The 57,671-nt window shown below is 43.0% G+C and carries 58 protein-coding genes, 1 riboswitch and 1 other annotated feature (2 of these 60 cut by a window edge); of the genes, 55 read left to right on the forward strand and 3 right to left on the reverse strand.

Annotated features, from left to right (window positions below):
• The 30 genes from NST57_RS08090 to NST57_RS08235 all read left to right on the forward strand — a co-directional run.
• A protein-coding gene (locus NST57_RS08090; RefSeq protein WP_445818784.1) for an ABC transporter ATP-binding protein crosses the window boundary here: on the forward strand, positions 1 to 616 show its 3' portion. 161 nt of this gene lie to the left of the window's left edge; only the last 616 of its 777 coding nucleotides appear in the window; its start codon lies off the left edge, out of view; it ends in the stop codon at positions 614 to 616.
• 79 nt (positions 617 to 695) lie between these two features.
• Positions 696 to 932: a YlmC/YmxH family sporulation protein gene (locus NST57_RS08095; protein ID WP_008344958.1), complete on the forward strand. Its 237-nt coding sequence runs from the start codon at positions 696 to 698 to the stop codon at positions 930 to 932.
• A 211-nt stretch (positions 933 to 1,143) separates the two neighbouring features.
• Positions 1,144 to 2,007, forward strand: a complete 864-nt coding sequence (gene pgeF, locus NST57_RS08100) for a peptidoglycan editing factor PgeF (protein ID WP_341298366.1) — start codon at positions 1,144 to 1,146, stop codon at positions 2,005 to 2,007.
• 6 nt (positions 2,008 to 2,013) lie between these two features.
• Complete coding sequence (locus NST57_RS08105; protein ID WP_341298367.1) at positions 2,014 to 2,703, forward strand: YggS family pyridoxal phosphate-dependent enzyme; 690 nt, start codon at positions 2,014 to 2,016, stop codon at positions 2,701 to 2,703.
• Between the two features lies 1 nt (position 2,704).
• The gene (gene sepF, locus NST57_RS08110) at positions 2,705 to 3,163 is read left to right on the forward strand and encodes a cell division protein SepF (RefSeq protein WP_017359354.1); all 459 of its coding nucleotides are present in this window, start codon (positions 2,705 to 2,707) and stop codon (positions 3,161 to 3,163) included.
• Positions 3,164 to 3,172: 9 nt separating this feature from the next.
• On the forward strand, positions 3,173 to 3,451 hold the full coding sequence (locus tag NST57_RS08115; protein WP_445818817.1) for a YggT family protein: 279 nt from the start codon (positions 3,173 to 3,175) through the stop codon (positions 3,449 to 3,451).
• A gap of 54 nt (positions 3,452 to 3,505) precedes the next feature.
• Positions 3,506 to 4,282: a YlmH family RNA-binding protein gene (locus NST57_RS08120; protein WP_341298368.1), complete on the forward strand. Its 777-nt coding sequence runs from the start codon at positions 3,506 to 3,508 to the stop codon at positions 4,280 to 4,282.
• 26 nt (positions 4,283 to 4,308) lie between these two features.
• On the forward strand, positions 4,309 to 4,803 hold the full coding sequence (locus NST57_RS08125) for a DivIVA domain-containing protein (protein ID WP_008344947.1): 495 nt from the start codon (positions 4,309 to 4,311) through the stop codon (positions 4,801 to 4,803).
• Positions 4,804 to 4,862: 59 nt separating this feature from the next.
• Positions 4,863 to 5,100 (forward strand) — a binding site (T-box leader).
• Positions 5,101 to 5,159: 59 nt separating this feature from the next.
• Positions 5,160 to 7,925 carry an isoleucine--tRNA ligase gene (ileS, locus tag NST57_RS08130; RefSeq protein WP_341298369.1) on the forward strand — a complete coding sequence of 922 codons (2,766 nt, stop codon included), beginning with the start codon at positions 5,160 to 5,162 and terminating at the stop codon, positions 7,923 to 7,925.
• 160 nt (positions 7,926 to 8,085) lie between these two features.
• Complete coding sequence (locus NST57_RS08135) at positions 8,086 to 8,460, forward strand: TraR/DksA family transcriptional regulator (protein ID WP_341298370.1); 375 nt, start codon at positions 8,086 to 8,088, stop codon at positions 8,458 to 8,460.
• A gap of 94 nt (positions 8,461 to 8,554) precedes the next feature.
• Complete coding sequence (lspA, locus tag NST57_RS08140; protein ID WP_008344942.1) at positions 8,555 to 9,022, forward strand: signal peptidase II; 468 nt, start codon at positions 8,555 to 8,557, stop codon at positions 9,020 to 9,022.
• Positions 9,019 to 9,933, forward strand: a complete 915-nt coding sequence (locus NST57_RS08145; RefSeq protein ID WP_142154994.1) for an RluA family pseudouridine synthase — start codon at positions 9,019 to 9,021, stop codon at positions 9,931 to 9,933. The genes lspA and NST57_RS08145 overlap by 4 nt, the downstream gene beginning before the upstream one ends.
• A gap of 170 nt (positions 9,934 to 10,103) precedes the next feature.
• The gene (gene pyrR, locus NST57_RS08150; protein ID WP_007499718.1) at positions 10,104 to 10,646 is read left to right on the forward strand and encodes a bifunctional pyr operon transcriptional regulator/uracil phosphoribosyltransferase PyrR; all 543 of its coding nucleotides are present in this window, start codon (positions 10,104 to 10,106) and stop codon (positions 10,644 to 10,646) included.
• Positions 10,647 to 10,801: 155 nt separating this feature from the next.
• Positions 10,802 to 12,130: a uracil-xanthine permease family protein gene (locus tag NST57_RS08155; RefSeq protein WP_024720322.1), complete on the forward strand. Its 1,329-nt coding sequence runs from the start codon at positions 10,802 to 10,804 to the stop codon at positions 12,128 to 12,130.
• 130 nt (positions 12,131 to 12,260) lie between these two features.
• On the forward strand, positions 12,261 to 13,184 hold the full coding sequence (locus NST57_RS08160; RefSeq protein ID WP_142154995.1) for an aspartate carbamoyltransferase catalytic subunit: 924 nt from the start codon (positions 12,261 to 12,263) through the stop codon (positions 13,182 to 13,184).
• Positions 13,168 to 14,454, forward strand: a complete 1,287-nt coding sequence (locus NST57_RS08165; RefSeq protein WP_142154996.1) for a dihydroorotase — start codon at positions 13,168 to 13,170, stop codon at positions 14,452 to 14,454. Before NST57_RS08160 ends, NST57_RS08165 begins: the two co-directional genes overlap by 17 nt.
• On the forward strand, positions 14,451 to 15,545 hold the full coding sequence (locus NST57_RS08170) for a carbamoyl phosphate synthase small subunit (protein WP_019743288.1): 1,095 nt from the start codon (positions 14,451 to 14,453) through the stop codon (positions 15,543 to 15,545). Before NST57_RS08165 ends, NST57_RS08170 begins: the two co-directional genes overlap by 4 nt.
• Positions 15,530 to 18,745 carry a carbamoyl-phosphate synthase (glutamine-hydrolyzing) large subunit gene (gene carB, locus NST57_RS08175; protein WP_272754412.1) on the forward strand — a complete coding sequence of 1,072 codons (3,216 nt, stop codon included), beginning with the start codon at positions 15,530 to 15,532 and terminating at the stop codon, positions 18,743 to 18,745. The genes NST57_RS08170 and carB overlap by 16 nt, the downstream gene beginning before the upstream one ends.
• Positions 18,742 to 19,518, forward strand: coding sequence for a dihydroorotate dehydrogenase electron transfer subunit (locus tag NST57_RS08180; protein WP_341298371.1), 777 nt, complete (start codon positions 18,742 to 18,744; stop codon positions 19,516 to 19,518). Before carB ends, NST57_RS08180 begins: the two co-directional genes overlap by 4 nt.
• Positions 19,512 to 20,444: a dihydroorotate dehydrogenase gene (locus tag NST57_RS08185; protein ID WP_142154999.1), complete on the forward strand. Its 933-nt coding sequence runs from the start codon at positions 19,512 to 19,514 to the stop codon at positions 20,442 to 20,444. The genes NST57_RS08180 and NST57_RS08185 overlap by 7 nt, the downstream gene beginning before the upstream one ends.
• Positions 20,416 to 21,120, forward strand: coding sequence for an orotidine-5'-phosphate decarboxylase (gene pyrF, locus NST57_RS08190; RefSeq protein WP_142155000.1), 705 nt, complete (start codon positions 20,416 to 20,418; stop codon positions 21,118 to 21,120). Before NST57_RS08185 ends, pyrF begins: the two co-directional genes overlap by 29 nt.
• A gap of 7 nt (positions 21,121 to 21,127) precedes the next feature.
• A complete protein-coding gene (gene pyrE, locus NST57_RS08195) occupies positions 21,128 to 21,766 on the forward strand; it encodes an orotate phosphoribosyltransferase (RefSeq protein ID WP_142155001.1) in 639 nt (212 codons plus the stop codon).
• A 159-nt stretch (positions 21,767 to 21,925) separates the two neighbouring features.
• Positions 21,926 to 22,028: riboswitch (SAM riboswitch) on the forward strand.
• Positions 22,029 to 22,144: 116 nt separating this feature from the next.
• Positions 22,145 to 22,249, forward strand: a complete 105-nt coding sequence (locus NST57_RS08200) for a DUF2292 domain-containing protein (protein WP_373367998.1) — start codon at positions 22,145 to 22,147, stop codon at positions 22,247 to 22,249.
• A gap of 45 nt (positions 22,250 to 22,294) precedes the next feature.
• A complete protein-coding gene (locus tag NST57_RS08205; RefSeq protein WP_008344917.1) occupies positions 22,295 to 22,996 on the forward strand; it encodes a phosphoadenylyl-sulfate reductase in 702 nt (233 codons plus the stop codon).
• Between the two features lie 13 nt (positions 22,997 to 23,009).
• Complete coding sequence (locus NST57_RS08210; RefSeq protein WP_341298372.1) at positions 23,010 to 24,074, forward strand: inorganic phosphate transporter; 1,065 nt, start codon at positions 23,010 to 23,012, stop codon at positions 24,072 to 24,074.
• 57 nt (positions 24,075 to 24,131) lie between these two features.
• Positions 24,132 to 25,268, forward strand: a complete 1,137-nt coding sequence (sat, locus tag NST57_RS08215; protein WP_341298373.1) for a sulfate adenylyltransferase — start codon at positions 24,132 to 24,134, stop codon at positions 25,266 to 25,268.
• 13 nt (positions 25,269 to 25,281) lie between these two features.
• The gene (gene cysC, locus NST57_RS08220; RefSeq protein ID WP_142155005.1) at positions 25,282 to 25,875 is read left to right on the forward strand and encodes an adenylyl-sulfate kinase; all 594 of its coding nucleotides are present in this window, start codon (positions 25,282 to 25,284) and stop codon (positions 25,873 to 25,875) included.
• 28 nt (positions 25,876 to 25,903) lie between these two features.
• Complete coding sequence (gene cobA, locus NST57_RS08225; protein ID WP_142155006.1) at positions 25,904 to 26,659, forward strand: uroporphyrinogen-III C-methyltransferase; 756 nt, start codon at positions 25,904 to 25,906, stop codon at positions 26,657 to 26,659.
• A 43-nt stretch (positions 26,660 to 26,702) separates the two neighbouring features.
• The gene (locus NST57_RS08230; protein ID WP_341299207.1) at positions 26,703 to 27,521 is read left to right on the forward strand and encodes a sirohydrochlorin chelatase; all 819 of its coding nucleotides are present in this window, start codon (positions 26,703 to 26,705) and stop codon (positions 27,519 to 27,521) included.
• Positions 27,502 to 28,005 (forward strand): precorrin-2 dehydrogenase/sirohydrochlorin ferrochelatase family protein, encoded by a 504-nt coding sequence (locus tag NST57_RS08235; RefSeq protein WP_341298374.1) that lies wholly within the window; start codon positions 27,502 to 27,504, stop codon positions 28,003 to 28,005. The genes NST57_RS08230 and NST57_RS08235 overlap by 20 nt, the downstream gene beginning before the upstream one ends.
• 44 nt (positions 28,006 to 28,049) lie before the next feature.
• Here NST57_RS08235 and NST57_RS08240 read toward each other — a convergent pair.
• Positions 28,050 to 29,200 (reverse strand): IS3 family transposase gene (locus NST57_RS08240; protein WP_142155484.1). Its coding sequence is split into 2 segments (ribosomal slippage): positions 28,050 to 28,930 and positions 28,930 to 29,200, totalling 1,152 coding nucleotides; the frame shifts between segments, so codons are not numbered across the junction.
• A 122-nt stretch (positions 29,201 to 29,322) separates the two neighbouring features.
• Complete coding sequence (locus NST57_RS08245; protein ID WP_341298375.1) at positions 29,323 to 31,032, reverse strand: Rqc2 family fibronectin-binding protein; 1,710 nt, start codon at positions 31,030 to 31,032, stop codon at positions 29,323 to 29,325.
• Between the two features lie 165 nt (positions 31,033 to 31,197).
• Here NST57_RS08245 and NST57_RS08250 point away from each other — a divergent pair, with 165 nt between their 5' ends.
• The 17 genes from NST57_RS08250 to spoVM all read left to right on the forward strand — a co-directional run bounded on the left by NST57_RS08250 (position 31,198) and on the right by spoVM (position 48,769).
• Positions 31,198 to 33,873 (forward strand): calcium-translocating P-type ATPase, SERCA-type, encoded by a 2,676-nt coding sequence (locus tag NST57_RS08250; protein WP_341298376.1) that lies wholly within the window; start codon positions 31,198 to 31,200, stop codon positions 33,871 to 33,873.
• 83 nt (positions 33,874 to 33,956) lie between these two features.
• On the forward strand, positions 33,957 to 34,832 hold the full coding sequence (locus NST57_RS08255) for a YicC/YloC family endoribonuclease (protein WP_142155011.1): 876 nt from the start codon (positions 33,957 to 33,959) through the stop codon (positions 34,830 to 34,832).
• Between the two features lie 76 nt (positions 34,833 to 34,908).
• Positions 34,909 to 35,178 carry an extracellular matrix/biofilm regulator RemA gene (remA, locus tag NST57_RS08260; RefSeq protein WP_008344898.1) on the forward strand — a complete coding sequence of 90 codons (270 nt, stop codon included), beginning with the start codon at positions 34,909 to 34,911 and terminating at the stop codon, positions 35,176 to 35,178.
• A gap of 9 nt (positions 35,179 to 35,187) precedes the next feature.
• Positions 35,188 to 35,802, forward strand: coding sequence for a guanylate kinase (gene gmk, locus NST57_RS08265; RefSeq protein WP_341298377.1), 615 nt, complete (start codon positions 35,188 to 35,190; stop codon positions 35,800 to 35,802).
• A 3-nt stretch (positions 35,803 to 35,805) separates the two neighbouring features.
• Positions 35,806 to 36,009: a DNA-directed RNA polymerase subunit omega gene (gene rpoZ / locus NST57_RS08270; RefSeq protein WP_008344896.1), complete on the forward strand. Its 204-nt coding sequence runs from the start codon at positions 35,806 to 35,808 to the stop codon at positions 36,007 to 36,009.
• 116 nt (positions 36,010 to 36,125) lie between these two features.
• Positions 36,126 to 37,343: a bifunctional phosphopantothenoylcysteine decarboxylase/phosphopantothenate--cysteine ligase CoaBC gene (gene coaBC / locus NST57_RS08275; RefSeq protein ID WP_142155012.1), complete on the forward strand. Its 1,218-nt coding sequence runs from the start codon at positions 36,126 to 36,128 to the stop codon at positions 37,341 to 37,343.
• The gene (priA, locus tag NST57_RS08280; protein WP_341298378.1) at positions 37,340 to 39,748 is read left to right on the forward strand and encodes a primosomal protein N'; all 2,409 of its coding nucleotides are present in this window, start codon (positions 37,340 to 37,342) and stop codon (positions 39,746 to 39,748) included. The genes coaBC and priA overlap by 4 nt, the downstream gene beginning before the upstream one ends.
• Positions 39,749 to 39,763: 15 nt before the next feature.
• Positions 39,764 to 40,246 (forward strand): peptide deformylase, encoded by a 483-nt coding sequence (gene def / locus NST57_RS08285; protein ID WP_017359337.1) that lies wholly within the window; start codon positions 39,764 to 39,766, stop codon positions 40,244 to 40,246.
• Between the two features lie 5 nt (positions 40,247 to 40,251).
• Positions 40,252 to 41,205 (forward strand): methionyl-tRNA formyltransferase, encoded by a 954-nt coding sequence (gene fmt / locus NST57_RS08290; protein ID WP_142155014.1) that lies wholly within the window; start codon positions 40,252 to 40,254, stop codon positions 41,203 to 41,205.
• A complete protein-coding gene (rsmB, locus tag NST57_RS08295; RefSeq protein WP_142155015.1) occupies positions 41,192 to 42,535 on the forward strand; it encodes a 16S rRNA (cytosine(967)-C(5))-methyltransferase RsmB in 1,344 nt (447 codons plus the stop codon). The genes fmt and rsmB overlap by 14 nt, the downstream gene beginning before the upstream one ends.
• Before the next feature lie 3 nt (positions 42,536 to 42,538).
• Positions 42,539 to 43,627, forward strand: a complete 1,089-nt coding sequence (gene rlmN / locus NST57_RS08300) for a 23S rRNA (adenine(2503)-C(2))-methyltransferase RlmN (RefSeq protein ID WP_341298379.1) — start codon at positions 42,539 to 42,541, stop codon at positions 43,625 to 43,627.
• A 3-nt stretch (positions 43,628 to 43,630) separates the two neighbouring features.
• Positions 43,631 to 44,401, forward strand: coding sequence for a Stp1/IreP family PP2C-type Ser/Thr phosphatase (locus NST57_RS08305; protein ID WP_142155017.1), 771 nt, complete (start codon positions 43,631 to 43,633; stop codon positions 44,399 to 44,401).
• Positions 44,395 to 46,350: a Stk1 family PASTA domain-containing Ser/Thr kinase gene (gene pknB / locus NST57_RS08310; RefSeq protein ID WP_341298380.1), complete on the forward strand. Its 1,956-nt coding sequence runs from the start codon at positions 44,395 to 44,397 to the stop codon at positions 46,348 to 46,350. The genes NST57_RS08305 and pknB overlap by 7 nt, the downstream gene beginning before the upstream one ends.
• Before the next feature lie 12 nt (positions 46,351 to 46,362).
• Positions 46,363 to 47,259 carry a ribosome small subunit-dependent GTPase A gene (gene rsgA, locus NST57_RS08315; protein WP_224563370.1) on the forward strand — a complete coding sequence of 299 codons (897 nt, stop codon included), beginning with the start codon at positions 46,363 to 46,365 and terminating at the stop codon, positions 47,257 to 47,259.
• Between the two features lie 3 nt (positions 47,260 to 47,262).
• Entirely contained in the window at positions 47,263 to 47,913 is a 651-nt protein-coding gene (gene rpe / locus NST57_RS08320; protein WP_341298381.1) for a ribulose-phosphate 3-epimerase, read from the forward strand.
• Between the two features lie 59 nt (positions 47,914 to 47,972).
• Positions 47,973 to 48,617: a thiamine diphosphokinase gene (locus NST57_RS08325; protein ID WP_341298382.1), complete on the forward strand. Its 645-nt coding sequence runs from the start codon at positions 47,973 to 47,975 to the stop codon at positions 48,615 to 48,617.
• A gap of 71 nt (positions 48,618 to 48,688) precedes the next feature.
• Positions 48,689 to 48,769, forward strand: coding sequence for a stage V sporulation protein SpoVM (spoVM, locus tag NST57_RS08330; RefSeq protein WP_008354550.1), 81 nt, complete (start codon positions 48,689 to 48,691; stop codon positions 48,767 to 48,769).
• 69 nt (positions 48,770 to 48,838) lie between these two features.
• Here spoVM and rpmB read toward each other — a convergent pair whose 3' ends face one another.
• A complete protein-coding gene (gene rpmB / locus NST57_RS08335) occupies positions 48,839 to 49,027 on the reverse strand; it encodes a 50S ribosomal protein L28 (protein WP_003212514.1) in 189 nt (62 codons plus the stop codon).
• 271 nt (positions 49,028 to 49,298) lie between these two features.
• Here rpmB and NST57_RS08340 point away from each other — a divergent pair, with 271 nt between their 5' ends.
• From NST57_RS08340 to fabD, 8 genes are all read left to right on the forward strand, one after another.
• Complete coding sequence (locus tag NST57_RS08340) at positions 49,299 to 49,661, forward strand: Asp23/Gls24 family envelope stress response protein (protein WP_008344871.1); 363 nt, start codon at positions 49,299 to 49,301, stop codon at positions 49,659 to 49,661.
• 15 nt (positions 49,662 to 49,676) lie between these two features.
• Positions 49,677 to 51,350: a DAK2 domain-containing protein gene (locus tag NST57_RS08345; RefSeq protein WP_341298383.1), complete on the forward strand. Its 1,674-nt coding sequence runs from the start codon at positions 49,677 to 49,679 to the stop codon at positions 51,348 to 51,350.
• Positions 51,351 to 51,499: 149 nt separating this feature from the next.
• Complete coding sequence (gene sdaAB / locus NST57_RS08350) at positions 51,500 to 52,162, forward strand: L-serine ammonia-lyase, iron-sulfur-dependent subunit beta (protein WP_341298384.1); 663 nt, start codon at positions 51,500 to 51,502, stop codon at positions 52,160 to 52,162.
• Positions 52,163 to 52,182: 20 nt separating this feature from the next.
• Positions 52,183 to 53,085 (forward strand): L-serine ammonia-lyase, iron-sulfur-dependent, subunit alpha, encoded by a 903-nt coding sequence (gene sdaAA, locus NST57_RS08355; RefSeq protein ID WP_008354543.1) that lies wholly within the window; start codon positions 52,183 to 52,185, stop codon positions 53,083 to 53,085.
• Positions 53,063 to 55,111 (forward strand): ATP-dependent DNA helicase RecG, encoded by a 2,049-nt coding sequence (gene recG / locus NST57_RS08360; RefSeq protein ID WP_341298385.1) that lies wholly within the window; start codon positions 53,063 to 53,065, stop codon positions 55,109 to 55,111. Before sdaAA ends, recG begins: the two co-directional genes overlap by 23 nt.
• 112 nt (positions 55,112 to 55,223) lie before the next feature.
• Complete coding sequence (gene fapR, locus NST57_RS08365; RefSeq protein ID WP_142155023.1) at positions 55,224 to 55,790, forward strand: transcription factor FapR; 567 nt, start codon at positions 55,224 to 55,226, stop codon at positions 55,788 to 55,790.
• Positions 55,791 to 55,805: 15 nt separating this feature from the next.
• The gene (gene plsX / locus NST57_RS08370; RefSeq protein ID WP_341298386.1) at positions 55,806 to 56,804 is read left to right on the forward strand and encodes a phosphate acyltransferase PlsX; all 999 of its coding nucleotides are present in this window, start codon (positions 55,806 to 55,808) and stop codon (positions 56,802 to 56,804) included.
• Between the two features lie 15 nt (positions 56,805 to 56,819).
• On the forward strand, positions 56,820 to 57,671 hold the 5' portion of the coding sequence (fabD, locus tag NST57_RS08375; protein WP_046343522.1) for an ACP S-malonyltransferase. Its footprint extends 93 nt past the window's final position; 852 of the gene's 945 nt are visible here — the first part of the coding sequence; it begins with the start codon at positions 56,820 to 56,822; its stop codon lies off the right edge, out of view.

Here is a 57,671-nt window from a genome sequence, read left to right on the forward strand (position 1 = left end):
AACGTCAGGTGAGATGACGGTGTTAGGCCATGTGTTTGGTAAGGAAGCGCTTGGTGAAAAACTAAGGAAGAAAATTGGTCTCATCTCTGCTGGTCTTGAAAAGAAGCTGCACAGAGACGACAATGCATTTGAAATTGTTTTGAGCGGGGCATTTGCTTCCATCGGCCTTTATGAAACGCCGACAGATGAGATAAGAGAGAAGGCCATTGATTTATTAAAAGCATTTGGCTCGTTTCAATATGCCAATCGCACGTATGAAACCCTCTCGCAAGGGGAGAAACAAAAAGTGCTGATCGCAAGAGCTTTAATGAATGATCCGAAGCTTCTGATCTTAGATGAACCTGTGACGGGTCTTGATTTTTTAGCAAGAGAACAGGTGTTAGAGACCATCTCATTCATTGCTTCAAAGCCTGATGCGCCTACTTTGCTTTACACGACCCATCATGCAGAAGAGATTTTGCCTGTTTTTCAGCACACCCTATTATTAAAAGAGGGGTCTGTTTTTGATCAAGGGAAAACAAAAGAGATGATGACAAGCGACTTGCTTTCTTCCTTCTTTGAATGCCCGGTAGATGTGATGTGGAGAAACGGCCGTCCTCACTTAAGTAAATTGTAGATAAGAGAAACTATTGGTCTGCTTCCCTGCTTTTCCATCATACATATTATAGTAGAAAACGAAAGGCGGGGAAGGACAGATGATCAGTATTTCTGAATTCCAAATCAAAGATGTCGTCGATGTGTCCAGCGGAAAAAAATTAGGTACCATTGGAGACATTGATATCAATGTTACGAGTGGTAAAATACAAGCGATTATCATTGGCGGTACAGGTAAAATGATGGGATTTTTCGGAAAAGAAGAGGAAATGATTGTCCCGTGGCGAAATATAGTAAAAATTGGCGAAGATGTGATACTTGTCCGTTTGTCTTCTTAATTCGTGTAAACTCCTCAATCAATATGTCAAATTTCCTTAAAATAAGCTCTCCATTCTCAGCAATCAATATCTTTTTCGGGTAAAAAGATTACGTTTTCATATCAATTTGAAAAAAAACCTGTAGAAAGGGCACATTTGAGTGTAATATTTAATGAATCCCACTAACTGTCTTTGCACGTCTTGTGGTAAAATAGGAGCGATATAAAGAGAGATGAATGAAAGGTGGGAGGCAGCTTTGATAGACAAATATGACCCCTTTCAGCAGAAATCACCTTATGCAATGATGATTCATGATTGGACGAACATGACATGTTCTGGAAAAGAGATATTGGCCGGCTTTACGACAAAAAATGGCGGCTTTAGCCTTTCTCCATATCAATCAATGAACACTGGACTCCATGTAGGAGATGATGCTTCTAGTGTCCAAATGAATCGTCAAGTCATTGCAGATGCTACTGCTGTGCCGCTCTCTAATTGGGTGTTTGCTGACCAAACACACGAGGATCGCATCATGAAAGTCACGAAGGAACATAAGGGAAGAGGAAGTCTTCAGTATGATGAAGCGCTCTCTAGAACAGATGGTTTATACACCTCTGAACCAAACATCATGCTCGCTCTTTGTTTCGCTGACTGTGTTCCGCTTTATTTTCTAGCGCCACAATCTGGGTTGATTGGAACGGCTCATGCCGGCTGGAAAGGAACCGTCAAACAAATTGGCGCCAACATGGTTGATGCATGGGTTCGCCAAGAAGGTGCCGAAGCCGATCATATACAAGTAGTTATTGGACCATCCATTGGCAGCTGCTGCTACATAGTAGATGATGTTGTCATAGATCAAGTGAAACAGCTTCCTTTTACAACAGAGGATGTGTATTCCGAGATTTCACAAGGACAATACAAAATTGACTTAAAAACATTAAACAAAAACGTATTACTTCATGCAGGATTAAAAGAAGAAAACATACATGTCAGTTCGATGTGCACAAGTTGCAATGAGCAGCATTTCTTCTCACACCGGCGTGATCAAGGAAAAACAGGACGTATGATGTCCTTTGTCGGGTTTAAGGAGGCATAAGTGCAATTGAATGTACGAGAGAATCTCAGACAAATAAATGAACAAATCAACGAAGCATGTAAAAGAGCAGGTAGACATCCAGACGATGTATCGGTTGTCGCTGTCACAAAATATGTCTCGATTGAACGAGCATTAGAAGCCAAGGATGCCGGCATTTTGCACTTTGGTGAAAATCGTGACCAAGGGTTACTTGAAAAACAGGCAGCCATAACCGATGAAAACATTAGCTGGCACTTCATCGGCAGTTTACAGACGCGAAAAGTGAAATCTGTCATTCAGACCATTGACTACTTACATTCGCTCGACAGAATGTCCCTTGCGAATGAAATTGAAAAAAGAGCGGATCACACGGTTCGCTGTTTTGTACAGGTGAACACATCACTTGAGGAGTCAAAACACGGCTTACAAAGCGAAGACGTGCTTCCATTTGTCAAACAGCTGGCTGATTTCAAACATATTGAAATTGCTGGAATCATGACGATGGCTCCATTTACAGATGATCATACTGTGATACGAAACTGTTTTAAAACATTAAAAAGCCTTCAACAAGAGGTAAAACAACTGAACCAAGTAAATGCACCTTGTCAGCATTTATCGATGGGCATGTCAAACGATTTTGAAATCGCAATTGAAGAAGGTGCGACATTTGTTCGGATTGGCTCTTCACTTGTTGGAAATGAAACAGGAGGTGCGTGACATGAGCATAAAAAATAAGTTTAAAAGCTTCTTCACACTCGATGATGAAGAGTATGAGTACGAATATATTGATGAAGAAAGAGAACCAGCACAAGAAGAAAAAAACACAAAAGATAAAGCGGCATTTCAAGAGCGTCCTCAGGCAGGAAAACAAAATGTCGTCAGCTTGCAAAGCGTGCAAAAATCCTCTAAAGTGGTGTTAAGTGAGCCGCGTGTTTATGCAGAGGCTCAGGAGATTGCAGACCATATTAAAAATCGGCGTGCAGTCGTTGTCAATTTGCAGCGCATTCAGCACGATCAAGCAAAGCGAATCATCGACTTCTTAAGCGGAACGGTTTATGCAATCGGTGGAGACATTCAGCGTATTGGCTCGAATATATTCCTCTGCACTCCTGATAATGTGGATGTATCTGGCACAATATCAGAGCTATTGACAGAGGAAGAACCTCAGAGGTGGTAAATCATAGTTATTCTAAATTTCATTTTTAATATTTTGGGTACGGTATTAACGATTTACTCATTCGCGATCATTATTTACATCTTTATGTCATGGGTGCCATCTGCAAGAGAAACATCGATGGGCCGCTTCTTGACAAACATTTGCGAACCGTATTTAGAACCATTCCGTAAAATTATTCCGCCAATTGGCATGATTGACATCTCGCCGATTGTGGCATTGCTTGTGATTCGTTTCGCATCATCGTATGGACTAACTGGTCTTTATAATATGATTGTACGATTCATGTAAACAGGCTGCCGGGCTTGGCATCTGCCAGGCTCTTTTACATAAAAGGGGAACAAAATGAGCGATATTTATCAACATTTTAGAAAAGACGAACAGCCATTTGTCGACCAAGTATTAGGCTGGAAAAACATCGCACTCGATCAATATCGAATGAAATTAACAGACTTTCTTGATCCGCGTGAGCAGTTCATTACCCAGTCCGTGATTCAGCATTCTGATGAACTCGGTCTCATGTTTTTTGGCGGGTATGAGGAAGCGGAGCGAAAAAGGGCTTTGATCTATCCTGATTATTTAGCACTGTCTATACAGGATTTCGAGCTGTCCTATTTCCAGGTGAACTATGCGAAAAAGTTTATTTCGATAGAACACCCAAATCTTCTCGGTTCGCTCATTGGGACAGGCCTGAAGCGTCAAAAATTCGGTGATTTGTTATTTTCAGAGGACAATGTGCAATTTATTTGTACAAGCGATGTCGCCGATTTTGTCCGGGCTCAGCTGACGCATGTCGGCAGAGCGTCTGTTTCATTAGAGGAAATCAGCAAGACAGATATTCAGCCAGTCATCAGCAAAACCGATATCAAAGAAGATACGATTTCTTCACTGCGGCTTGACGCTGTATGTGCTGCTGTCAGCCGTCAGTCTCGGCAAAAAGCACAGCTTTTGGTCAAAAATGGTCTTGTCAAAGTAAACTGGAAAGTCACTGAAGACCCTTCCTTTACAATTGGTGAAGGTGATCAGCTCTCTGTCAGGGGATTTGGCCGCTTTAGCTTAAAAACAATTGATGGGAAGACAAAAAAAGATAAATTCAAAGTAACATTTGAGCTTCTGACATAACGAATTTGAATCTGGAGGTGGCAAGGTTGCCATTAACACCTAATGATATTCATAATAAAACGTTCACAAAAAGTTTTCGCGGCTATGACGAAGATGAAGTAAATGAGTTTTTAAGCCAAGTACGTAAAGATTACGAGATCGTACTTCGCAAAAAGAATGAGCTTGAAGACAAAGTCAACGAGCTTGATGAAAGACTAGGCCATTTTGCAACAATTGAAGAAACATTAAACAAATCCATTCTTGTGGCGCAAGAAGCAGCAGAAGACGTGAAGCGTCATTCTGATAAAGAAGCGAAATTGATCATTCGTGAAGCTGAGAAAAATGCAGACCGTATTATCAACGAAGCGTTATCAAAATCAAGAAAGATTGCAATGGAAATCGAAGAGCTCAAGAAACAGTCGAAAGTCTTTAGAACTCGTTTCCAAATGCTCATCGAAGCTCAGCTTGATCTTCTGAAAAATGATGATTGGGATCATTTGCTGGAATATGAAGTTGACGCTGTCTTTGACGAAAAAGAATAAGCGGATCATCTTGACATGACGTGCTCATGTTGCATATAATACCATCATAAATTAACAAGAGATAAACGTTTGAAAGGGATACTCGCAGTTGTCACATGCGTAATTAAGCGAATCAGGGACGGTGGAAGCCTGACATTACGGGACGCTGCAATGAGATCACCCCTTTAGTTCCTTTTCTGAAATGAATGAGTAAGAAAAGGCGTCTGATCACGTTACGATTTTAGAGTGGATAAGCGGCAGTTTCAAAGCGCTTGTCTAAAAGGGTGGTACCGCGAGACAAGCCTTCTCGTCCCTTATGGGATGAGAGGGCTTTTTTTATTGTTTTTTAATACGAATTTGCATGTGGAGGAATAGGTATGAACTACAAAGACACCTTATTAATGCCAAAAACAGAATTCCCGATGAGAGGAAACTTGCCGAACAAAGAGCCTGAAATCCAAGAGGAGTGGGCAGAAAAAGACATCTATCAAATGGTTTTAGAGCGGACAAAAGGACGCCCAACCTTTATTTTGCATGATGGACCTCCATATGCGAATGGTGACATTCATATGGGGCACGCACTCAATAAAATCCTCAAAGATTTTATTGTCCGTTTTAAATCAATGAATGGATTCCATGCACCGTACGTACCGGGCTGGGATACACATGGCTTACCGATTGAAACAGCCCTTACGAAAAATAAAAAAGTCAAACGCAAAGAAATGTCGACAGCAGAATTCCGTAAACTATGTGAGGAGTATGCTTGGAAACAAATCGAAGGTCAACGCAATCAGTTTAAACGTTTGGGTGTAAGAGCAGACTGGGACAATCCATATGTGACATTGAAGCCTGAATACGAAGCGCAGCAAATTCTTGTCTTTGGTGAAATGGCGAAAAGAGGCTATATTTACAAAGGTCTTAAGCCTGTTAACTGGTCTCCATCAAGTGAATCAGCACTTGCTGAAGCAGAAATTGAATACAAGGACAAACGTTCACCATCGATTTACGTATCATTTAAAGTGAAAGATGGCAAAGGCGTACTTGAAAACGGAGAGCAGTTCATCATCTGGACAACAACACCTTGGACACTTCCTGCAAACCTTGGCATTTGTGTACATCCAAACCTAGAGTACAGTGTGCTTCAAGTGGGGGCTGAGCGATATGTCATCGCATCTGAGCTCGTTGAACAAGTGGCAAAAACACTTGGCTTTGAAGAGTACGAAGTTGTGAAAACCTTAAAAGGTAAAGAATTAGATAAGGTCGTTGCAGCACATCCAATTTACGATAGAGATTCTCTTGTGATGCTTGGCGATCATGTCACAACAGATGCAGGAACAGGCTGTGTTCACACAGCGCCAGGTCACGGGGAAGATGACTTTATCGTAAGTATGAAGTACGGTCTTGATGTGCTATGTCCAGTAGATGAAAAAGGTGTGATGACAGAAGAAGCACCTGGTTTTGAAGGACTGTTCTACGAGGATGCCAATAAAGCCATCACAGAACAGCTTGAAGCAAAAGGCGCATTGAAAAAGCTCGACTTTATCACGCACTCCTATCCGCATGACTGGAGAACGAAAAAACCAACAATTTATCGTGCAACTGCTCAGTGGTTTGCTTCCATTAAAGATTTCAGAGAAGCACTATTAGATAATATTAAAGAAACGAAATGGGTTCCAGCTTGGGGCGAAACGCGCCTGTTCAATATGGTGCGTGACAGAGGTGACTGGTGCATTTCAAGACAGCGTGTATGGGGCGTTCCGATCCCAGTCTTCTATGCTGAAAATGGTGAGCCGATCATCACAGATGAAACGATTCAGCACGTCTCTCAATTATTTAGAGAACACGGATCAAACATCTGGTTTGAAAAAGAAGCAAAGGAATTATTGCCTGCAGGCTTTACGCATCCAGGCAGCCCGAACGGTGAATTTACAAAAGAGCAGGATATCATGGATGTATGGTTTGATTCTGGCTCTTCTCACCAAGCGGTATTAGAAGAACGAGATGACCTTGTTCGTCCAGCAGACCTTTACCTTGAAGGTTCTGATCAATATCGCGGCTGGTTTAACTCATCTTTATCTACAGCAGTTGCTGTCACTGGAAAAGCGCCATATAAAGGTGTTCTCAGCCATGGCTTTACGCTTGATAAAGAAGGACGCAAGATGAGTAAATCATTAGGCAATACGATCGATCCGACGAAAGTGGCGAAGCAGCTTGGTGCGGAGATTCTTAGACTTTGGGTATCTTCTGTCAACTATCAAGCCGATCATCCAGTGTCTGATGACATTTTAAAACAAGTCGCAGAAGTTTACCGTAAAATCCGTAACACGTTCCGCTTCTTGCATGGTAACCTGTTTGACTTTGATCCAGCAGTCAATGCAGTACCGGTCGAAGAGCTTCGCGAAGTGGATCAATATATCTTAATCAAATTAAACAAATTGATTGATAAAGTGAAAAAAGCTTATGATGATTACGAATTTGCGGTTGTCTATCATGCCATCCACAACTTCTGTACGATTGAGCTTAGCTCTTTCTATCTCGATTTTGCAAAAGATGTGGTATACATTGAGCATGCGGATCATCCAGACCGCCGCAGCATGCAAACGGTCTTCTATGAAACATTAATGGCGTTAGTGAAGCTGACAGCACCAATTCTTCCGCATACAGCAGATGAACTATGGAGCCACTTAAGCTTTGTTGAAGAGCCAAGTGTTCAGTTAACAGATATGCCAGAAGGTGTAGCTGTTCCTCAAGCAGAAGCGACAGAAGTGAAGTTTGACCGCTTTATGGAAGTACGTGACGATGTGCTAAAAGCGCTGGAAATTGCGCGTAATGAGAAAGTCATCGGACGTTCACTTGAAGCGAGTGTGACCCTTTATGCAACAGAGGAAGTGAAAAACCTTCTTGCATCCATTAAAGAAGATGTGAAGCAGCTCTTTATCATTTCTGAGTTAACAGTAGAAGATGAGAAGCATGCAGACGCATCAGCGCCTGAATACACATCAGGACGTATTGTTGTTCAAAAAGCAGAAGGCGAACTGTGCGAACGCTCCCGCATTATTTCAAAAGATGTTGGCGCAAATCCAAAATACCCAACATTGTCGCTCAAAAATGCTGAAATTGTGGAGAAATATTACCAGAATTAACAGCACGATATCACCAACTAGCGCCCCGCATATAGCGGGGCGTTTTTGATATAGAGAAAATGACAGCGTTTAGAACGAAAGGAAAAAACTTATGGCTTTAAAGTGAACAGGAGGGGCAACAATATGATTATCACGACAGGGCAGGAGTTGAAACAGCGACATGAATGGCAATCTAGAGACGATTTACATGGAACTCCTTCAAATGAGAGAAGAACTGCAATCGAAACTGTTTGAATATGCATCATTGCGTTCACCCGCTGAACATGTCACTTTCGATCAAGCAAAAACGACCACGCTTCTTTATCACATCAAAGAAGAACTACAAGATGTTTCGCTCGCGATTGCAAAAATTGAACAAGGAACTTATGGCATATGCGAGGCGACAGGGCATACAATGCCTATTGAACAAATGATTATTCTTCCGACGGCCCGTACGACTGACGACTTTTTATATCATAAACAATACGAGAAAAAAGCATTCACCCCTTATCCTTACGAATCAAACGATTCTCATTTTGAAGCCTTCCACATGTAGGGAGGTTTTTGTCTGTCAACTAAAGTTTCTTTACTCCTACCTGTTTTCTTGATAAAATGCTTAAAGACCAAAGTATGAAGATGGAGGAACGTGTGTGTTCTATTACATAATCGCATTCGTGATAATTTGTTTAGATCAATTAACAAAATGGCTCATTGTCAAACATATGATGCTCGGTGATTCTATTCCTGTGATTGATGGCTTCTTTTACATCACATCCCACCGAAATTCAGGAGCCGCATGGGGGATTCTCCAAGGACAAATGTGGTTTTTCTATGTGATCACACTCGTTGTTATTGCAGGAATTGTTTATTATTTGCAAAAACATGGACAAAAGGACAAGCTGCTTGGTGTAGCGCTTGCCTTAATGCTTGGCGGAGCGATTGGGAACTTTATTGACCGTATTTTCCGTCAGGAAGTGGTTGATTTTGCTCATTTCGTATTCGGAGATTATCATTATCCGATCTTCAATATCGCAGATTCCTCTCTATGTGTGGGGGTCATTCTGCTCTTTATTCAAATGCTGTTAGATGGAAAGAAAAATAAGGAGTCAACTACATGAATCAAGTAAACATTGCCGTTACAGAAGAACAAACGAGTGAACGGCTTGATAAATTTTTAAGCACAACTGAACCAGAATGGTCAAGAACCCAAGTCCAGCAGTGGGTGAAAGATGGGCTCATCGAAGTAAATGGAAAACAAGTGAAGGCCAATTATAAAGTACAAGCCGGAGATCAAATCAAAGTAGAGATTCCAGATCCAGAAGCACTAGATGTAGAAGCCGAATCAATGGATCTTGATATTTATTATGAGGATGAAGATGTACTAGTGGTCAATAAACCAAGAGGAATGGTCGTTCATCCAGCACCAGGACATGTGACAGGCACCCTTGTCAATGGACTTATGGCTCATTGCAATGATTTGTCAGGCATTAATGGTGTGATGAGACCTGGAATTGTCCACCGGATTGATAAAGATACGTCAGGGCTTTTAATGGTCGCAAAAAATGATATGGCGCATGAATCACTCGTCAATCAGCTGGTAGCGAAAACGGTCACTAGAAAATACACAGCCGTTGTTCATGGCATCATTCAGCATGATACTGGAACGATTGATGCACCTATTGGCCGAGACAAAAAAGACCGCCAGAGCATGACGGTCACAAAAGAAAATGCAAAGCAGGCAGTCACTCATTTTGATGTGATGGAGCGCTTTAAAGACTTTACCGTTGTAGAATGCCGCCTAGAAACAGGAAGAACCCACCAAATTCGTGTTCATATGAAATACATTGGCTATCCGCTTGCAGGAGATCCAAAATATGGACCGAGAAAAACGGTTGATTTCAATGGACAACTGCTGCATGCAGGCGTGTTAGGATTTGATCATCCTAGAACAGGAGAATATATGGAGTTTACAGCTCCAATTCCAGCTGATATGCGGGGCTTTATCGATTCATTAAGAAATAACGATTGACAGGCCATTCTTTTTTTGAAATAATAAACGAAGAAATTGAGATTCTTTAAAACAGTCCAGAGAGGCTGAGAAGGATAACGGATCAATTTGTGCATGTGTATGTACAAATGAACGCCCCTCTCTGCCCTTTGCAGAAGGGGCTTTTTATTTGTCAAAAAGAGGTGTAAAAGATGGAACAAAAAGCAGTCATTCTTGATGAACAAGCGATAAGACGAGCGCTTACCCGTATTGCACATGAAATGATTGAGCGCAACAAAGGGATGAAGGATGTCATCCTAGCCGGGATCAAGACAAGAGGCATTCATCTTGCAAAGCGCCTTGCAGAGCGCATCGAGCAAATTGAAGGAAACCCAGTGACTGTGGGTGAACTTGATATTACGCTTTACCGTGATGACCTGACAAAAAAGACAGAGAACCAAGACCCGCTTGTTAAGGGTGCAGACATCCCAGCTGACATTAATGACAAAACACTCATTGTCGTAGATGATGTGCTGTTCACAGGTAGAACCGTCAGAGCGGCTATGGATGCGCTTGTGGATGTAGGAAGACCTTCTTCCATTCAGCTGGCTGTTCTAGTCGACCGGGGACACCGGGAGCTGCCGATTCGAGCGGATTATATCGGGAAAAACATCCCGACATCAAAAGCAGAGACAGTCATGGTTCAGCTCAATGAAGTAGATCAAAACGACCTTGTCGCTATATATGAAAAATAACCTTTTTAAATGCATTCCAGAGAGTTTGCAAAGAGGGCAATAACAGAGACACCGAGCACACGGCTAAAGTGACGTGTACGGTTTTTCTAGGCCTCTTTGCGCATACTCGCAAAGAGGCTTTTTTAATGAAAAAGGACACATCTAGGAGGAAAATCATGAGTCAGCAAAAAGCCAATTTAGGCATTCGAGATATCCCAAAACCGTTCACATGGCTGTCACTCAGCCTGCAGCACTTGTTTGCCATGTTTGGTGCAACCATTCTTGTACCAAAGATCATTGATATGAGCCCAGCCGTCGCGCTCATCTCAAGCGGGGTTGGAACCATTGTGTACTTAATCATCACAAGAGGGCAGATTCCGGCGTATCTTGGATCGTCCTTTGCCTTTATCGCCCCTATCTTGAATGTAAAAGCCACTGGCGGCCCTGGAGCTGCAATGGTAGGTGCCTTTATGGCGGGTGTGGCTTATGCACTCATCGCATTATTTATCAAATGGCTCGGCACAGGCTGGCTAATGAAGCTTCTGCCTCCTGTCGTTGTAGGACCCGTCATTATGGTTATCGGACTCGGACTCGCTGGAACAGCTGTTAACATGGCGATGTACGTGGATCCGAATGCAAAGGAGCTTGTCTACAGCCTTAAGCACTTAATGGTTGCAGGCTTCACGCTCGCAGTCACCATTATCAGTATGATCTTCCTAAGAGGATTCCTTAGCTTGATTCCAGTCTTAATCGGCATTATCAGCGGCTACCTCTTTGCCTTAACACAAGGCATTGTGAACTTCCAGCCGGTCATTGATGCAAAATGGTTTGCTGTTCCAGACTTTGTTGTACCATTTGTCGACTATACACCTGCTGTGACTTTAAGCATTCTCACAGTGATGGTGCCGGTTGCCTTTGTGACCATGTCTGAGCACATCGGCCATCAAGTCGTGTTAAGTAAGGTGGTCGGGCAGGATTTTATTAAAAAACCAGGTCTTCACCGCTCCATTTTAGGAGACAGTGCGGCGACAATCTTCGCTTCACTCATCGGCGGACCTCCAACAACGACTTATGGAGAGAACATTGGTGTCCTTGCCATCACAAGAGTGTTCAGTATCTTCGTCATCGGCGGAGCAGCGGTGTTTGCGATCTGCTTCGGCTTTGTTGGGAAAATTTCAGCATTAATCAGTACAGTACCATCCGCAGTTATGGGAGGCGTTTCGTTCCTGCTCTTTGGAATCATTGCTTCAAGCGGACTGCGAATCCTGATTGATCATAAAGTAAATTTTGAAGAAAAGCGCAATCTCATTATCGCATCAGTTATCTTAGTCATTGGAATTGGCGGGGCATTTATTGAGGTGAAACAAATCAATCTGACGCTGTCAGGAATGGCACTCGCTGCCATTACTGGCGTCCTGTTAAACATGATTCTGCCGCATCAGAAGGCAGAAGATGATGAGTCAAATGAATCGAATACCGAAAACCTTTTAAAAGAAGTCCAGTGAGGCTGACAAGGGTTCTAAACGGAGCAGAACGTGCGAAAGCACCCCTGCTTCTTTTGGAGAACCCTAAGCTGCCGAGGCTTAGGGTTTTTTTGAACCTGAAAGTGATGAAAAACTAGAGGGGGCAGAAAAAATGAATGATTTATCGACAATGAGCAGCTTGTCAAAGGAAGAAATTTTACAGTTGATTGAAGAAGCATGTGCATTGAAAAAAGGGAAACAGGAACATGGTTTAGTAGGTGAATTTGTAGCGAACCTCTTCTTTGAGCCAAGTACAAGAACGCGTTTTAGCTTTGAGGTGGCAGAGAAGAAACTTGGAATGAATGTGCTGAACCTAGACGCAGCAAGTACCTCTGTTCAAAAGGGAGAGACCCTTTACGATACAGTGAAAACACTTGAATCCATCGGAGTCAAGGCATGTGTCATCAGAGACAGTACAGACGAATATTACAAAGAGCTGATTGGGAAGGTTGGGATTCCAATCATTAATGCTGGAGATGGCTGCGGACAGCACCCTACACAATCATTGCTGGATTTGATGACGATCTTCGAAGAGTTTGGCGGTTTTGAAGGCTTAACGATCTCGATTCATGGTGATATCAAACATAGCAGGGTGGCAAGGTCCAATGCTGAAGTCCTCGCAAGACTAGGAGCGACAGTGCTCTTTTCAGGACCAGCTTCCTTCCAAGATGAACAAAATCCTCATGGAACGTATGTCGAAGTGGACGAAGCCATGAAGCGGTCTGACGTGGTGATGCTGCTGAGAATTCAGCATGAAAGGCACTCAGAAAAGATGGGCAATGATGGTTACTTATCGACTTATGGATTAACAGTAGACAGGGCAAGCAAAATGAAAGAAAGAGCAATTATTATGCATCCAGCACCAGTAAATAGAGGTGTTGAAATAGATGATTCATTAGTAGAGTCAAAACAGTCAAGGATTTTCAAACAAATGGAAAATGGTGTGTATATCCGAATGGCTGTGTTAAAAAGAGCTTTTCAAAATAGCAGACTACATCAAAAAGGGAGAGATTCTGTCTATGTCATATCTCATTAAAAACGGTTTTATCTTAACAAGCACAGGGGAAAAAGTGCAGCAGGATATTAGAGTAGAAGGAGAAGTGATTCAAGCAATGGGTCACTTAGAAAGAGAAGACGGAGAAGAAGTCATTGATGCAGCAGGGCTATTTGTATCACCAGGTTTGATTGATCTGCATGTGCATTTAAGAGAGCCAGGCGGCGAGAAAAAAGAAACCATTGAAACAGGGTCTAAGGCAGCAGCAAGAGGCGGGTATACAACCATTGCAGCGATGCCGAATACACGACCAGTTCCAGATACAAAAGAACAAATGGAATGGCTGATGAATCGAATCAAAGAGACCTCATCTGTAAGAGTACTGCCATACGCTTCCATCACGACGAGACAAATTGGCGAAGAGATGACAGACTTTGCAGCGTTAAAAGAAGCGGGCGCTTTTGCCTTTACGGATGACGGTGTTGGTATTCAAACAGCAGGCATGATGTACGAAGCAATGAAAAAGGCAGCAAGCCTTGATCAAGCCATAGTGGCGCACTGTGAAGATAACTCACTCATCTATGGAGGATGCGTTCATGAAGGAGACTTTTCAAAAGCAAATGGGTTAAACGGGATACCGTCAATTTGTGAATCGGTGCATATTGCAAGAGATGTCCTCTTAGCAGAAGCAGCGAATTGTCACTATCATGTATGTCATATCAGTACAAAGGAATCCGTCCGAGTGGTACGCGATGCAAAAAAAGCAGGCATTCGTGTGACGGCTGAGGTCTCTCCACATCACCTTCTCTTATGTGATGCAGACATTCCAGGTCTTGACACAAACTATAAAATGAATCCGCCGCTCAGAGGAGCAGAAGATCGCGAGGCACTGATCGAGGGGCTTTTAGATGGCACGATTGATTTTATTGCCACAGACCATGCACCGCATACAGAAGAAGAAAAGAACGAAACGATGCAGAGGGCACCTTTTGGGATTGTCGGACTTGAAACAGCATTCCCGCTTCTGTACACACGTTTTGTGAAAACAGGGGAATGGACATTAAAAGAACTGGTTGATTATATGACCATTAAACCAGCAGAAGCCTTTGCTCTTCCATACGGAAAGCTGGAAGAAGGTCAAATCGCTGATATCACACTGATTGATTTAAACAAAGAAATGGCAATTGACAAAAAAAGCTTCTTATCTAAAGGACAAAATACACCGTTTGACAAATTGACTGTATCAGGATGGCCGGTCATGACACTTGCATCTGGGAAAGTCGTTTATGAAGAGGGGAGACTAGTAAAATGAAGAGACGCTTAGTGCTAGAAAACGGAACAGTATTCGAAGGAACAGGCTTTGGCAGCTTAGAACCGTCAGTCGGAGAAGTCGTCTTTAATACAGGGATGACAGGCTATCAAGAGATTTTGTCTGACCCGTCGTACTGCGGACAAATTGTCACACTCACTTACCCGCTGATCGGCAACTACGGCATTAACCGTGATGATTTTGAATCGATCACACCGTTTGTGAAAGGGCTGATCGTGAAAGAGCTTTGTGAAAAGCCTTCAAACTGGCGCTCTTCATACTCACTTGATGAGTATTTAAAAATGAAAAATATCCCGGGTCTTAGCGGCATTGATACACGCAAGCTCACGCGCATGATTCGAAGTGCAGGTACATTAAGAGGAGCTTTTGCAGGACCGGATGAACAAGTAGAAGACGTTGTGAGCCGCCTTCAAACGATGCAGCTGCCAACAGATCAAGTAAGCCAAGTATCTGTGAAAAATGCGTATCCAAGCCCAGGAAGAGGAAAAAGAATTGTGCTTGTCGATTTCGGCATGAAGCACGGCATTTTACGCGAGCTCAATAAGCGAGATTGTGATGTCATTGTGGTGCCATACAATATCACGGCAGATGAAGTATTACAGTTAAAACCAGACGGCATCATGCTTTCAAACGGACCTGGGGATCCAGTTGATGTACCAGAAGCGGTTGAAATGATTCAGCAACTGATTGGAAAGGTACCACTCTTTGGTATCTGTCTAGGACATCAGTTATTCGCGCTTGCGTGCGGTGCAAGTACAGAAAAAATGAAATTTGGGCATAGAGGATCCAATCATCCAGTCAAAGAACTAGCAACTGGCAAGGTAACTCTGACGTCTCAAAACCACGGTTACACGGTTAGCGCCATTAATGAAGACGTGCTTGAAGTCACACATATTGCGCTAAATGACAACACCATTGAAGGATTAAAACATAAAGAAGCACCAGCATTTACTGTCCAGTATCACCCAGAAGCATCACCGGGTCCAGAAGATGCGAACTACTTATTTGACGAGTTCATGGACATGATTCATACAACTGAGAAAGAAGGGGAAGAAGTATGCCAAAACGCGTAGATATCAAAAAGATTTTAGTGATCGGTTCAGGTCCAATCATCATCGGTCAGGCAGCGGAGTTTGACTATGCAGGCACACAGGCTTGCTTAGCGCTAAAAGAAGAGGGCTATGAAGTCGTTCTTGTGAACTCTAACCCTGCAACGATCATGACAGATACAGAAATGGCCGATAAGGTATACATCGAACCACTGACACCAGAATTTTTAACACGAATCATTCGAAAAGAACGTCCTGATGCGATTCTGCCAACACTTGGCGGACAAACTGGATTGAACCTTGCTGTTGAATTATCAGATCTTGGTGTACTCGCTGAATGCGGTGTTGAAGTACTAGGCACAAAGCTATCAGCTATTCAAAAAGCAGAGGACAGAGATTTATTCCGTAATCTAATGAATGAATTAAATGAACCTGTACCAGAAAGTGAAATCATCCATAACCTTGAAGAAGCGATGGCATTCACAGATCAAATCGGTTTCCCGGTCATTGTTAGACCAGCCTATACACTAGGCGGAACAGGCGGCGGAATTTGTACAAATGAGCAAGAATTAAAAGAAATCGTCGAGAATGGACTGAAGTTAAGTCCTGTGACACAATGTTTGCTTGAAAAAAGTATCGCAGGCTTTAAAGAAATTGAATATGAGGTCATGCGTGACAGCGGAGATCATGCCATTGTGGTTTGTAACATGGAAAACTTTGATCCTGTCGGCATCCACACAGGTGACAGTATCGTTGTGGCACCAAGTCAAACGCTAAGTGATCGTGAATATCAGCTGCTTCGTAATGTGTCACTCAAGCTGATCCGTGCACTTGGCATTGAAGGCGGATGTAACGTACAGCTGGCGATTGATCCAGACAGCTTCCAATACTATATTATCGAAGTAAACCCCCGCGTGAGCCGTTCTTCTGCTCTTGCGTCTAAAGCAACTGGATATCCAATTGCAAAACTTGCAGCGAAAATCGCAGTCGGCTTAACACTTGATGAAATGATGAACCCAGTCACAGGCAAAACATATGCAGCGTTCGAGCCAGCACTTGACTATATTGTTTCAAAAATCCCGCGCTGGCCTTTCGATAAATTTGAATCTGCCAACAGACGACTTGGAACACAAATGAAAGCAACTGGTGAAGTCATGGCGATTGGCCGCACATTAGAAGAGTCTCTTTTAAAGGCTGTGCGTTCACTTGAAGCGGATGTGCATCACATTGAATTAAAAGACGAAGCGGACATTACAAACGAAGTGCTTGAAAAGCGGATTATCAAAGCAGGAGATGAGCGTCTGTTTTATATCGCTGAGGCGCTAAGAAGAGGCTATAGCGTCGAACAGATTCATGAATTCTCGAAAATTGATTATTTCTTCCTTCATAAGCTGGAAGGCATCATCGCATTTGAAAAGACACTAAAAGAAAACAAAGGCAATGTAGACGTTTTAAAAGAAGCGAAAGAAAAAGGTTTCTCAGATATTTATATTAGCCGCGAATGGAATATGAATGAGGCAGATGTCTATAACCTAAGAACAGAAGCAGGCATCGTTCCTGTGTATAAGATGGTGGACACATGTGCGGCAGAATTTGAATCAGAAACACCGTATTTCTACAGCACATATGAAGATGAAAATGAATCCGAACGAACAGATAAGAAAAGTGTCATCGTGCTAGGCTCAGGTCCAATCAGAATCGGACAAGGAGTAGAATTCGATTATGCGACCGTTCATTCAGTGTGGGCAATCAAACAAGCAGGCTATGAAGCCATTATTATTAACAACAACCCTGAAACCGTCTCAACAGACTTTAGTATTTCAGATAAGCTCTACTTTGAACCACTCACTGTAGAAGATGTGATGCACATCATCGACCTTGAACAACCAGAAGGTGTCGTTGTTCAGTTTGGCGGACAAACAGCGATTAACTTAGCAGATGAATTATCAAATAGAGGGGTTAAGATACTTGGAACTTCACTTGAAGACCTTGACCGTGCGGAAAACCGTGACAAGTTTGAACAAACATTAGAAACACTCGGCGTGCCGCAGCCAAATGGAAAGACAGCGACGTCTGTGCCAGAAGCAGTAGCCATTGCGAATCAAATCGGTTACCCCGTGCTTGTCCGTCCTTCCTATGTATTAGGCGGCCGTGCAATGGAAATTGTGTATCAAGAAGCTGAGCTCCTTCACTACATGGAGAATGCGGTGAAAGTCAATCCGCAGCACCCCGTGCTCATTGACAAGTATTTGACAGGAAAAGAAATTGAAGTAGATGCTGTGTCTGACGGAGAAACGGTTGTCATACCAGGCATTATGGAACACATTGAAAGAGCCGGAGTTCACTCTGGAGACTCCATCGCGGTCTACCCGCCGCAAACTTTGTCTGAGGACATCAAAGCGAAAATCGCAGAATATACGATTAAACTCGCAAAAGGCCTTAACATCATTGGGCTTTTGAACATTCAATTTGTGCTATCAAAAGGAGAAGTGTACGTACTTGAAGTGAATCCGCGTTCAAGCAGGACTGTCCCATTCTTAAGTAAAATTACAGGCATTCCAATGGCGAACTTAGCTACAAAGGTTATTTTAGGAGAAAAACTGAAAAACTATGGCTACCAAGAAGGACTTCATGTTGAGCAAGAAGGCGTATATGTTAAAGTCCCAGTCTTCTCTTTTGCAAAACTAAGAAGAGTAGATATTACACTAGGGCCTGAAATGAAATCAACAGGTGAAGTCATGGGGAAAGATGTCACAATCGAAAAAGCCCTCTACAAAGGGTTGATTGCATCAGGCATTCAAATTCCAAAAGACGGAACGGTTCTCTTGACAGTGGCTGATAAAGATAAAGAAGAAGGACTTGAGATTGCAAGAAGATTCCATTCCATCGGCTATCATATTTTAGCAACAGAAGGAACAGCGAATTACTTAAAACAAGCCTCCATTCCATCAAGTGTTGTCGGCAAAATAGGAGAAGAAGGAAAGAATCTGCTGGATGTCATTCGAAATGGTGAAGCCCAATTTGTCATCAACACCTTAACAAAAGGAAAACAGCCGGCAAGAGACGGCTTTAGAATTAGACGTGAATCTGTTGAAAATGGTGTCGCTTGCTTAACGTCACTAGATACAGCGGAAGCGATTTTAAGAGTGCTAGAGAGCATGACATTTAGAGCAGATGAAATGCCAGAAGTGAAAACGAATGCTGAGGTGACAGTAACGATATGAAAAAAGCATACTTGACGGTCGTCTCAAACCGAGAGATCGCTGATCATATTTACGAAATGACATTAAAGGGTGATCTTGTTGAATCCTTTCAAACAGCTGGACAGTTTCTTCATATAAAGGTCAGTGAATCCATGACACCGCTGCTGAGAAGACCGATCAGTATTGCCAACATTCATGCCGAAAAGCAAGAAGCAACCATCATTTACCGCGCAGAGGGAGAGGGCACAAAGCTCCTTTCCCAAAAGCAGGCGGGAGAGTCAGTCGATGTGTTAGGACCGCTTGGAAACGGCTATGACCCTTCAGTCGTTCAGGCTGGACAGACCGCATTATTAGTCGGTGGAGGAATCGGTGTGCCTCCGCTATATGAACTGTCTAAGCGGTTAACGAAAAAAGGCGTCATCGTAAAACATGTTCTCGGTTTTCAATCGAAAAAGGATGTATTTTATGAGGAGAAGTTTCAAGCACTCGGAGATACGTTTATCGCAACCGTTGATGGGACATATGGCTCGAAAGGTTTCGTGACAAATGTCATTGAAGAGAATGAGCTGGATTTTGATGTCTTGCTTTCCTGTGGACCGACACCTATGTTAAAAGCACTAAAAGACTCTTATCCCGATAAGCCTGTCTATATCTCAATGGAAGAACGAATGGGCTGCGGAATCGGTGCATGCTTTGCATGTGTTTGTCATACCGATCAGCACGAGAAACCGTACGTTAAAGTTTGTCTGGATGGACCTGTATTTAAAGCGGAGGAGGTGGCGCTATCATGCTAAACATCGAATTACCCGGCTTATCTTTAAAAAATCCAATCATCCCTGCATCAGGCTGTTTTGGATTTGGAAAAGAATTCGCTTCATTATATGACCTTTCCTTGCTGGGTGGCATCATGATTAAGGCCACGACCCTTGAACCGAGATTTGGCAACCCGACACCTAGGGTAGCTGAGACAGGAGCCGGTATGCTGAATGCGATTGGTCTCCAAAATCCAGGTCTAAAAGGCGTGCTTGAACATGAATTACCTTGGCTTGAGCAGTTCGATACCCCTATTATTGCCAATGTTGCTGGATCACAAGTTGATGATTATGTTGAAGTAGCAAAGCAAATTAGTCAAGCAAGCAATGTTCACGCCCTTGAACTGAATATCTCGTGTCCGAATGTGAAAACAGGCGGAATTGCCTTTGGGACCGATCCAGAAATGGCGGCTACATTGACAAAAGCCGTCAAGGACGTTTCCTCCGTCCCTGTTTATGTGAAGCTGTCACCTAATGTAGCCAATATCGTTGAGATTGCTAAAGCGATTGAATCGGCTGGAGCGGATGGACTCACCATGATCAATACCTTGATTGGGATGCGTTTAGATTTAAAAACAGGCAAACCCATTCTTGCCAATAAAACAGGCGGATTATCAGGTCCTGCTGTAAAACCTGTTGCCATCCGAATGGTGCATGAGGTCAGTCAGGCCGTTTCTATTCCGATTATTGGGATGGGCGGGGTGCAAAGCGCTGAAGATGTACTTGAATTTTTACTAGCTGGCGCAAGTGCGGTAGCTGTTGGTACAGCCAATTTTGTGAACCCATTTATTTGCCCGGAAATCATTGATGAACTGCCGAATGTGTTAGCGGCTTATGGGTATTCATCTGTAGAGGAATGCATCGGAAGGAGCTGGAAACATGAAGCATTTGCCCATCATCGCGCTTGATTTTCCATCAGGACAGGAGGCGCACGCCTTTTTAGATCATTTTGAAGGTACTCCATTATTCGTAAAGGTTGGCATGGAGCTGTTTTACCAAGAAGGGCCTGTCATTATTGACGCACTGAAAGAAAAAAATTGCCGTATTTTCCTTGATCTGAAGCTTCATGACATTCCAACAACCGTGCAAAAAGCAATGAACAGGCTTGCTGCACTTGGGGTTGATTTGGTGAATGTGCATGCAGCCGGCGGGAAAAAAATGATGCAGGCGGCCGTAGAGGGGCTTGAAAGCGGAACTCCTGCCGGGCAAAATCGCCCGGGCATTATTGCAGTGACCCAGCTGACAAGCACGTCAGAAGATATGATGAAAAAAGAATTACTAATTAACCGCCCATTGCAAGAGGCTGTGCTTCATTATGGACAATTGGCATATGAAAGTGGACTTGATGGTGTGGTGTGCTCTGTTCATGAATCAAAACAGCTTCATGAACAAATCTCTCCCTCCTTTCTCACTGTCACACCAGGAATTCGCTTACCGAATGATCAAACGGATGACCAAAAGCGTGTGGCGACACCTGCCTTTGCCAAAGAGCAGGGTGTTTCACAGATTGTTGTGGGAAGATCTATCACAAAAGCCACAAACCCAGTGGAAGCTTATCAACAAATTTTGAAAGAGTGGGAGTGACTGCCGGATGAAAACGAAAATCGCGAAGCATTTATTACAAATCAAAGCTGTCTCTTTAAAACCAGACGAACCATTTACATGGGCGAGCGGCATCAAATCACCGATTTACTGTGACAATCGCCTCACCTTGTCTTATCCTGAGGTCAGAGGGGATATTGCGGAAGGATTAAAAGATTTGATTCTCACTCATTTTGAAGGAGCGGAAGTTGTCGCAGGTACAGCTACAGCTGGCATTCCTCATGCGGCATTAGCAGCTGATCGTCTGAACGTACCGATGTGTTATGTAAGAAGTAAACCAAAAGCACACGGAAAAGGAAATCAAATTGAAGGAGCTATATCGCCTGGCCAAAAGGTGGTTGTCGTAGAAGACCTCATCTCAACTGGAGGCAGCGTTCTTGAAGTTGTTGCTGCTCTAGAAGAAGAAGGCTGTGACGTACTCGGAGTTGCAGCGATCTTCACTTATGGACTGCCAAAAGCAACTGCGGCTTTTCAAGAGAAAAACATTCCCTATGTCACGCTGACAGACTATGACACGCTGACAGAAGTGGCACTTGAGCTAAAAGCAATCGAGCCTTCTGCTATGAATAAACTAAAACGCTGGAGACAGGATCCTTCGTCTGAATCTTGGATGGAAGAAACGGTCTAAAAAGCTTGTCTTGTTTTAAAAAAGCTGTGCGGCGCTGCACAGTTTTTTCATTTGGTTAAAAATAGTAAAATAGACTCAAATTTAAATAAAAACTAATCCTATCAACAAAGTCGGGTTGACTTTTGTTTGAATTGTGTTAATATTTAATACAAATTAAAACTCTTATCCAGAGAGGTGGAGGGACTGGCCCGATGAAGCCCGGCAACCTGCGATTTGCAAGGTGCTACTTCCTGCAAAATGATTCTATTTTGAAAGATAAGGAAATCGTGAGCTTCCTCATCTTTCTTTCGGACTGAAAGAAAGTTTTTTTATTTTAACGGTGAGGAGGAAGAGGAGATGGAACTGAAACAAAACCAGGATGAGGACTTAGTGAAGCACATGCAAGAGCTGATTGGGGATATGAAATTCGGTTCAATTACGTTGGTCGTTCAGGACGGTCAAGTGATTCAAGTGGAAAAAAATGAAAAAATCAGATTAAAGTAGTGCGGAGAATAGCAATAGAAGCAGTACTCCGGAAGGGGAGAAACAATGTTAACTTATGAAAATTGGCAAGAGCCGTCCATTACATTTCAAGAGGACGATTTGTATAAAGGGGCCCTATCTGTGCTGAAATGGGCGTACGGCCACTATGGTGATCAGCTCGTTTATGCATGCAGTTTTGGCATTGAGGGCATTGTCCTGATCGATCTTATTGCGAAAGTAAAAAAAGATGCAAGAATTGTCTTTTTAGATACAGGTCTGCATTTTAAGGAAACATACGACACCATTGATGCAGTTAAGGAAAGATATCCTGGTTTAGACATCGTGCTGAAAACACCTGAGCTGACGGTGGAAGAGCAGAATGAGCAGCATGGTGATAAATTATGGGAAACGAATCCTCAAAGCTGCTGCCATATGCGAAAGGTCATTCCGTTGCAAGAGGCACTATCTGGCTATCCGGCATGGCTGTCTGGTTTAAGAAGAGAGCAGTCGCCTAAACGAGCAGGTACGAATTTCTTAAATAAGGATGAAAAATTTCAATCAGTCAAAGTATGTCCGCTCATCCACTGGACGTGGAAGGACATATGGAGATATGCGTCTAGAGAGGATCTTACTTATAATCCGCTGCACGACCAAGGATATCCGAGCATCGGGTGTGCACCATGTACACAGCCGGCATTTACTGCTGATGATTTGCGTTCTGGAAGATGGTCAGGGACAGCAAAGACTGAGTGCGGATTACATGAGTAAGGGAGCATAATGTATGGAAATCGCCGCAATTTTATTTAGCTTATTCTTTGCTTTAAACATTGGCGCAAGTGGAGCAGCCGCTTCGATGGGCATCGCATATGGATCAGGTGCGATCAAAAAGCCAATCTATGCTCTCAGCGTTTGTGCAGTTGGAATATTAGCAGGTTCAGTGATTGGCGGCGGTGAGGTCGTCAAAACGATCAGCTCTGGGATTATGCCGGAATCTGTCATTTCACTTGAAATTGTGTGTATCATCATTGGCTCGGCCGCATTATCACTTTTCATAGCGAATCTCTTGGCCATCCCTTTATCCACAAGTGAGGTCACAGTAGGAGCTGTGGTTGGTGTGGCAGCCGCATATAAAGTGCTGTATGTGAAATCGATCTTAGTCATTGTCTCTTTTTGGGTGATTATTCCGATTGTTGCCTTTGTTTTTACCTTTGCTGTTGTCAAAATCATCAGATTGTTCCCTAAACGAACATTATCCAAAAAAGGTACATTGATTTTATCTGTTGTTTTGGTTATTAGTGGGTTTTTAGAAGCATTTTCAGCCGGCATGAACAATGTCGCCAATGCGGTCGGTCCGCTTGTCGCGTCAGGTGTTTTATCAGTCGGGCAAGGAACCCTTTACGGCGGAATCTTTGTGGCAATTGGGGCGCTTTTGCTAGGAAGAAGGGTGCTAGAAACAAACGGAAAGAAAATTACACGCTATCAAACGGGTGAAGGAATTCTATTATCGAGCACCGGTGCAGGACTTGTCATCGCCAGCTCTATTTTCGGGCTACCTGTTCCCCTTACTCAAATTACCTCCTCGTCCATTATTGGGCTTGGTATGGCAAAGAGTGGACCGAACATTTTTCATAAACATGTTGTGAAAAAAATGCTGAAAGTATGGGTCGTGTCACCTTTCTTATCACTCAGTCTATCGTATTTGCTGGTGAGCCTTTTGTTAAAAGGAGACTATTACTCTATCTTTATCATGATGAGTGTACTGCTTGCTTCACTAGGTGCACTGAGTCTTATGAAGGCAGTTAAAAATGAGAGCAGCTCGATTCATGAACAGGGCGGCGGGATTTAAATATAAATCCGACTATTAACATCTACTAAATATGAACATTGAGAGGAAGATGAACAAATGAGTTTAACACCACATGGTGGCGTATTAATTAATCGAGTAAATGAAGAATTTGATCTAAGCACAGCTGCGAAAGAAATTGAGCTGGATGCCATTTCTTTTGCAGACCTTGAACTCATTGCAATTGGCGGGTATAGTCCAATTGAAGGGTTTTTAACGAAAGCTGATTATGAAGCAGTTGTCAGCACTATGCGGCTAGCGAGTGGTGTCGTTTGGTCTCTTCCGATTACTTTGCCTGTCACGAAGGAAAAAGCAGCGGAGATCAATCAAGGTGACATTGTTCGTCTATCGTATAATGGAACAGTATACGGGGTCATAGAGGTGGAAGATCAATACACACCTGATAAGGAAAAAGAAGCAGTGAATGTGTATAAAACAGATGACCGTAATCACCCTGGGGTGAAAAAATTATTTGAACGCGGTGACACGTATATTGGTGGGAAAATTACACTGACAAAACGCAGTGAAAAACCTTTCCCGCAATTTACGTATGAGCCAGAAGAAACAAGAAAACATTTTAAAGAAAACGGCTGGAAAACCATTGTCGGTTTCCAAACGAGAAACCCAGTCCACCGTGCGCATGAATACATTCAAAAGACAGCACTGGAAACAGTGGATGGTCTATTTTTAAATCCGCTTGTTGGTGAAACAAAATCTGATGATATTCCAGCAGATGTAAGAATGAAAAGCTATCAAGTGTTACTGAACGGTTATTACCCGAAAGACCGCGTCTTTTTAGGTGTTTTTCCTGCTGCCATGCGTTATGCTGGACCAAAGGAAGCCATTTTTCATGCGCTTGTGCGTAAAAATTATGGCTGCACACATTTTATTGTCGGCAGAGATCATGCAGGTGTTGGTGATTATTATGGCACATACGAAGCGCAGGAGCTATTTGAGCAATTTACAAGCGAAGAAATTGGGATTACACCATTAAAATTTGAACACAGCTTTTACTGCAATACATGTGAAGCCATGGCTACACCAAAAACATGCCCACATGATAAAAGCGAACATGTCATTCTCTCAGGTACAAAAGTCAGAACGATGCTGAGAAATGGTGAATTACCACCGAGCACGTTCAGCCGAAAAGAAGTCATTGAAACATTAATCGAAGGATTAAAAACGACGGTGTCTTAAAGGAGGATATGACATGAGCAACGAACATATCGTGTGGCATGATTCATCTATTACTAAAAAAGAATATCAACAGAAAAACAACCATACAAGCGGGATCATTTGGCTGACAGGTCTAAGCGGTTCAGGTAAATCGACGATCGCCAACGCAGCGGCTCGAGAGCTGTTTAAACAGGGGTACCAAGTGACAGTTCTTGACGGCGATAACGTACGCCATGGACTCAATAAAGACTTAGGCTTTTCAGATGACGACAGAAAAGAGAACATTCGGCGCATCGGTGAAGTGGCGAAATTATTTGTTGAGCAAGGGACGATTGTCATTACTGCTTTTATTTCACCATTTCAAGAAGACCGCCAAATCGTGAGACAGTTAGTCGAAGACGGAGAGTTTCACGAAGTGTTTGTGAAATGTGATCTGAACGTGTGTGAAGAGCGTGATCCAAAGGGGTTATATAAAAAAGCAAGAAACGGCGAAATTCCATTTTTCACGGGAATCGATTCACCATACGAAGAGCCAGCTGCGCCTGAGCTCGTCCTAGATACAGGTGAATTATCACGCGAGGAGTCAAAACAGCGCCTTGTTGATTATGTAAAGGGTAAAACGAAATAATCGCCTGATGGCAGGGGGAGAAAGCAAGATGGGGAAAGTATACATTGTTGGTGCCGGACCGGGTGACCCAGACTTAATTACACTAAAGGCCCATAAGGCAATACAGCAGGCAGATGTCATTTTATATGATCGTCTTGTCAATCAAGAGATTCTTGCCCATGCCAAACCGGAGGCGGAGTTGATCTATTGCGGAAAATTGCCGAATCATCATATGATGAGACAGGAAGCGATTAACGAAGCACTTGTTGCTCATGCGAAGGAAGGGAACATAGTCGTTCGTCTAAAAGGCGGTGATCCCTTTGTATTTGGCCGTGGCGGTGAAGAAATCGAATGCTTAGCTGAGCATGGTATTCCGTATGAAGTTGTCCCAGGGATTACTTCTGGCATTGCAGCGGCTGCTTATGCAGGCATTCCAGTCACGCACCGAGAATTCAGCTCAAATGTTGCGTTTGTGACAGGGCATTATCAAAAGGATGAACATTTTGAAGAAAAGTGGGAAGCGCTGGCGACGGGGATTGATACCCTTGTCATTTACATGGGCGTCAAAAACGTGGAAAGAGTACAGCGGCTGCTTTTGAAAAATGGGCGGAATCCTGAAACCCCAGCTGCCTTTATTCACTGGGGAACGACCACAAGGCAAAAGACGACTTGCTGTACGGTGGCGACACTATCTGAAACGGTTGAAAAAGAAGGAATCGAGCATCCAAGTTTAATCGTGGTAGGAGATGTCGTTCACTTTCATCAAAAGTTGAACTGGTTTGAACCAGCACTGATTGAGAAATGAAAACAAAGATGAAAAGACACGTGGGGACATCGTGTCTTTTCGTCTGAATAAAACCAAGGTCGCAAGGAGGAGTCAAATGAAACAAGCTGTCCTTTATGTTGGGCATGGAAGCAGGGTAAAAGAAGCGCAGGATAAAGCCATTTCTTTTATGAAAAGCTGTATGCCGTTAGTGGAAGCAGATATACAAGAAATTTGTTTTTTAGAGTTGACGGACCCTTCAATCGAAGAAGGGTTTGAGACTTGTGTGCAAAAAGGAGCAACCCACATCGCAATCGTCCCGCTCCTCCTTTTAACTGCCATGCATGCCAAATCAGATATTCCAGATGAGATTGCGAAAGTACAAAAACATTTCCCAAAAGTGAAGGTGACATATGGAAGACCTATAGGCGTGAACCAAGAAGTCACGAAAGCGGTTATCGCAAGGATTGAAGAAGCAGGATACAAGGGAGAGCGCGCTAAAATTCTTTTAATTGGCCGCGGAAGCTCTGATCCAGATGTAAAGCGGGATGTGTTTGGGATTGCAGATGATGTCCGAAGCATGCTGCCTCGTGCTGAGGTTCTCCCGTGTTTTATTACAGCGTGTGAACCGAATTATCGTGACGTCTTAGCACAGTTAACAGTAGATGACGATACGCCTGTCTATCTCGTGCCTTATCTTTTATTTACCGGCATTTTAATGAAAGAGATTGAGAATGAAGCGGATCAGGCGAGAGAGCGGCTGCGAGATGTCCGTGTCTGCCGGTATATTGGGTTTCATCCCCATGTGAAAGCAGCTTATATTGAACGTGTGCAGGAAACGATTTTAAATAAAGAGAATGCGTTTCGATTTCAAGGAGAAAGCCATGCTTCCAGTTCATCTTGATCTAACCAATAAACACGTGCTGATTGCCGGTGGTGGAAGGGTTGCGGCTAGAAGGACGAGTGCGCTATGCATTGAGCCTTGCAGCATAACCATTGTGAGTCCTGACATTTGTGATGAAATGGCGAATCTCATTGAGACATATCAGCTGACTTGGAAGAAAAAGAAAGTTGATGCGGAAGATGTAAAGGATGCATTTTTCATTGTCGCTGCTACAGACGATCCTTCAGTAAACGAGTGGATGACGCAAACAGCGCTTCCTCATCAGCTCGTCAACTGTGTGAGCCAGTCAGAGCTTGGCAATGTGATTGTGCCAAAGGTTGTAAGGGCAGGAAAAGTGACAATCTCCGTATCTACGAGTGGTGCAAGCCCAGCCCGCACTAAACAGCTGGCTGCGGCCATTGAGACCTTGCTTGAACAAGAGGATGTAGATGTACTGGATGAGCTCTATATAGAAAGAAAAAAAAGACAAAGAAAAAGCCGATAAAATCGGGACTGACCCCCGTTTTTGAGACAGGGATCAAAACACCTTTATGAAACAGCCAGTTGCCGAAACTCTTTTGGTGACTGGTTGTTTAATTTCAATTGAATTCGGATATTGTTATAGTAATCAATATACTCCCTGACTGTTTTTTCTACAATGGCTGTTGTAGTGTTTGTCAGGTGGTGGAGATAGAATCCTTCTGATTTTAAACTGGAGTGGAAGGATTCGATGGGGGCATTATCAGCGGGCATTCCCTTACGGGACATGCTCATGGTAATGCTTTTTTCCTTTATCTCCTTTTGATAAGCATAAGAAGTGTAGACCGAACCTTGATCACTATGAAGTACGCAGCCTTTAGGCAGTGCCTGTAGCTGATTCAATGTATCTAGAACAAGCGAAACATCCTGTTTATCACCAATCGTATAAGCCACAATCTCACTTGTATATAAATCTTTTATGCTAGATAGATAAAGTATTTTTTGACCAAATGGCAAATACGTTATATCTGTCACCAGTTTTTCAAGTGGCTTAGTCGCAGTAAAATCCTGTTTTAAGTGATTTTCTGCAATATAATAAGGTTGACCAGTCTGTTTACGCTTTTTTACTTTCACACGACACTGTAAACCGTAGGTTTGCATAATACGTTGTACGGTCTTATGGTTCATTTTCATTTCTTTTCGCAGTAGAGCCGTTATTTTACGATAACCATACGTATATTGGTGTGCCTCACAAAGAGACGATATGAGGTCGATTAACACTTGCTGTTTTGGCTGGAGATCTTGTTTTTTCCAACGATAAAATGTTGATCTTGCGACCTCAAACATCTGACAGAATGTACTTACACTTACTGTGTCTTTTACCGTATCGTAAATCGACACGAACGCTTCTTTTTTCACTTCCTTTCCCATTCCATGTACTTTTTTAATAGGTCAATTTGTTGTTTTAGAAAACGATTTTCTGTTTTTAACTTTTCGTTCTCATCTTGATATTCAGGTCCTTTACCATATGAATACTGTTTGCCTACCGGCTGTCTTAAACGATGAATGTCTCCAGATTTATACCATTTCATCCATGTTTTAAGTTGGGTCACATTCCGAATATTTAATTCCTCCAACACTTTTTTAACTGGTACTCCCGCCAATCGCATTTCAATTGCCTTCATCTTCACTTCAAATGGATAACTAACTCTTGAACCCATAGAAAAACACCTCCAAATTGTTTTCAGGTATTCTATACCCGATTTTCAACTTAAAGGTGTTTTTATCTGTCTCACTTTATGGGGTCAGTCCCATCTCATCTAAAGATTTAATCGGCTCTTTTTTATTTTCTCAGCTTTAGGACAACATCCTCATCAGGCGTCACAAATAAAGTTTGCTGCTGATCATACGTGACAAAGCCCGGTTTTGCTCCGTTTGGTTTTTTCACATGCCGGATTTTCGTATAATCGACAGGGACGGAGCTTGATTCTTTTGCCTTCGAGAAGTAGGCAGCAATTTGTGCCGCTTCAAGCAACGTTTGTTCATCAGGCGCTTGGTGACGAATGACGACATGTGATCCAGGAATATTCTTTGTGTGCAGCCAAATGTCATCACGAGCTGCCGCCTTTGTGGTCAAATATTCGTTTTGCTTGTTGTTTTTTCCAACGAGAATCGGAACACCTTGAGAAGATTCATATGCTTCAAGCTGAATGGCCGATGGTTTTTTCTTTTTGGCGTTGCGTTTTTGTTTGGGACGCAAATATTTTCCTTCCACCAGTTCTTCTCTTATTTCCTCTAAATCTTTTGGTGAGGCAGAGGACAGCTGCTGGATCAGCTCATCAAAATAAACAATTTCTTCATGTGTTCGTTCGATTTGTTCATTTACGGCCTCTACTGCATTTTTTGCCTTTTGGTATTTTGTAAAATACGCTTGTGCATTTTCAGAAGGGGTTTTGTTTGTTTTGAGCGGGATCGTCATCTCTCCACCTTCTTCATCGTAATAATTGATGACAGTCGCTTCTTTATCCCCTTTTTTAATCGCATATATATTGGCAGTAAGCAATTCACCATAAAGCTGATACTTATGCGCATTTTGAGATTCTTCAAGCGTTCTTTTTAGTTTTTTCAGTTTTTTTTCATTTTTCTTTTTTTCATTTGCAACAAAGCGTTCAAGATCAGCCGCCTGCTGTTTGACTCTGTCTCTTTCAGCTTTTCCGAAATAAAAGCGGTCAAGCAGCTCGCTTAGAGAATCAAATGTCTTCATGTCACCATCGACGTGCTGAAGTTCTAATAAATAAAAATACTCTTTCCCATCTTTTCTCGTGAGCTGAGGGGTAAAAGAATGCGCCTGTATGAGCTGGAACATCTCGAGTAATGTACTTGGAATCGTTTCCTGATTGGCAAGACCGGCCCTGTGGACAGCTTCCTTAGCAAACAGCGGAGAAACTCCGGAGAATGTATCGACAATTTGATTGGCGATTTTCCCTTCTTGAAAACGTAAATGCTTTAAAATATCTTCCTTCGTCACGTCAAAAGGATTCAGCTTTTGCTGTGCCGGCGGCAGAAGATATTGATGTCCGGGCAGCACCGTTCGATAGCTGTTCACAGATGGAGAAAGATGTTTCAGTCCGTCAATGATCTGCTCCGTTTCGTCCTCCACGAGGATCAAGTTGCTGTGCCTGCCCATAATTTCAATATATAGCTTACGGGTTTGTTCATCGCCAATTTCATTTCGGCTTCGCACGTGCAGCACGATCACCCGATCTAACCCAATTTGTTCAAAACGTTCAATGAACCCACCCTCAAGATGTTTTCTGAGAAGCATACAAAACATTGGCGGTTCGCTCGGATTATCATCATGGTGCTCAGTGAGCTGTACTCTTGCATAGCTCGGGTGAGCGGATAAAAGAAGCTTATGATTCTTCCCCTTTGATCGGATATGAAAAATCAGCTCATGCTTGTATGGCTGATGTATTTTCGAAATTCTTCCACCAGTTAATGTTTCTTGCAATTCATTTGTCATACCGTATGTAAAAATGCCGTCAAATGACATGTTGGATACACCCTCTTCTTTCACACAAATCTACTGAAAGAACCTTACGTTTTCTCGTTCTTTAGGCAGTCTTATTATTATAGCATGATTTAGGACGAGTCTGAATAAACTGGCTTATAGAACACTGCATAAGAGAGAGAACAAAAGAGGAGTGGACGAGGTCAAATGAATTGGCATGAACTGAACCAAACCGATTTATTAAAAACAATGAATACATCGATAGGTGACGGACTGTCAGAAAAAGATGTGCAAAAGCGGCTTGAAAAGCATGGGCCAAATGAATTGCAGGAAGGGAAAAAGGCGTCGGCGTTCGTTATTTTTTTAGCGCAATTTAAAGACTTTATGGTGTTAATCCTGCTTGCGGCAACGATTATTTCTGCCTTTTTAGGTGAATACATTGATGCTGTGGCGATTGTGGCGATTGTGCTGATAAATGGTGTGCTTGGCTTTTATCAGGAACGCCGTGCGGAAAAGTCCCTCCAAGCACTAAAGGAATTATCAACGCCGCATGTCTATGCAAGGAGAAACAATGAATGGGTCAAGATCCCGTCCAAGCACCTCGTGCCGGGAGATATTGTGAAGTTTTCAAGCGGGGACCGAATTGGGGCAGATATCAGATTACTAGAAACAAAGAGTTTGGAAATCGAAGAATCTGCCCTCACTGGAGAGTCCATCCCAGCGGTCAAACATGCGAGTCCGCTCTCGCGAGATCATGTCTCGCTTGGAGATTTGACGAACATGGCCTTTATGGGGACTCTTGTCACAAGAGGAAGCGGTGTAGGTGTTGTCATCGGTACAGGGATGAATACGGCGATGGGACAAATTGCCGGTATGCTGGATTCAGCAGGTAATATGGAAACACCGCTGCAAAGGCGCCTTGAGCAGCTTGGGAAAATTTTGATTGTTGCTGCCTTATTTTTAACTGTGCTTGTGGTTGTTCTTGGTGTAGTGCAAGGTCATGATTTGTATCATATGTTCTTGGCGGGTGTATCTCTCGCGGTTGCTGCGATTCCAGAAGGAGTGCCGGCGATCGTCACTGTCGCACTTTCCCTTGGTGTGCAGCGGATGATTAAACAAAAATCCATTGTCAGAAAGCTGCCGGCCGTCGAAACACTCGGCTGCGCCTCGATTATTTGTTCAGATAAAACAGGCACAATGACACAAAATAAAATGACAGTAACACATGTATGGGCAGAGGGGAAAACGTGGAATATTTCTGGCGCAGGGTACGAGCCGTCAGGTGATTTTACTTTAAACGGAGAACTTGTTCATGTAGACAAACATCCAAGCCTGCAAAAGGTGCTATTATACGGAGCGCTTTGTAATACATCGACCATCGTTGAAAAAGATGGAGAGATGAGACTTGATGGTGATCCGACAGAAGGAGCACTTCTCACCGCTGCGCGTAAAGCGGGTTTTACAGAGCAATTCATCGAAGCAGGATTTCGTGTGGTGGAGGAGTTCCCTTTTGACTCTGAAAGAAAAATGATGTCAGTCGTCGTGGAAACGAATCAGAAGGAGCGGTATGTCATTGCCAAAGGGGCGCCAGATGTGCTAATGAACCGTTCAAGTCATATGATGCACGGCGGACGTACCGCCTCATTTTCAAAGGTCCACCGGCAAGAAACAGAAGCTGCCATTCAAGGTTTAGCAAGACAAGCGCTTAGAACCATTGCGATTGCATATAAAAAAGTAAGCCTTACAGAAAAAATCACCTCTGTTCAGCAGGCAGAAACTGGCCTCACATTCATCGGTCTAGAGGGCATGATTGATCCACCTCGTCCTGAAGTGAGACGAGCGATCAAAGAATGCCGGGATGCTGGCATTAAAACAGTGATGATTACAGGCGATCACGTAGAAACGGCTAAAGCGATCGCTAAAGATTTAAGTCTCTTACCGAAGCAAGGAAAGGTGCTTGATGGAAAAGCTCTGGATCAGCTAAGCGACAAAGAGCTGGAGCAAACAGCAGAAGATGTGTACGTCTTTGCCCGTGTATCACCTGAGCATAAACTGAGAATTGTGAAGGCCTATCAAAAAAATGGCCATATTGTCGCGATGACAGGTGATGGGGTGAATGATGCGCCAGCGATTAAACAGGCGGATATTGGTATATCCATGGGGATTACCGGAACTGACGTTGCCAAAGAAGCTTCTTCTCTTATTTTGCTTGATGACAACTTTGCGACCATTAAATCCGCTATTAAAGAGGGCCGGAATATTTATGAAAACATTCGCAAATTTGTCCGCTATTTGCTGGCATCGAATGTGGGAGAGATTTTGGTCATGCTGTTTGCGATGCTTCTTGCGCTTCCATTGCCTCTCGTTCCAATTCAAATTTTGTGGGTAAACCTTGTCACAGACGGCTTGCCGGCTATGGCACTTGGAATGGATAAACCAGAAGGCGATGTCATGAAGAGAAAGCCGCGGAACATGAAAGAGGGGATTTTTGCAAGAGGGCTTGGCTGGAAGGTCGTATCAAGAGGGTTTCTGATCGGGATTGCCACTTTGTTAGCCTTTATGTTTGTGTATCACCGTGATCCGAACAATCTTCAATATGCGCAGACGGTTGCATTCAGCACACTCGTTTTGGCGCAGCTCATTCATGTGTTTGACTGCCGCAGTGAACGGTCTATTTTTGAACGCAATCCATTTGGGAATATGTACTTGATCGGCGCTGTTGTGTCTTCCCTGCTGCTGATGCTTGTGGTCATTTATTATCCGCCGCTTCAGCCAATTTTCAAAACGGTGGCGGTCGCACCAGTCGATTGGCTTCTGATCATCGGTATGTCTGCATTGCCAACTTTTTTACTGGCAGGATCACTTTTGACAAGAAAAAAATAATTGGTTATGGTATAATTTTGAGGTAATAGTGTCTGCTATTACCTTTTTCATTTTATTAATATGAAAGAATTGGGTGTTTTGACATGATACGCAGTATGACGGGATTCGGCCAAGCGAGTAAAACGGATGGAGAACTGACAGTGTCAGTTGAGCTAAAATCGGTCAATCACCGTTTTAAAGAGGTTCATGCCCGTTTGCCGAGGCCGCTTTTATATTTCGAAGATACATTGAAAAAAATCATTCTTCGTCACGTGCAGCGCGGTCGAATTGAGCTGTTTGTTACGATTGAAGGCGGTAAACTTGCAAGCCGGTCTTTACAGATTGACTGGCCGCTGCTTGATGAATATATGAAAGCCGCAAAAGACCTTGAGGACCGCTATCACATTTCAGGTATTCAGCATGCACATGACTTACTGAAGCTGGAACAGGCTGTTCAGGTGGAAGAGTCAGTCAGCCGAAATGAGCAGCTGGAGCAATTACTGATAGACACTTGTGAAGAAGCTGTCAAGGAGCTTTGCTTTATGAGAGAGCAAGAGGGCACATCACTTCAAAAAGACTGTGAACTCAGGCTGTCTGAACTTGAGGCATTTACAGAAGAAATCAAAGTGTTTGCACCAGAGGTTGTGAGCCAGTACAAAGAACGATTGAATCAAAGATTGCAAGAATGGATCGGAGAGGCGCTTGAAGAGAGCAGACTAACCACAGAGGCGGCCATCTTTGCGGATCGCTGTGACATTACAGAAGAGATTACGAGGCTGAAAAGTCATTTTCAGCAGTTCCAGCAAATTTTGACGCAAGGCGGCGCTGCCGGTCGAAAGCTTGACTTTCTTGTACAGGAGCTCAACCGTGAAGTCAACACGATTGGATCTAAAGCAAACCATCACCATTTAACAAAGCTGGTGGTTGAAATGAAAAGCGCTATTGAAAAAATAAAAGAACAAGTGCAAAATATAGAATAGTCATTGTGTATGCTGTTTACAGTGCGTCTCTTTCGGCGAGACTAGAGACGTTTATATTACAGGGGGACGAAAGAAGATGACCATAAAGTTGATCAATATCGGATTTGGAAACATCATTTCAGCGAATCGGATGATTTCGATCGTCAGTCCGGAATCAGCACCGATTAAACGAATGATACAAGACGCAAGAGATCGAGGCATGCTCATTGATGCGACATACGGAAGAAGAACCCGTGCTGTTGTCATTATGGACAGTGACCATGTCATCTTATCTGCCGTTCAGCCTGAGACTGTTGCGCAAAGACTTTCTGTAAAAGAAGAAATCATAGATGAAGGGCAGGGGTAATACGCCATTATGAAAGAAAGAGGACTTTTAATCGTTCTCTCTGGACCTTCGGGAGTTGGAAAAGGAACGGTCAGACAAGCCATTTTCTCCCAGGAAGATACGAAATTTGAATACTCTATTTCTGTGACAACCCGCAAACCGCGTGAAGGTGAAAGAAATGGTGTAGATTATTTCTTTAAAACCAGGGAAGAATTTGAACATATGATTGAAAACAAAAAGCTGTTAGAATGGGCAGAATATGTCGGGAATTACTACGGCACGCCTGTTGACTATGTAGAACAAACATTGAGCGAAGGGAAAGACGTTTTCCTTGAAATCGAAGTGCAAGGTGCACTTCAAGTAAGAGAAGCATTCCCGGAAGGTCTCTTTATTTTTCTTGCACCGCCAAGTCTTTCAGAACTTCAAAACCGCATTATTACACGCGGGACAGAATCTGAGGACCTCATCCGTAACCGAATGGCTGCTGCAAAAGAAGAAATTGAAATGATGGATGCTTATGACTATGTCGTTGAAAACGACGATGTCGAGATTGCATGTGAAAGAATTAAAGCGATCGTCCTTGCAGAGCACCTGCGAAGAGACAGAGTCGCACCAAGATATAAAAAAATGCTGGGGGTAGAATAAACTATGTTAGATCCTTCAATTGACTCATTGATGAACAAACTTGACTCAAAATATACACTTGTCACAGTGTCTGCACGCCGTGCACGTGAAATGCAAATCCATCAAGATCAACAAATCGAAAACACAAAATCCTACAAATTTGTAGGGAAGGCTCTTGAAGAAATCGATGCTGGTCTTTTGACATTTGAAAAAGAAGAGCAAGAATAACATCGCTTCTGCTATTGCAGATACGATACGTTCAAAAAAGTCAAAACTATGATTGGTTTTGACTTTTTTGAATTGTAGACGAATTTGTGAAAAAGGCCGCTAAGGGGGACAAACAAATGTTACAGTCAAAAAATATTTTACTCGGCGTCAGCGGAGGAATCGCCGTATATAAAGCAGCTGCACTCACTAGTAAACTCGTACAGGCAGGCGCAAACGTAAGAGTGATTATGACAGAATCTGCCCGTGAGTTTGTGTCTCCGCTCACCTTTCAAGCCCTATCTCGGCATGAGGTGTATGTGGATACATTTAAAGAAAACAATCCAAAAGTCATTGCACATATTGATGTAGCTGACTGGGCCGATCTCATTCTTGTTGCCCCTGCAACAGCACATACCATTGGTAAAATGGCCGCAGGACTTGCTGATGATATGCTCACAACGACCTTGCTTGCTTCAACTGCTCCTGTATGGATTGCACCGGCTATGAATGTGCACATGTATGACCATCCAGCTGTCAAGCGGAACATCCGCACTTTATATGAAGACGGCTACCGGTTTATAGAGCCAAGTGAAGGCTATTTAGCATGCGGCTACATTGGAAAAGGACGCTTAGAGGAGCCTGAAAAAATTGTTGAACACATTCGTGCATTTTTTGATGAGCCAACCAGCTTGCCGCTTTCAGGTAAAAAAGTCGTGGTCACAGCTGGCCCTACACGAGAAGTGATCGACCCTGTTCGTTTCCTTTCAAATCGATCTTCTGGGAAAATGGGCTATGCCATTGCAGAAGCTGCCGAGCAAATGGGCGCTGATGTCACGCTCATTTCAGGACCTGTTTCGTTAACTGCGCCTGAGCATGTGGACGTGGTACACGTGGAATCGGCTGAGGAGATGTATCAAGCAGCGTTAAATGTATACGAGACAGCAGATATAGTGATTAAATCAGCGGCCGTTGCCGATTATACGCCTGTCACGACGTATTCTCATAAAATGAAAAAACAAGATGGTGCACTAGCGGTTGAATTTAAGCGGACGAAAGATATTTTAAAAGAGCTTGGGAAAAGAAAAGAACATCAGGTGCTAGTCGGCTTTGCAGCTGAGACGCAGGATGTAGAATATTATGCGAAAAAGAAAATCGAATCCAAGCATTTAGATATGATTGTCGCGAACAATGTTGCAGCAGAGGGCGCAGGCTTTGGCACAGATACAAATGTCGCAGCATTGATCAAAGTAGACGGCACAAAAAAAGAGCTGCCAATGATGAGCAAAAAAGACCTTGCCTTTGAAATCTTACAGGAGGCAAAGCAGCTGCTGCCAAAAGAGCGTGATCGAGCATGATTGCTGAAGTGATTGTCGATGTCACAACGAAAGCCATTGACCGGCCATTTGACTATCGTGTGCCAGACCGCTTTAAAGGCCTTGTCAAGGCTGGTATGAGGGTAGTAGTTCCTTTTGGCCCAAGGAAGATTCAAGGGTTTGTGACAAAAATCAAAGAAGAAACAGACGTACAGTCAGGAAACATCAAGGACATTGTCGATTTATTTGATTTATCTCCTGTTCTGACAGATGAGCTATTGGAGCTTTCCCACTGGCTGACGGAAAAAACATTGTCCTATCATATTACGGCGCTTCAATCGATGCTTCCGGCAGCGATGAAAGCCAAATATGAAAAAGAAATTCAGGTGTTATCAGCTGAGGAACTTCCGCAGTCATTGAAAGAGCTTTTCGGTCAGCAAGAGAGCATCCTTTACGCTGACATTCCGCCTGAACAGCTGAAGCCTATTCAAAAGCATGTCCAAAAAGGCCATCTAGAAGTCAGATATCACGTCTCACAAAAATCCGGAAAGAAAAAGGTGCGGACACTTCAGATAGCAGTTGCGAAAGAAAAACTTGAAGAAAAGCAGGAGCAGTTAAAGAAAAATGCGGTGAAACAGAAGGCGCTGCTTGCCTTTTTACTTCAAACGAATGAAACCACGTTTTTAGCAAAAGATTTGCAGCAGCAAACAGGTGCTAGTTCTCAAACGATAAAAGCCTTGATTCAAGAAGGTCTGTTAACAGAAAGCTATGAAGAGATTTATCGAGATCCTTATCGGGATAGGGAGTTTACACCATCTACTCCTCTTGATCTCACAACAGAGCAAGCAGAAGCGGCAAAACCCATTCATCAAGCAGTGAGCGATGACAAACATGAAACGTTTTTACTGCACGGAGTCACAGGAAGCGGTAAAACCGAAATTTATTTACAGACAATTGATCATGTCCTCCAAAAAGGAAAAGAAGCGATCGTACTAGTTCCTGAGATTTCATTAACCCCTCAAATGGTCCAGCGTTTTAAAGAGCGCTTCGGGTCCAATGTGGCTGTCCTTCATAGCGGCTTATCGACAGGGGAAAAATACGATGAATGGCGGAAAATCCACCGCAAGGAAGTCAAGCTTGTCGTTGGCGCAAGATCGGCTGTTTTTGCCCCGTTTGAGAATTTAGGAATGATCATTATAGATGAAGAACATGAATCGTCTTATAAACAAGAGGAAATGCCTCGTTATCATGCAAAAGATGTTGCCATTGAACGAGCAGGGCGGCACCAATGTCCGGTTGTATTAGGCAGTGCAACGCCTTCACTTGAGTCATATGCACGTGCGAAAAAGGGTGTGTATACGCTGCTGACGCTCAAACGGCGCGTCAATCAGCAGCAGCTGCCGCACGTTTCGTTAATTGATATGAGAGAAGAATTAAGAAACGGCAACCGCTCCATGTTCTCAGAAGAATTAATGCTCAGGTTAAAAGAAGTACTTGAAAGGAAAGAACAGGCGGTTTTATTTCTAAATAAAAGAGGCTATTCATCCTTTGTGATGTGCCGTGATTGCGGATATGTGGAACAATGTCCACATTGTGAGATCTCTCTCACTTATCACCGCTTTCAAAAACGGCTGAAGTGCCATTACTGCGGTCACGAAGCTCCTGTACCTGCAGAATGCCCAGAATGTCATAGTGAGCATATTCGCTATTTTGGTACAGGCACGCAGCGTGTGGAAGAAGAGCTGACGAAGGTATTGCCAGAAGCAAGGGTCATCCGAATGGATGTAGATACAACCTCTCGGAAAGGCGCGCACGAAAAGCTTCTCACGTCCTTTGGCAATAAAGAAGCGGATATTCTGCTTGGGACGCAAATGATAGCAAAAGGATTAGACTTCCCAGATGTTACACTGGTCGGTGTCCTCAGCGCGGATACGTCTCTGCACATCCCTGATTTTCGTTCAAGTGAAAAAACGTTTCAGCTTCTTACACAAGTAAGCGGACGGGCGGGACGTCATGAAAAAGCGGGGTCAGTCATTATTCAATCATATACACCTTCGCATTATAGTATTGAATTAACGAAACAGCATGATTATGAAGCCTTTTATGAGCAGGAGATGCTGCACCGTCGTCATCAGTCCTATCCGCCGTTTTACTTTTTGGCTATGGTGACTGTGTCACATGAAGAAGTGACGAAGGCAGCGCATGTCACGGACAAAATTGTTCAGTTCCTAAAAATGAATTGTGCACCGAATACAAGAATTCTCGGTCCTGCTGCTTCTCCAATCGCTAAGATCAAAGATAGATATCGATATCAATGCGTGATAAAATACAAAAGGGAAAATGAACTGGCAAGTTTATTACGAAAAATACAAGATCATTATCAAAAAGAAATGGAACAAAAACAGTTGATGATATCAATCGATATGAATCCATATATGATGATGTAAAACGGAGGTCTTTTCGTGGCAATCAAACCGATCGTCTTACATCCGGCAGACGTGCTTGAACAACAAACAGAGCTTGTTGATACATTCGATAAAAAACTCAAAAAACTGCTGGATGATATGTATGATACAATGCTTGAACTAGATGGAGTCGGCCTAGCCGCACCACAAATCGGCATCTCAAAAAGAATCGCCGTGGTCGATATCGGAGAAGATTCTGGGAGGATTGACTTAGTTAATCCTGAGATTCTTGAAGTGGAAGGGAGCCAGACAGACATTGAAGGCTGCCTGAGCTTTCCATCTTTGTACGGAACGGTCGAAAGACCAAATTATGTGAAGGTGAAAGCCTTTGATAAGAAAGGCAAACCATTTACAATAGAAGCAGAAGGATTTTTAGCAAGAGCTTTATTGCATGAAATTGATCACTTAGACGGCGTATTATTCACGTCGAAGATCATTCAAACCTATACAGAAAAAGAACTTGCGGAAATGGAAGGGTGAAGAAAATGGCACGTATCGTATTTATGGGAACCCCTGATTTCTCAGTACCTGTGCTGCAAACACTTATCACAGAAGGATACGAAGTGGTAGGGGTCGTCACACAGCCAGATCGCCCGAAAGGCAGAAAACGAGTGCTCACGCCGCCACCTGTAAAAGTAGAAGCCTTAAAACATGGCATTCCAGTTTTACAGCCTGAAAAGGTACGTCTTGATGAAGAAATTGATAAAGTGCTTGCGTTAAAGCCAGATTTGATCGTAACAGCAGCATTCGGACAAATTTTGCCAAAAAGATTACTTGATGAGCCTGAATTTGGCTGTATCAACGTTCATGCCTCACTTTTGCCAGAACTAAGAGGCGGTGCACCGATCCATTATGCGATCTTGCAAGGCAAAAAGAAAACAGGCGTGACGATCATGTATATGGTGGAAAAGCTTGATGCAGGTGACATGATTAGCAAAGTAGAAGTAGAAATTGATGAATTAGATAATGTCGGAACACTGCACGATAAATTAAGTGTGGCTGGTGCGGCCTTATTAAAAGAAACAGTTCCAAATGTGTTAAGCAGGTCCATCTCGCCAATTCCGCAAAATGAAGAGGCAGCAACATATGCACCAAATATTAAGCGGGAGCAGGAAAGGTTAGACTGGACAAAACCAGGAGAAGAGCTTTACAACCAAGTTCGTGGCTTAAACCCATGGCCAGTTGCCTATACTGAATGGAACGGCGCCAACTTAAAAGTATGGGAAGCGAAAAAAGTTCCGCTTCAAGCGCCAGAAGAACCTGGGAAAGTGATTGAGCTTCAAAAAGAAGGACCAGTCATTGGAACGGGAAATCAGCAAGGCCTTTTATTAACGAGTGTACAGCCCGCTGGAAAGAAAAAAATGAGCGGTGAAGACTTCCTAAGAGGCGCAAATATCGAAATTGGACAGAAATTAGGGTTAATCAATGAAGAAAAGTAATGTGAGAGAAGTAGCGCTGGACGCTTTAATCAAACTCGAACAAAATCAAGCCTACAGTAACTTGCTTTTGCAGTCAGTGATGAAAGAGAAAGAACTCTCCGATCAAGACAAACCGCTATTAACAGAACTTGTATACGGTACACTGCAAAACAAGCTGGCACTTGATTATATGCTCACACCCTTTGTGAAAAAACCGCAAAAAGTGGCTCCGTGGGTCATGCAGCTTTTGCGGATGTCTCTTTATCAAATGGTTTATCTCGAAAAAATTCCAGATCGTGCAGCCATCCATGAAGCAGTGGAACTAACGAAAAAGCGCGGACATAAAGGCATTTCTTCACTAGTAAACGGCGTTCTTCGTTCCGTGCAAAGAGAGGGAGTTCCATCATTTGATGCGATCAAAGATCCGGTCAAACGGCTATCGGTTGAGACAAGCCATCCATTGTGGCTCGTACAAGAATGGGTAGAGGCGTACGGTTTTGAAGCAGCAGAAAGCATGTGCCGTATTCATTTAGTCCCGCCAAAGCAGACATTGCGTGTCAATCGAATGAAAAAAGACCGCACTGCACTGCAGCAAGAACTCATGGATGCAGGAATTGAAACAGAGCTCGGCGACTTATCTGAGGATGCACTCAAACTCATGAAAGGATCTATCGTATCTACTCCTTTCTTTCAAGAGGGCTTTGTCACGATTCAAGATGAAAGCTCCATGCTTGTTGCAAGAGCGCTGGACCCTCAGCCGGGAGAAATGGTGCTTGATGCCTGTGCTGCTCCTGGTGGTAAATCAACACATATCGCAGAGCGAATGAACGATGAGGGGAACATTGTGTCTCTTGATTTACATGAGCACAAAGTAAAACTGATCAAACAGGCAGCAAAGCGTCTAAACTTAACGCACATTGAGGCAAAAGCGCTTGATGCAAGAAAAGCATCCGACCATTATGATGATGCTTCGTTTGACCGTATTCTCATTGATGCACCATGTTCAGGTTTTGGCGTCATTAGACGAAAACCAGATATGAAATATACAAAGTCCTCGGAAGACTCAGCAAGACTTGCGACAATTCAGCAATCGATCTTGCATGAAGCAGCCCAGCTGCTAAAGCCAGGCGGAACCCTTGTATACAGTACATGTACAATGGATCCAACAGAAAATCAACAAGTGATTCATGCGTTTTTACAAGAACACCAAGACTTCGAACCCGATCTATCTCTTAATGAACGGCTGCCTGAGCAGGTTGCTCCGTTTGTTCAAAACGGAAGTGTACAAATTCTTCCTCATTATTTCGGAACAGATGGTTTCTTTATTTGCAGCATGAGAAAGAAGGGATAAAAAATGACAGAACAAAAACAAAAAGTAAGAAAAGAACTGAAGACAGATATGCCGTCGATCTACTCATTTGAGCTAAACGAAATCAAAGAATGGTTAAAGGAACAAGGCGAAAAGCCTTTCCGTGCAACACAAATTTTTGAGTGGCTTTATGAAAAACGCGTCACATCCTTTGATGAAATGTCTAACCTTTCAAAGGAATTAAGAGAGAAATTAAAAGATCAATTTGCGATCACCACATTAAAAACTGTGATCAAACAAACGTCTCAAGACGGAACGATCAAGTTTTTATTTGAATTACATGATGGTTATACGATTGAAACAGTGCTGATGCGTCACGAATACGGCAACTCTGTCTGTGTCACAACTCAGGTTGGCTGCCGAATTGGCTGCACGTTCTGTGCATCTACACTTGGCGGGTTAAAACGAAACCTTGAAGCAGGAGAAATCGTTGCTCAAGTATTGAAAGTGCAGCAGGCGCTTGATGAAACAGATGAGAGAGTCAGCTCAGTTGTCATCATGGGAATTGGTGAACCGTTTGATAACTTTGACGAAATGCTTGCTTTCCTTAAAATCATCAATCATGACAACGGCTTAAATATTGGCGCGCGTCATATTACAGTGTCGACAAGCGGAATCATTCCAAAGATCTATCAATTCGCTGATGAGCAAATGCAAATCAATTTTGCTGTCTCGCTGCATGCACCAAACACAGAAATCAGAAGCCGTTTGATGCCGATCAATAAGGCATATAAGCTGCCAAAATTAATGGAAGCCATTGAATACTACATTCAAAAAACAGGAAGACGTGTTAGCTTTGAATACGGTCTGTTTGGCGGAGTCAATGATCAAGTTCATCACGCAGAAGAACTTGCTGACTTATTAAAAGGAATCAAATGTCATGTAAACCTCATTCCGGTGAACTATGTACCAGAAAGAGATTACGTGAGAACACCAAGAGAACAAATCTTCCTATTTGAAAAAACGCTGAAAGAACGAGGCGTAAACGTAACGATTAGACGAGAGCAAGGCCATGATATTGATGCTGCTTGCGGTCAGCTAAGAGCGAAGGAGCGTCAGGAAGAGACGAGGTGACGAATGTTGATAAGGGCAGCCTTTCAAACCGATACAGGAAAAGTCCGTCAGCATAATGAAGATGATGCAGGTATTTTTGAAGCAAAAGAAGACACACTTCTAGCTGTTGTAGCAGATGGAATGGGAGGTCATCTTGCTGGTGATGTAGCCAGCAAGATGGCAGTTTCTTCTTTAAAAGAATACTGGCAGGAAACATCTTCAATTCCAAATAAACCAGCCGATCAAGAGAATTGGTTAATCTCAAAAATTAGCGAAATTAATGACCAAGTATACGAACATGCGAAAAACAATGAGGAGTGCCAAGGAATGGGGACGACCATCGTTTGTGCGCTCGTTCATTTGCAAACGGTCACAATTGCCCATATTGGTGACAGCCGCTGCTACTTGCTAAGAGAAGGCGCACTGACCCAATTAACAGATGATCACTCACTAGTGAATGAGTTAGTGAAAACAGGAGAGATTTCAAAAGCGGATGCAGAATATCATCCAAGAAAAAATGTGCTCACCAAAGCGTTAGGAACGGATAAACACGTTCAAATTGATGCACGAACTTTTGAAATTGACCCAGGAGATCAAATTTTGCTTTGCTCAGACGGGTTATCGAATAAAGTAGAAGAAGAGTATTTGATTCAGATATTATCGCAAACAACCGCACCAGATGAAAAAGTAACAGAGTTAGTTCAAACAGCGAATGACAACGGCGGTGAAGATAACATTACAGCAGTACTGTTAGAAATCTCCTCCCAAACAGAGGAGGGTGACAGCAAGTGTTGATCGGAAAAAGGATCAGCGGCCGTTATCAAATTCTTCGCGCCATAGGCGGAGGCGGAATGGCCAACGTTTATTTGGCGGAGGATATGATTTTAGATCGCGAAGTGGCGATTAAAATTTTACGGTTTGACTTTGCAAGCGATGATGATTTTATTAGACGGTTCCGGAGAGAAGCGAAATCAGCAGCCAGCTTAGATCATCCGAATATTGTCAGTATCTACGATGTAGGGGAAGAAGATGACATTTATTATATTGTCATGGAATATGTCGAGGGGATGACGCTAAAGGAATACATACACGCCAATGGACCACTTCATCCAAAAGAAGCCGTTCGCATCATGGAGCAAGTCGTTGCGGCGATGGAAGAAGCCCATGCGAAACAGCTCGTCCATAGAGACATTAAGCCTCACAATATATTAATAGACAACTTGGGGAATATCAAAGTCACTGATTTTGGCATTGCCATGGCACTTAGCTCAGCGACCATTACCCATACGAATTCTGTTCTTGGCTCCGTGCATTATTTGTCCCCAGAGCAAGCGCGCGGCGGTCTTGCAACGAAAAAGTCAGACATTTATTCACTTGGTATTGTTCTTTATGAGCTGATTTCAGGACGCATGCCATTTGAAGGAGAATCCGCTGTCAGTGTCGCACTGAAGCATTTGCAATCAGAGCCGCCATCTGTGAGAAGGTGGAATCCTTCTGTACCACAAAGCGTGGAGAACATCATTTTAAAAGCGATGGCCAAAGATCCATTCTATCGATACGAAGATGCATCTGAAATGCAAAAAGACTTAAAAACGGCTTTTGACCCTGCAAGACTAAAAGAAAAGCGCTTTGTCATTGAAGAAGATCATGAAGCAACAAAAGCCATTCCCATTATAAAAGATCATCAAGTCGATCAAGACAATGAAAAAACAGCCGTCCACCCGGTTCAAAAACCAAAGAAGAAAGAGAAACAAAAACCGAAGAAAAAACGGAAAAAATGGCCGTGGATTGTAGCGTCGATCTTATTTGTTTTGACGGCTGCGACCATTTTAGCGATCACGGTATTCCCAGGATTACTCTTTCCAAAAGATGTAGAGGTGACCGATGTTTCTGGCATGACGGTTGAAAAAGCGGAAGACACCTTGAAGAAAGCTGGATTTACCGTCGCTTCTGAACCCATTGATATTGCCGATGAAACCATTGAAAAAGGGCTGGTTGTCAAAACAGACCCGAAAATCGGAACTAAGGTAAAAGAAGGGACAGAAATTCAGCTTTATCAAAGTACAGGTAAAGAAAAAACCGAATTACCTGATGTAACAGGTGAAAAGGTCGAGAAAGCAAAAGAACTATTAGAGAAAAAAGGGTTTAAACAGGTTGTTGTGGAGGAAGTGAATGATAATGACACAGAATCAGGCATTGTCATGGAACAGACACCTTCCGCAAATACAGAACTTGTCGCAGCAGATGAAGAAGTCACATTGACCGTCAGCATAGGCCCTGCCGATATTACCTTACGGGATTTAACGACGTATAGTAAACAGGCCGCATCAAATTATCTAGAGGATAATGGACTAAAGTTAGATGAAAAAGAAGCGTATTCTGACGATGTGCCAAAAGGTGAGGTCATGAAGCAAGAACCGGGAGCGGGGACAGCTGTTAAACCTGGTGATACGGTCAAAATTACCTTCTCTCTTGGACCAAAAGAGAAACCAGCCAAAACAGTGACTGAAAAGATTGCGATCCCATATGAACCAGAAACCGAAGGGCAAGAAATGAATGTTCAAATATCTATTGATGACGCAGAGCATAGCATTTCTGATTTATATGAAACCTTTAAAATCACTGCACCCACTGAGCGAACGATTAAATTTAAGATAGAACCAGGTCAAAAAGGATACTATCAGGTGACAGTGGATGATAAAGTAGTGAGCTCCAAAACGATTGAATACCCTGATGATGAATAAAGGAGGGACTTTATGCCTGAGGGCAAAATTATTAAAGCATTAAGCGGATTTTATTATGTGCTAGATGAGTCTCTAGAAAGTGGCAAAGTAATTCAGTGTAGAGCGAGAGGGATTTTTCGTAAAAACAAAATAACTCCTCTTGTTGGAGATTATGTCGTCTATCAAGCAGATAACGATAAGGAAGGCTATTTGCTTGAAGTAAAAGAGCGGACAAACGAGCTGATTCGACCGCCTATTAGCAACGTTGATCAAGCGGTGCTCGTTTTCTCAGCAGCGGAGCCGACCTTTAGTACATCGCTTTTAGACAGATTCCTAGTGCTTGTTGAAGAGAGCCAGATTGAACCGATTATCTGCATCACAAAAATGGACTTGCTGAAAACAGAGCAAGAGCGAGAAGCGATTCAAGCCTATGCAGAAGACTATCGCCAAATTGGATACGACGTTCATTTAACATCTACGATCGAAGGGGATGGAATTGAAAAGCTGACTCCGCATTTCCATCACAAGATTACTGTATTTGCAGGTCAATCAGGTGTAGGGAAGTCTTCTCTCTTAAATGCGATGAGTCCTGATTTAGCACTGAAAACAAATGATATTTCCTCCCATCTTGGCAGGGGGAAACATACAACAAGACATGTGGAACTCATTCGAACGGCTGAAGGGCTTATTGCCGATACACCGGGATTCAGCTCACTTGAATTTACAGGTATCGAAGCGGAAGATTTAGGGCTCTATTTCTTAGAAATCAGAGAGAAGAGTGCAGAATGTAAATTCAGGGGCTGTTTGCACGTAAAAGAGCCTGGATGTGCGGTAAAAGAGGCAGTAGAAGACGATCGCATCAGAGAGTATCGCTATCAGCATTATTTAGAGTTTTTAACTGAAATTAAAGACAGAAAGCCGAGGTACTAAATCATGGTTTATATTGCCCCATCCATTTTATCAGCCGATTTCGCCAATCTTGCGAAAGATATCCGTGATGTGGAACAAGGTGGAGCGGATTATATTCATATTGATGTGATGGACGGTCATTTTGTACCGAATATGACATTTGGACCAAATGTAGTGGAAGCGATCAGGCCACATACAAAACTGCCGCTCGATGTTCACTTAATGATTGAGCAGCCAGACCAGTATATCCCTGCATTTGCAAAAGCGGGCGCTGATATTATTTCTGTTCATGTCGAGGCTTGTCCACACTTACATCGTACGATTCAGCATATAAAAGAACAAGGTGTCAAAGCAGGGGTTGTTTTAAACCCGCACACACCCGTTGCTCAAATCGCGCATGTATTAGAGGATGTTGACCTAGTCTTATTCATGACGGTGAACCCTGGTTTTGGCGGACAGGCGTTTATTCCTTCTGTTCTCTCAAAGGTAAAAGAAGTAAAGACACTTAGTGAACAAAAAGGCTTAACTGATTTACTCATTGAAATAGATGGCGGTGTCAATGTAGAGACAGCAAAGAGCTGCAAAGAAGCAGGCGCTAATTTACTTGTTGCCGGCTCAGCGGTATATGGGAAAGACGACCGCGCGGCGGCCATTCAGGCCATTCGAGAAGCATAAGAAAAAGAACCAAAGTCATTGTGATCTTTGGTTCTTTTTCAATGGAAAGGAGCGTAATCATGCACATACATATCGTAGCCGGCGGTCCTTTTGCGTACATTCCGTCGCTTGATCATGAAGCATCTGAGGAGGACATTCTCTGGGTCGGTGTAGACCGGGGAACCCTTTTCTTACTAGAGCATGGCATTGTACCTGACAGAGCATTTGGTGATTTTGATAGTGTGACAGAAGAAGAGCTTCATGAACTGAAAAAGAAATTGCCTGCGCTCAATCTATTTCAGGCAGAGAAAGATGAAACGGATTTAGAACTTGCGCTGAACTGGTCTTTGCGCCAGAATCCAGCACATATTCAAATCTACGGTATCACAGGCGGAAGAGCAGATCATTTTCTTGGAAATATCCATCTCCTTTATAAAGGCATTCAGCACAAACAGAGCATGACCCTTGTAGATAAGCAAAATATCATTCAAATGTTTGGACCTGGTACATACGACATCAAACAAGACCCGGATAAAAAATATGTGTCGTTTTTGCCCTTCGGTACATCGGTTGAAAAGCTGACATTAAAAGGTTTCAAATATCCTCTGAAAAATTGTCATATTGAGCCTGGTTCCACACTATGTATTAGTAACGAACTCATCCACTCAAATGGTACTTTTTCTTTTCATGAAGGCATATTAATAATGGTAAGAAGCAAAGATTGACCAACCTATCAATGTGGATGGCTGATTAAGCTCAATTGTGCTGCAAGCGGTACTTTTAGGAGGGGGACAAAATGAAATTTTATACAATCAAACTGCCTAGATTTCTTGGCGGCATTGTCCGTGCGATGCTTGGTTCATTTAAGAAAGATTAATGAGTAATCTCCTTTATTTCCACATAAAAACGCCTGCTACATTTAACTGTAGCAGGCGTTTACTCTTGCTTATACACGCTCAACTTTACCAGATTTCAAAGCTCGAGCTGATACATATACTCTTTTAGGCTTACCGTCCACTAGAATACGAACTTTTTGAAGGTTCGCGCCCCATGTACGTTTTGTAGAGTTCATTGCGTGAGAACGGTTGTTCCCAGCTTTTGTTTTTCTGCCTGTAATAACGCATTTACGTGCCATTTGTTTCCCTCCTAACTGCGAAAACATCATCATATTCTTCATATACGTACTTAGAGATGCCTCAAGATACTTTAATAATTTACCACAGCTTCAAGGGGTTTGCAAGGATTGTTTACTCCTCTTTCAAGAAAAATACCTTGACATCTTGATAAAAAATCAAGGCTATAGTATAAGTAGGATTGGGTCGGATTGAATGATTTCTTTTAAAAAGAAGGGTCTTATAGTAAAATAGTGATAACTCAGGGCAATTTCTCAAAAAGGGGGAACCAATGTGTCCATTGAACTTAGAACGAAATACGGACAAATTGATATATCAAATGAAGTCATTGCAATGGTGGCAGGAGGCGCTGCGATCGATTGCTATGGTATTGTTGGCATGGCGTCCAAAAATCAAATAAAGGACGGCTTGACGGATATTCTCCGCAAAGAGAACTTCAGCCGGGGTGTTCTTGTGCGTCAAAAAGAAGATCGCATTCATATTGATATGTACATCATCGTCAGCTACGGTACAAAAATATCAGAAGTCGCACATAATGTTCAAACGAAAGTCAAATATACGATTCATCACACGATTGGACTTTCAGTTGACTCAGTCAACATTTATGTACAAGGAGTAAAAGTTACGAACCCGTAGTAAGGAGGAAATATATTGTCTATTAGAAATCTGGGTGGCCGTTCATTTGCAAAAATGATTCTTGCAGGTGCTCACCATCTTTCTCAAAACGCACAAATTGTTGATGCGTTAAATGTTTTTCCAGTGCCAGACGGAGACACGGGGACAAATATGAATTTGTCAATGACTTCAGGGGCAAAAGCAGTTGAAGAAACAAATACCGATCACATTGGTAAGGTCGGGGTGGCTCTGTCGAAAGGGCTCTTAATGGGGGCAAGAGGAAACTCAGGTGTGATCCTGTCTCAGCTCTTCAGAGGTTTCAGCAAAAATATAGAACAAAAAGAAACAATTGACGCAAAAGAATTTGCGCTTGCCTTGCAGGCCGGTGTTGATACAGCATATAAAGCCGTCATGAAACCGATTGAAGGAACCATCTTAACGGTTGCAAAAGACGCAGCAAAGAAAGCGGTTGCTGTTTCAGCAACAGAAGATCAAATCGATCGTGTGCTTGAATTAACGATTGAGGAAGCAAGAGCATCACTTGACCGTACGCCAGATCTCCTTCCTGTTTTAAAAGAAGTTGGCGTTGTAGATAGCGGCGGTAAAGGACTTCTTTGTGTATATGAAGGTTTTCTTGCTTCATTAAGAGGAGAAGAACTTCCTCCTAAAACAGCCTCTTTGCCAACATTGAAAGAACTAGTCAGTGCAGAGCATCATAAAAGTGCACAAAGCCATATGAACACAGAAGATATTGAATTTGGCTATTGTACAGAATTTATGGTGAAATTTGAAGAAGACAAACAGTCCTTTGACGAAAATGCCTTCAGAGAAGAATTAAGCGAATTCGGAGATTCCCTTCTTGTGGTATCTGATGATACGCTTGCAAAAGTTCATATTCATGCAGAGCAGCCGGGAGATGTCTTATCATATGCCCAGCGCTACGGCAGCTTGATTAATATGAAAATTGAAAACATGAGAGAGCAGCATAGCTCGATCGTCAATGAAGAAAAAGATCACTCGCCTGCTGCACCAAAAGCAACAGCTGCTGAAAAACAGCGTTTTGGAGTAGTGAGTGTCGCAATGGGAGAAGGGATTGCTGACTTGTTTAAAAGTATCGGGGCATCCGTCGTCATTGAAGGCGGACAGACAATGAATCCGAGCACAGAAGACATTGTCAAAGCAATTGATAGCATTCATGCCGAAACCGTCTTTATCTTACCTAATAATTCTAATATTGTCATGGCAGCTAAACAGGCGGCAACTGTCTCAAGTCGTGAGGTCGTTGTTATTCCGACAAAGACCGTTCCTCAAGGAATGTCGGCACTTCTTTCTCTAAATGAAGCAGCTTCAAATGAAGACAATGAAGCAGCGATGTTAGAAGCGATTGATCATGTGAAAAGCGGCCAAATTACCTTTGCAGTGAGAGATACCCAAATTGATGGGATCGACATTGCCAAAGGCGATTATATGGGCCTATTCAATGGAAAAATCACCTTAACAGCTAAAAATCAATTAGATGCAGCAAAAGAGCTTTTGACCCAAATGGTGACAGAAGATGATGAGATTGTCACAATCATCAAAGGGGAAGATGCATCATCTGATGAGATGGAAGCTTTAGAAGCATATATTGAAGAAACATTTGAAGATGTAGAAGTTGAAGTCCACGATGGAAAACAGCCGCTTTATTCATATATTTTGGCTGTTGAATAAAGAAAGAAGGGCACATGAAGCCCTTCTTCTTCTTTTGCATTTTTTTACTATGTGTTCATCGGTGAAATGAGTTGCGGGAATCGAATGAATCCATTAGTCTAAAGGGAGTAACAAACCAATCTGTGATTGGTGATGAGAGGGGAAGACCTATGAAATTTAGAAGTGTGTTTGATATTATTGGACCCGTCATGATTGGTCCATCAAGTTCGCACACGGCGGGTGCGGCTCGTATTGGAAGAGTGGCTCGCAGCTTGTTCGGAAGGGAACCGAAACGAATGGTTGTGTCGTTTTATGGCTCTTTTAAAGATACGTATAAAGGACACGGGACAGATGTAGCCATTATCGGCGGTGTTCTTGACTTTGATACATTTGATGAACGAATCAAAACAGCGATCGATATTGCAAAAAGCAAAGAAATCGAGATTGAGTTTAAAGAAGAAGATGCGGTACCAGCGCATCCGAATACAGCAAAAGTAGAAATTTCAGATGCGAATGGAAGCCTTGAATTAATCGGCATTTCCATTGGCGGAGGTAAAATTGAAATCACAGAATTAAATGGCTTTGAACTGAGACTCTCAGGGAATCACCCGGCCATTCTTGTGGTGCATAACGACCGCTACGGGACAATTGCAGCAGTTGCCAATGTGTTAGCGAAATTTGCCATCAATATTGGTCATATGGAAGTGGCACGTAAAGAGGTCGGGCAAGAAGCACTCATGACGATTGAAGTGGATCAGAATATTGACCCAGCGGTTTTAACAGAGCTTGAGACGCTGCCAAACATTATTCAAGTCACACAAATAGCAGAGTAACAACAAGGAGGTTATGTATGATGTTTAAAAACGTCAAAGAACTCGTGCAGCTAACAGAAGAACGGAATACCTCCATTTCAGAAATTATGATTACTCAAGAAATGGAAGTGACAGGGAAATCACGTGAAGACATTTTCTCGCAGATGTACCGCAACCTAGAAGTGATGGAACAGGCTGTTGAAAACGGACTGAAAGGTGTGAAATCATTATCTGGTTTAACAGGCGGAGATGCTGTGAAACTTCAAGCATATATCGCATCAGGCAAGACATTGTCTGGTCATACCATTTTAGATGCTGTCAGTAAGGCAGTGGCAACAAATGAAGTGAATGCAGCAATGGGAACGATCTGTGCAACGCCTACAGCTGGCTCAGCAGGTGTTGTGCCAGGTACGCTTTTTGCGGTGAAAGAAACATTAAAGCCCACAAAGGAACAAATGGTCAGATTCCTATTTACATCTGGTGCATTTGGTTTTGTTGTGGCCAATAACGCAAGTATCTCTGGTGCAGCAGGCGGCTGTCAGGCAGAAGTAGGATCAGCATCAGGTATGGCAGCTGCCGCCATTGTAGAAATGGCAGGCGGTACGCCGCAGCAATCCGCTGAAGCTATGGCCATCACCCTAAAAAATATGCTAGGTCTTGTTTGCGATCCAGTCGCAGGGCTTGTGGAAGTACCATGTGTGAAACGAAACGCAATGGGCGCTTCTAATGCGATGATTGCAGCAGATATGGCACTTGCCGGTATTACAAGCCGCATCCCTTGTGATGAAGTCATTGATGCGATGTACAAAATTGGTCAAACGATGCCAACAGCTCTTCGTGAGACCGCACAAGGCGGACTTGCTGCAACACCGACAGCAAGGGAGCTTGAAAAGAAGATTTTCGGAGGTGTGACCTCATCTCGTGATACAGAAACTGCAAGATAATATCTCTGCCTTGAAAGGGATTGGAGAAGAAACAGAAAAAACACTAAATGAACTTGGAATCTACACAGTAGCTGATTTACTCGGCTACTTTCCTTATCGATATGACGACTATGAGCTTCGCTACTTAGAAGAAGTCAGGCATGACGAACGTGTCACAGTTGAAGGAAAAGTGCACAGTGAGCCCGTTCTCACCTATTATGGAAAAAAACGAAGCAGGCTGACATTCAGGCTGCTTGTCGGTCGTTTTTTGATTACAGCCATATGCTTCAATCGCCCCTATTTAAAACGAAGTCTTGCTTTAGGCGATACGGTATCTGTCACAGGCAAGTGGGATAAAAACCGGCAATCCATTATGGTGCAGGAATTTAAAAAAGGAACACACGAACAAGATGGCAGCATAGAACCCGTTTATTCGGTCAAAGAAAATGTAACCGTGAAGATGATGAGGCGATTTGTGAAACAAGCGTTGTCACTCTATGTAGACCACGCAGAAGATCCACTGCCAAAACAGCTTGTAACTGCTTATAAACTCATGTCTTATCAAGAAGCACTAAAAACCATTCATCTCCCTGAAACAAGAGACTCGCTCAAGCAAGCAAGACGGCGCTTCGTGTATGAGGAGTTTCTCATCTTTCAGCTGAAGATGCAGGCGATCAGAAAAAAAGAACGAGAAAAGACAACAGGCATCCAGCATCCGTTCTCAAAAGACGCGGTCTTTGAGTTTGTTCATAGCCTGCCGTTCCCGCTGACAAAAGCACAATCAAGAGTGCTTGATGAAATTATGTCAGATATGGCATCCCCGTACCGAATGAATCGGCTTCTTCAAGGGGATGTTGGATCGGGGAAAACAGCTGTTGCGGCAATTGCCCTTTACGCCGCTCATTTATCCGGCTTTCAAGGTGCGCTGATGGTGCCAACTGAAATTTTGGCAGAACAGCATGCCGATTCACTGTATCAGCTATTTGAAAAATGGGGGCTAAATATTGCTCTTTTGACGAGTTCAGTGAAAGGAAAGCGTCGCAGAGAACTGCTTGAACGTCTGAAGGAGGGCGAGATTGATATTTTAGTCGGCACGCATGCCCTTATTCAGGACGAGGTGGAATTTCAGCAGCTTGGTCTTGTCATTACAGATGAACAGCACAGGTTCGGCGTGGAACAGCGGAAAAAACTGCGAAGCAAAGGACAGGACCCAGATGTTTTGTTTATGACCGCAACGCCGATTCCAAGAACGCTTGCCATTACAGTATTTGGAGAAATGGACGTCTCTGTCATTGATGAGCTGCCAGCTGGCCGAAAGCAGATTGAAACGTATTGGGTGAAGCATGACATGCTTGAGCGGATTCTTGCTTTTGTTGATAAAGAGCTGAGAAAAGGCAGACAAGCGTATATTATTTGTCCACTTATAGAAGAATCAGACAAGCTGGATGTGCAAAATGCGATTGATGTTCACAGCATGCTGACAGAGGCGTATCGCGGCAAGTGGTCGATCGGCTTAATGCACGGGAAACTCGCAAGTGATGAAAAAGATCAAGTGATGAGAGATTTCACTTCCAATGAAGTGCAAATCCTAGTGTCAACGACAGTTGTTGAAGTTGGCGTCAACGTGCCAAATGCGACCATCATGGTCATTTATGATGCGGACCGCTTTGGACTGTCACAGCTTCATCAGTTAAGAGGCCGGGTCGGACGCGGAGAGCATCAATCTTTTTGTATTTTAATGGCGGACCCTAAATCAGAGACCGGTAAAGAGCGTATGCGGATCATGTCTGAAACAACGGATGGCTTTGAACTGTCTGAAAAGGACTTAGAACTAAGAGGCCCTGGCGACTTCTTTGGCAAGAAACAAAGCGGAATGCCTGAATTCAAAGTGGCGGATATGGTTCATGACTATAGAGCACTTGAAACCGCTAGAAAAGATGCGGCAGAGCTCGTGCAGTCTGAAGCCTTTTGGACAGACCCTGAATACAAAGAACTTAGGCAAACTCTTGTAGACAGTGGTGTGCTTGGCGGAGATAAATTGAGCTGATCAAGCGCTGGGGGAATTTACTTGTCTTTTTGAAACAAGGATTGATTTATCATCTATGAGATTATATACTACTATTAGTACCTAGTCATAAATGTACGGATGGTGTCTGCATATGAAACTAAATAAAAAAGAACGACAAAGGCTTCTCCAGCAAACGATCAGCTCGACTCCGTTCATTACTGATGAAGAATTGGCAAGTAAATTCAGTGTAAGCATTCAAACGGTTCGTCTTGACCGTTTGGAACTGTCAATCCCTGAATTACGTGAACGAATTAAGCACGTTGCCGAAAAGACATTAGAGGATGAAGTGAAGTCTCTTCCGCTGGATGAAGTCATTGGAGAAATGATTGATGTAGAGCTTGATGATCAAGCGATTTCCATTTTTGAAGTGAGAAAAGAGCATGTATTCAGCCGTAACCAAATTGCCAGGGGACATCATCTTTTTGCCCAGGCAAATTCGCTGGCAGTAGCCGTCATCGACGATGAACTGGCTTTGACAGCAAAAGCAAATATTAAGTTTACAAGGCAGGTCAAACAAGGCGAAAGAGTTGTCTCAAAAGCCAAAGTTGCCTCACATGATAAAGAAAAAGGCAGAACCGTAGTTGAAGTAAACAGCTATGTAGGTGAGGAAGTTGTCTTCTCAGGCGATTTCGTCATGTATCGCTCAAAACAAAAGTAAAAGGTGGCACATAACATGAGAATTGCAGTCGATGCAATGGGGGGAGATCATGCCCCTAAAGCCATTATTGACGGTGTGCAAAAAAGCTTAGAAGCATTTTCAGATATCGAGATTACACTTGTCGGCGATGAAAGCAAGATCAAATCATACATAACAAATCATGAACGCATCACGATCTTAGATGCAAAAGAAGTCATTGAACCAACGGATGAACCAGTGCGTGCAGTTAGGCGTAAAAAGGACTCTTCTATGGTGAAAATGGCGCAGGAAGTTTCAGAAGGAAGAGCAGATGCCTGTATTTCAGCTGGAAATACTGGGGCACTCATGACAGCAGGTCTGTTTATCGTAGGCAGAATTGATGGCATTGACAGACCAGCACTTGCTCCGACGTTGCCAACACTTGATGGCAGCGGGTTCTTATTATTGGATGTCGGCGCAAACGTTGATGCAAAGCCAGAGCATCTTGTGCAATATGCCATGATGGGATCTATTTACACAGAGCATGTCTTCCCGAAGAGCAATCCACGCGTTGGACTTTTAAATGTCGGGACAGAAGATAAAAAAGGCAACGATTTAACGAAAAAAACCTTTGAATTATTAAAAGCATCAAATTTGAATTTCATAGGAAATGTAGAATCGCGTGACTTATTAGAAGGTGTAGCAGATGTCGTTGTCACAGATGGTTTCACGGGGAATATCGCCCTTAAAACGATCGAAGGCACAGCCCTTTCTGTTTTTAAAATGCTGAAAGAAACCTTAACATCCAGCTTCACAGCAAAAATAGCAGCAGGTATGATGAAGCCAAAATTAATGCAGATGAAATCTAAAATGGATTACTCCGAATATGGTGGTGCCGCTTTATTTGGTTTAAAAGCACCCGTTATTAAAGCGCATGGTTCCTCTGATGAAAATGCGATTTTTCATGCCATTCGTCAGGCGCGCGATATCGTTAAAAAAGACGTTTCAGCTATCATTCATCAAGAAGTTCAAAAAGAAGACACGAATGAGTCGTAATGGAGGTAGAGCAGCATGAGTAAAATTGCTTTTTTATTCCCAGGCCAAGGCTCTCAAAAAATTGGCATGGGAAAAGATTTATTTGACCAAGAAGCAGCATCTAAAGCTGTGTTTGAAGAAGCAGATCAGACCCTTGGTTTTGATTTATCTTCAATGATTTTTGAAGGAGATGCAGAAGAACTGACGCTGACATATAATGCACAGCCAGCTCTTTTAACGACAAGCATCGCGATCTTAAAGAAATTTGAAGAGAGCGGAATCAAAGCAGATTATGCAGCAGGGCACAGCCTGGGTGAATATACAGCCCTTGTTGCAGCGGGAGCTCTTTCGTTTAAAGATGCCGTTTTCGCAGTGAGAAAGCGCGGCGAATTAATGAATGAAGCCGTTCCAGCAGGAGAAGGCGCAATGGCGGCGATTCTTGGCTTAGACCAAGCAGCGCTTGTAGAAGTGACAAAAGAAGTGACAGAAAGCGGTCATCTTGTAGAACTTGCGAACTTAAACTGTCCGGGCCAAATCGTCATCTCTGGTACAGCAAAAGGTGTGGAACTTGCATCAGAGAAAGCGAAAGAAAAGGGCGCAAAACGTGCAATTCCACTTGAAGTGAGTGGACCTTTCCATTCTGCATTAATGAAACCAGCAGCTGAAAAATTCACAGATGTATTATCTAAATTAGACATTTCTGATGCCGCGACGCCAGTCATTTCAAACGTAACAGCAGACATCGTGACATCACGTAATGAAATTGAAACGAAGCTGATTGAACAATTGTATTCTCCTGTTCGATTTGAAGAAAGTGTAGAACGCTTGATTGACTTAGGCGTGACAACATTTATTGAAATTGGTCCTGGTAAAGTGCTCTCAGGTCTT

It is taken from the genome of Bacillus sp. FSL M8-0077 (assembly GCF_038050255.1).
Taxonomy (GTDB): domain Bacteria; phylum Bacillota; class Bacilli; order Bacillales; family Bacillaceae; genus Bacillus; species Bacillus altitudinis.

Coding starts and splice junctions, on each gene's coding strand:
- NST57_RS08095 (WP_008344958.1), top strand. CDS start 696: ATGATCAGTATTTCTGAATTCCAAATCAAAGATGTCGTCGATGTGTCC.
- pgeF (WP_341298366.1), top strand. CDS start 1,144: ATGAATGAAAGGTGGGAGGCAGCTTTGATAGACAAATATGACCCCTTT.
- sepF (WP_017359354.1), top strand. CDS start 2,705: ATGAGCATAAAAAATAAGTTTAAAAGCTTCTTCACACTCGATGATGAA.
- NST57_RS08120 (WP_341298368.1), top strand. CDS start 3,506: ATGAGCGATATTTATCAACATTTTAGAAAAGACGAACAGCCATTTGTC.
- ileS (WP_341298369.1), top strand. CDS start 5,160: ATGAACTACAAAGACACCTTATTAATGCCAAAAACAGAATTCCCGATG.
- NST57_RS08135 (WP_341298370.1), top strand. CDS start 8,086: ATGAATGGCAATCTAGAGACGATTTACATGGAACTCCTTCAAATGAGA.
- NST57_RS08145 (WP_142154994.1), top strand. CDS start 9,019: ATGAATCAAGTAAACATTGCCGTTACAGAAGAACAAACGAGTGAACGG.
- pyrR (WP_007499718.1), top strand. CDS start 10,104: ATGGAACAAAAAGCAGTCATTCTTGATGAACAAGCGATAAGACGAGCG.
- NST57_RS08155 (WP_024720322.1), top strand. CDS start 10,802: ATGAGTCAGCAAAAAGCCAATTTAGGCATTCGAGATATCCCAAAACCG.
- NST57_RS08160 (WP_142154995.1), top strand. CDS start 12,261: ATGAATGATTTATCGACAATGAGCAGCTTGTCAAAGGAAGAAATTTTA.
- NST57_RS08165 (WP_142154996.1), top strand. CDS start 13,168: ATGTCATATCTCATTAAAAACGGTTTTATCTTAACAAGCACAGGGGAA.
- NST57_RS08170 (WP_019743288.1), top strand. CDS start 14,451: ATGAAGAGACGCTTAGTGCTAGAAAACGGAACAGTATTCGAAGGAACA.
- carB (WP_272754412.1), top strand. CDS start 15,530: ATGCCAAAACGCGTAGATATCAAAAAGATTTTAGTGATCGGTTCAGGT.
- NST57_RS08180 (WP_341298371.1), top strand. CDS start 18,742: ATGAAAAAAGCATACTTGACGGTCGTCTCAAACCGAGAGATCGCTGAT.
- NST57_RS08185 (WP_142154999.1), top strand. CDS start 19,512: ATGCTAAACATCGAATTACCCGGCTTATCTTTAAAAAATCCAATCATC.
- pyrF (WP_142155000.1), top strand. CDS start 20,416: ATGAAGCATTTGCCCATCATCGCGCTTGATTTTCCATCAGGACAGGAG.
- pyrE (WP_142155001.1), top strand. CDS start 21,128: ATGAAAACGAAAATCGCGAAGCATTTATTACAAATCAAAGCTGTCTCT.
- NST57_RS08200 (WP_373367998.1), top strand. CDS start 22,145: ATGCAAGAGCTGATTGGGGATATGAAATTCGGTTCAATTACGTTGGTC.
- NST57_RS08205 (WP_008344917.1), top strand. CDS start 22,295: ATGTTAACTTATGAAAATTGGCAAGAGCCGTCCATTACATTTCAAGAG.
- NST57_RS08210 (WP_341298372.1), top strand. CDS start 23,010: ATGGAAATCGCCGCAATTTTATTTAGCTTATTCTTTGCTTTAAACATT.
- sat (WP_341298373.1), top strand. CDS start 24,132: ATGAGTTTAACACCACATGGTGGCGTATTAATTAATCGAGTAAATGAA.
- cysC (WP_142155005.1), top strand. CDS start 25,282: ATGAGCAACGAACATATCGTGTGGCATGATTCATCTATTACTAAAAAA.
- cobA (WP_142155006.1), top strand. CDS start 25,904: ATGGGGAAAGTATACATTGTTGGTGCCGGACCGGGTGACCCAGACTTA.
- NST57_RS08235 (WP_341298374.1), top strand. CDS start 27,502: ATGCTTCCAGTTCATCTTGATCTAACCAATAAACACGTGCTGATTGCC.
- NST57_RS08245 (WP_341298375.1), bottom strand. CDS start 31,032: ATGTCATTTGACGGCATTTTTACATACGGTATGACAAATGAATTGCAA.
- NST57_RS08250 (WP_341298376.1), top strand. CDS start 31,198: ATGAATTGGCATGAACTGAACCAAACCGATTTATTAAAAACAATGAAT.
- NST57_RS08255 (WP_142155011.1), top strand. CDS start 33,957: ATGATACGCAGTATGACGGGATTCGGCCAAGCGAGTAAAACGGATGGA.
- remA (WP_008344898.1), top strand. CDS start 34,909: ATGACCATAAAGTTGATCAATATCGGATTTGGAAACATCATTTCAGCG.
- gmk (WP_341298377.1), top strand. CDS start 35,188: ATGAAAGAAAGAGGACTTTTAATCGTTCTCTCTGGACCTTCGGGAGTT.
- rpoZ (WP_008344896.1), top strand. CDS start 35,806: ATGTTAGATCCTTCAATTGACTCATTGATGAACAAACTTGACTCAAAA.
- coaBC (WP_142155012.1), top strand. CDS start 36,126: ATGTTACAGTCAAAAAATATTTTACTCGGCGTCAGCGGAGGAATCGCC.
- priA (WP_341298378.1), top strand. CDS start 37,340: ATGATTGCTGAAGTGATTGTCGATGTCACAACGAAAGCCATTGACCGG.
- fmt (WP_142155014.1), top strand. CDS start 40,252: ATGGCACGTATCGTATTTATGGGAACCCCTGATTTCTCAGTACCTGTG.
- rsmB (WP_142155015.1), top strand. CDS start 41,192: ATGAAGAAAAGTAATGTGAGAGAAGTAGCGCTGGACGCTTTAATCAAA.
- rlmN (WP_341298379.1), top strand. CDS start 42,539: ATGACAGAACAAAAACAAAAAGTAAGAAAAGAACTGAAGACAGATATG.
- NST57_RS08305 (WP_142155017.1), top strand. CDS start 43,631: ATGTTGATAAGGGCAGCCTTTCAAACCGATACAGGAAAAGTCCGTCAG.
- rsgA (WP_224563370.1), top strand. CDS start 46,363: ATGCCTGAGGGCAAAATTATTAAAGCATTAAGCGGATTTTATTATGTG.
- rpe (WP_341298381.1), top strand. CDS start 47,263: ATGGTTTATATTGCCCCATCCATTTTATCAGCCGATTTCGCCAATCTT.
- NST57_RS08325 (WP_341298382.1), top strand. CDS start 47,973: ATGCACATACATATCGTAGCCGGCGGTCCTTTTGCGTACATTCCGTCG.
- spoVM (WP_008354550.1), top strand. CDS start 48,689: ATGAAATTTTATACAATCAAACTGCCTAGATTTCTTGGCGGCATTGTC.
- rpmB (WP_003212514.1), bottom strand. CDS start 49,027: ATGGCACGTAAATGCGTTATTACAGGCAGAAAAACAAAAGCTGGGAAC.
- sdaAB (WP_341298384.1), top strand. CDS start 51,500: ATGAAATTTAGAAGTGTGTTTGATATTATTGGACCCGTCATGATTGGT.
- sdaAA (WP_008354543.1), top strand. CDS start 52,183: ATGTTTAAAAACGTCAAAGAACTCGTGCAGCTAACAGAAGAACGGAAT.
- fapR (WP_142155023.1), top strand. CDS start 55,224: ATGAAACTAAATAAAAAAGAACGACAAAGGCTTCTCCAGCAAACGATC.
- plsX (WP_341298386.1), top strand. CDS start 55,806: ATGAGAATTGCAGTCGATGCAATGGGGGGAGATCATGCCCCTAAAGCC.